This is a genomic window from Ruegeria sp. CE12, from assembly GCF_056537525.1.
This window is the reverse complement of sequence record NZ_JBQFRS010000013.1, coordinates 57,672-106,151: the sequence shown is the minus strand read 5'-3', so window position 1 is coordinate 106,151 and position 48,480 is coordinate 57,672. Positions and strand designations below refer to the sequence as shown.

At 52.5% G+C, this 48,480-nt stretch carries 28 protein-coding genes and 2 pseudogenes (1 of these 30 cut by a window edge); 20 read left to right on the top strand and 10 right to left on the bottom strand.

The annotated features are described in order from the left end of the window. Positions 1–689 precede the first annotated feature (689 nt). From ACR0IO_RS21065 to ACR0IO_RS21030, 8 genes and pseudogenes are all read left to right on the top strand, one after another. Complete coding sequence (locus ACR0IO_RS21065) at positions 690–2,765, top strand: hypothetical protein (RefSeq protein WP_480744456.1); 2,076 nt, start codon at positions 690–692, stop codon at positions 2,763–2,765. A 4-nt stretch (positions 2,766–2,769) separates the two neighbouring features. After that, entirely contained in the window at positions 2,770–3,093 is a 324-nt protein-coding gene (locus tag ACR0IO_RS21060) for a hypothetical protein (protein ID WP_480744454.1), read from the top strand. Between the two features lie 428 nt (positions 3,094–3,521). Beyond that, positions 3,522–3,729 (top strand): annotated as a pseudogene (locus ACR0IO_RS21055) (transposase); the annotation flags it as partial. A 908-nt stretch (positions 3,730–4,637) separates the two neighbouring features. Further along, on the top strand, positions 4,638–5,588 hold the full coding sequence (locus tag ACR0IO_RS21050) for a hypothetical protein (RefSeq protein WP_480744452.1): 951 nt from the start codon (positions 4,638–4,640) through the stop codon (positions 5,586–5,588). 126 nt (positions 5,589–5,714) lie between these two features. After that, on the top strand, positions 5,715–13,067 hold the full coding sequence (locus ACR0IO_RS21045; protein ID WP_480744450.1) for a hypothetical protein: 7,353 nt from the start codon (positions 5,715–5,717) through the stop codon (positions 13,065–13,067). After that, entirely contained in the window at positions 13,064–19,177 is a 6,114-nt protein-coding gene (locus tag ACR0IO_RS21040) for a hypothetical protein (RefSeq protein WP_480744448.1), read from the top strand. Before ACR0IO_RS21045 ends, ACR0IO_RS21040 begins: the two co-directional genes overlap by 4 nt. A gap of 403 nt (positions 19,178–19,580) precedes the next feature. Further along, positions 19,581–20,368, top strand: a protein-coding gene (locus ACR0IO_RS21035; protein ID WP_480744446.1) for an IS5 family transposase whose coding sequence is annotated in 2 segments (ribosomal slippage) — positions 19,581–19,929 and positions 19,929–20,368 — 789 coding nt in all. Because the reading frame shifts where the segments join, the coding sequence is not laid out codon by codon here. A gap of 624 nt (positions 20,369–20,992) precedes the next feature. Next, positions 20,993–21,780, top strand: a protein-coding gene (locus ACR0IO_RS21030; RefSeq protein WP_480744444.1) for an IS5 family transposase whose coding sequence is annotated in 2 segments (ribosomal slippage) — positions 20,993–21,314 and positions 21,314–21,780 — 789 coding nt in all. Because the reading frame shifts where the segments join, the coding sequence is not laid out codon by codon here. A 3-nt stretch (positions 21,781–21,783) separates the two neighbouring features. Here the strand turns inward: ACR0IO_RS21030 and ACR0IO_RS21025 are convergent. From ACR0IO_RS21025 to ACR0IO_RS21005, 5 genes are all read right to left on the bottom strand, one after another. After that, positions 21,784–22,296 carry a hypothetical protein gene (locus ACR0IO_RS21025; protein WP_480744441.1) on the bottom strand — a complete coding sequence of 171 codons (513 nt, stop codon included), beginning with the start codon at positions 22,294–22,296 and terminating at the stop codon, positions 21,784–21,786. 750 nt (positions 22,297–23,046) lie between these two features. Beyond that, positions 23,047–23,583 carry a hypothetical protein gene (locus ACR0IO_RS21020; protein ID WP_480744439.1) on the bottom strand — a complete coding sequence of 179 codons (537 nt, stop codon included), beginning with the start codon at positions 23,581–23,583 and terminating at the stop codon, positions 23,047–23,049. Positions 23,584–24,076: 493 nt separating this feature from the next. After that, positions 24,077–26,053 carry a copper amine oxidase gene (locus ACR0IO_RS21015; RefSeq protein ID WP_480744436.1) on the bottom strand — a complete coding sequence of 659 codons (1,977 nt, stop codon included), beginning with the start codon at positions 26,051–26,053 and terminating at the stop codon, positions 24,077–24,079. A 21-nt stretch (positions 26,054–26,074) separates the two neighbouring features. After that, complete coding sequence (locus ACR0IO_RS21010) at positions 26,075–27,481, bottom strand: aldehyde dehydrogenase family protein (RefSeq protein ID WP_480744434.1); 1,407 nt, start codon at positions 27,479–27,481, stop codon at positions 26,075–26,077. A 108-nt stretch (positions 27,482–27,589) separates the two neighbouring features. Beyond that, the gene (locus tag ACR0IO_RS21005; protein WP_480744431.1) at positions 27,590–28,561 is read right to left on the bottom strand and encodes a helix-turn-helix domain-containing protein; all 972 of its coding nucleotides are present in this window, start codon (positions 28,559–28,561) and stop codon (positions 27,590–27,592) included. A 90-nt stretch (positions 28,562–28,651) separates the two neighbouring features. Between ACR0IO_RS21005 and ACR0IO_RS21000 the strand changes: the two are divergent. Further along, positions 28,652–29,158, top strand: a pseudogene (locus tag ACR0IO_RS21000) (transposase family protein); the annotation flags it as partial. A gap of 18 nt (positions 29,159–29,176) precedes the next feature. Here the strand turns inward: ACR0IO_RS21000 and ACR0IO_RS20995 are convergent. Then, entirely contained in the window at positions 29,177–29,662 is a 486-nt protein-coding gene (locus tag ACR0IO_RS20995; protein ID WP_480744428.1) for a GNAT family N-acetyltransferase, read from the bottom strand. A gap of 431 nt (positions 29,663–30,093) precedes the next feature. On the opposite strand from ACR0IO_RS20995, the gene ACR0IO_RS20990 reads away from it, so the two are divergent. Beyond that, positions 30,094–31,377, top strand: a complete 1,284-nt coding sequence (locus tag ACR0IO_RS20990; protein WP_480744426.1) for a serine hydrolase domain-containing protein — start codon at positions 30,094–30,096, stop codon at positions 31,375–31,377. An 866-nt stretch (positions 31,378–32,243) separates the two neighbouring features. Here ACR0IO_RS20990 and ACR0IO_RS20985 read toward each other — a convergent pair. Next, the gene (locus tag ACR0IO_RS20985) at positions 32,244–33,878 is read right to left on the bottom strand and encodes a putative ABC exporter domain-containing protein (RefSeq protein ID WP_480744424.1); all 1,635 of its coding nucleotides are present in this window, start codon (positions 33,876–33,878) and stop codon (positions 32,244–32,246) included. A gap of 3 nt (positions 33,879–33,881) precedes the next feature. Beyond that, complete coding sequence (locus ACR0IO_RS20980) at positions 33,882–34,622, bottom strand: ABC transporter ATP-binding protein (protein WP_480744421.1); 741 nt, start codon at positions 34,620–34,622, stop codon at positions 33,882–33,884. Between the two features lie 627 nt (positions 34,623–35,249). On the opposite strand from ACR0IO_RS20980, the gene ACR0IO_RS20975 reads away from it, so the two are divergent. Then, the gene (locus ACR0IO_RS20975) at positions 35,250–35,474 is read left to right on the top strand and encodes a hypothetical protein (RefSeq protein WP_480744419.1); all 225 of its coding nucleotides are present in this window, start codon (positions 35,250–35,252) and stop codon (positions 35,472–35,474) included. 19 nt (positions 35,475–35,493) lie between these two features. On the opposite strand, the gene ACR0IO_RS20970 is transcribed toward ACR0IO_RS20975, so the two are convergent. Further along, positions 35,494–36,828, bottom strand: coding sequence for a tetratricopeptide repeat protein (locus ACR0IO_RS20970; RefSeq protein WP_480744417.1), 1,335 nt, complete (start codon positions 36,826–36,828; stop codon positions 35,494–35,496). Between the two features lie 165 nt (positions 36,829–36,993). On the opposite strand from ACR0IO_RS20970, the gene gntH reads away from it, so the two are divergent. The 9 genes from gntH to ACR0IO_RS20925 all read left to right on the top strand — a co-directional run bounded on the left by gntH (position 36,994) and on the right by ACR0IO_RS20925 (position 47,978). After that, positions 36,994–38,325, top strand: a complete 1,332-nt coding sequence (gene gntH, locus ACR0IO_RS20965) for a guanitoxin biosynthesis MBL fold metallo-hydrolase GntH (RefSeq protein WP_480744415.1) — start codon at positions 36,994–36,996, stop codon at positions 38,323–38,325. Between the two features lie 64 nt (positions 38,326–38,389). Continuing rightward, positions 38,390–39,199, top strand: coding sequence for a hypothetical protein (locus ACR0IO_RS20960; RefSeq protein WP_480744413.1), 810 nt, complete (start codon positions 38,390–38,392; stop codon positions 39,197–39,199). A 40-nt stretch (positions 39,200–39,239) separates the two neighbouring features. Continuing rightward, on the top strand, positions 39,240–40,919 hold the full coding sequence (locus tag ACR0IO_RS20955) for a hypothetical protein (RefSeq protein ID WP_480744410.1): 1,680 nt from the start codon (positions 39,240–39,242) through the stop codon (positions 40,917–40,919). Between the two features lie 4 nt (positions 40,920–40,923). Then, the gene (locus ACR0IO_RS20950; RefSeq protein ID WP_480744408.1) at positions 40,924–42,183 is read left to right on the top strand and encodes a HupE/UreJ family protein; all 1,260 of its coding nucleotides are present in this window, start codon (positions 40,924–40,926) and stop codon (positions 42,181–42,183) included. 571 nt (positions 42,184–42,754) lie between these two features. Then, on the top strand, positions 42,755–44,101 hold the full coding sequence (locus ACR0IO_RS20945; RefSeq protein WP_155147997.1) for a substrate-binding protein: 1,347 nt from the start codon (positions 42,755–42,757) through the stop codon (positions 44,099–44,101). A gap of 105 nt (positions 44,102–44,206) precedes the next feature. Beyond that, positions 44,207–45,238 carry a branched-chain amino acid ABC transporter permease gene (locus tag ACR0IO_RS20940; RefSeq protein WP_480744404.1) on the top strand — a complete coding sequence of 344 codons (1,032 nt, stop codon included), beginning with the start codon at positions 44,207–44,209 and terminating at the stop codon, positions 45,236–45,238. Positions 45,239–45,241: 3 nt separating this feature from the next. Then, positions 45,242–46,447, top strand: coding sequence for a branched-chain amino acid ABC transporter permease (locus ACR0IO_RS20935; RefSeq protein WP_155147994.1), 1,206 nt, complete (start codon positions 45,242–45,244; stop codon positions 46,445–46,447). Positions 46,448–46,457: 10 nt separating this feature from the next. Then, complete coding sequence (locus ACR0IO_RS20930) at positions 46,458–47,213, top strand: ABC transporter ATP-binding protein (RefSeq protein WP_155147991.1); 756 nt, start codon at positions 46,458–46,460, stop codon at positions 47,211–47,213. Positions 47,214–47,222: 9 nt separating this feature from the next. Then, positions 47,223–47,978 carry an ABC transporter ATP-binding protein gene (locus tag ACR0IO_RS20925; RefSeq protein ID WP_155147989.1) on the top strand — a complete coding sequence of 252 codons (756 nt, stop codon included), beginning with the start codon at positions 47,223–47,225 and terminating at the stop codon, positions 47,976–47,978. Positions 47,979–48,057: 79 nt separating this feature from the next. On the opposite strand, the gene ACR0IO_RS20920 is transcribed toward ACR0IO_RS20925, so the two are convergent. Then, on the bottom strand, positions 48,058–48,480 hold the 3' end of the coding sequence (locus ACR0IO_RS20920; RefSeq protein WP_480744399.1) for an AraC family transcriptional regulator. It continues 456 nt past the right edge of the window; 423 of the gene's 879 nt are visible here — the last part of the coding sequence; its start codon lies beyond the right edge, outside the window; the stop codon is at positions 48,058–48,060.

The following is a 48,480-nucleotide window of genomic DNA, read 5'->3' as shown; positions in this document are numbered from 1 at the left end:
CCCGCGACTCACCCGGCGGACCTCCCATGGTGAACTCACCCAGCGGGAGAACAATCATTTCAGGACAAACATCGCACTCCTGAAACATCTCAAGATCCGAAACTTCGGAGCCATCTTCCAGAAGGTATTGCGCCTGCGCAGTCGCAGCTAAGGTACAGAGTATCCCAGCCAAGATTAGAGACTTTGATTGCATCAATTATTAGCCTGCTGCATGAATGTGAGATTTTAAAATCAAGTTTGGGTTGAAACTTGCCCAAACGGCCAAGGCTTGCAACAGAAATTTGAGGCTTGATTGTGTTTTTCGCCAGCATCAGCACATGGACAAGTTTTACGCTGATTGATCTGTTTGAAGTCATCGATACCTGTCCACACGAAACTCATGTATCACCATCACCCAACGGACGCCCGAAAAGCGGCATGAATATATGAGCCATCCCTTGTTGGTAGATGCCTTTTAGCATCGCATTCGCAGCAGAACGCATTTTCTAAGACTGGGTAGGGATCACGCGGTGAGCCTGTGCGCTCTATCCCGATAGGACTCGGCACTCAATCAAATGGGATTCACGCACACAGTAGTCTGGAAACTAGTGTTTACCTCAAAGCTTTGAAAAAAATGTGGATTTAGTTCTCACTAGCGAGTTTAAATCGTCAGTGTTTTGCAACAGAACAATTTTTAGGTGACCATAACAATGAAGACCAGATATCTGCTTTCCACTATCTTATCCGTTGGTTTTATTGCATGCTCAGTTCATGCCGAGGAGACCATCGCTGAAGAGACCATACCCCCTATCAAACTAAAGAGTTTTGATAATATTCCGGTCAACGCGCAGTCGACTCAAAACCCAGATACGACGCTTGCAATCTCACTCTTAGCACAGGTTTATCCTGACAGCCTTGGCGGCGAAAGTATTGCTGTGTTTAGGGATGTGCAGAACAGTTCCAACCCTCGCAAGCGCTACTACGTGCTGCCTTACTTCAAGATTAACAACCTTGAAGAGTTTGCGGCGCAGGTGACAACAGAGTGTAACGACCGATCAGAAAACGAGAATGTCATAGTGCCCTTGCAGTTTGAGATCGCGTCTCGAGATGTAAACAATGAAATCGTCAACCTGCTAAACAACGAACTTGGCCTCGCTGAGTCTGGTTCACCAGTAAAGCTTGGGCAACTGCAACCTTACCCATTCGGATCATTTATGATCGTTGCAGGCGCTGAAACTGACAGTGCAGAAACACCTGCTGAGATCCTCTTCTCCTACCCAGTAGTGCCAAGAACTATCCTAGGTGGTGTCATTAGCTCCCGTGCCGTGTCGTTTCCAACGCAGCTAAGTGAACGGAAAGTCCAAATAAAAGAGAGCTGTGACTTACTCACGAGAGCAATAGAAACAAATGACATTGCGGCTTATGTACTGACACCCTTTGATCGTACGTCTGTCTCAAGCTTCAGTGTCAACTATAGAGCGTTTTGGAATTCGGGCAGTTTCCAGGACATACTCATAAACAGCAAACAGACCGGCTCTGTCAGCACTACTTCTAAGACCTATGGCGCATCGCTAAATCTGAATCTTGTGGATCTAGGTGCAACTGGAGATTCCAGCCAAACCGAAGTTGTAAACACTGATACCCGTCATCGTGTTGTCTCAGGTGATGTAATTGAACGCGCAGCTTCCCAGTTCCTTGAGGTAGCCTATTTTGATAGTTATACACGATCAGCAGACGAAGGAACGATTGGCGCTCACCCGTCAAAGGTGGCTTGGACGACTGACCACCTCGACCAAATGGTCAAGATGATCAAAGATCAAACCGAGACCGTCACTGCTGAAGTTCGGAATTGGGGCACTGAGAACGCCAGCCTATTCGCAGACGTGATTGGGGAATATGCACTGGATCAACAGACAGTTAATCGAGTTCTCAACGCGGCAAACAACATAAAAATCGAACGTCAAGACAACACTACTACAAGCGGTAGCTATGCTGGTGCCGAAGGTGAGACGAACCGTAACGCGAACAACAAGTACCACACCGATCGCGGTATTACTTGGACCGACAAAGGCGAAGGCTGGGTGCCGGTGTCAGTGGACCTGCAGCGATTGTCTGAGCAGACAGCAAAAGGCCTTGCACGCCTCGGCGCCAGTAATGTCGAGGCGATCACCTCAACCGACCTACAGTTGCTCATGCTGCCTAAAATCTACCGGGAAGGAGTGGCCCCCTTGACCAAGCCCAACTTGCCGGAAGTTCAACCAGCCAAATATGTCAAACTCGTACCGGAAAGAACTGTTTCCAGTGCTAGGTACGACGTACGGATCGAAAGGTACTATGATACTCCTTTGGCGATCTTGGAAGGGCCTCAATTCAATATTCAGTGCACTACACCTCCCGCCCTTCCCAGCGATTTCATTCTAATCGGCGGGACTGATCTGAAGTACCGCGTTCGAGGTGAATTAGGGGGAAGGCAATACAACGGCCTTAAGGTGAAATCCAACAAAACTATCCTTAAAGATTATGTCTCGCGCCAAGTATCAGCGGCATTTGAAGGTATGGACATCCAAATGGACGGGCACTGTTTGCAAGAACCCGTTTGCATTTCCAGCAAACCGAGCGCCTCTGGTGGGGAGGGAATTTGCATTTCACAGTACGTCGAAGAAACATGTATGGTGAATGAGGCTTGGTTGAATTGGTACGAACACGTCTTCAAGCCCTCTGGTCGCTCTGCGCCTGAAGGTTATGCAGAGTGTACGCCTGGTAAAATTCCACTGGATCGAGGGTGAAAACATGCCAACATTCCATCTGACGCCAAGAACTCAGGCTAAGCTCGATGAGCTACGACAGATTCAGGCCGATATGGCCGAAATGCAGGTGATCGCAAATGTACTTCTGACGGTCGCACCATTCCGCAGTATCATCGACGGGTTCGGTTGGACTGACCCTATTGAAATAACAACGTCCGAATTTGCATTGGTCAAATCTGCATCTGAAGGATTATCAAGTCACTTTAAATCCCAGCTACGATTTTTCTGTGAGTCGGAGGCTATCTCCATGCAAAATACGGAAGGCGAGAAACGCTTTTGGCGTCAAATGTCGAAACAGTTTCGGTGAATTGCAAAAAAGGCGCCGAACCCCGGCGTACGGGTTACACAGGGTCGCCGATCGATTTCTCGACCGGCGACACCTCAAAAAGTGTTTTTACCTGCGGCCAAGTTGCAAATGTTGTCTTGCCTCAGATTGCTATAGCGGCAAGGTAGGTTGAATAATTTTCCGCACTGCGTGGAACTCAGAGATATTGGTGTGATCTGTCACTAAATTGATCAAACAGAGGCACCAGGCAGAAAACAGACCTTCGGCCCTTATTGGCTTGAGACTTCTAGATGACGTCAATCTTCGTCATCTGACCGCAGTTTCTTAGACGGAATCGAACATCCTGGTTCGGTCGATCCAGCATAGAAGTGCCGTATTTTGCTGAGATACTTGTCCTTGATCACTTGGGAAGTCGCTGAATCAATTCACCCTATAGGGAAGGACTAACGATGTTGGCATCAAGACGAGAAGCACAGGCCGCATTGTTTTGCGAGTTTTCACTGGAAGATCATGTTCCAGACAATGATCTCCTTAGGCCGATTGATTGCTTTGTTGATCTGAGCAGCATTCGAGCGAACTTCTCAGATTTTTTACAGCCGCACCGGTCGTCCATCGGTCGATTCTGAACCTTGTCTAGTGCTGGTTCTGTTGTCTTGGTCCGAGCGATTAAGTGAGGGATCATTCGAAGTTTTCCAAGACAGGGTTTTGCTAATATAGTCCAACAGGGTCCCACAGTCGGTTCAATTTGGTTCACTTGCAGGATTGCGTATTATTACGGAAATAGACGACGCTGCATAATGATACTTTTCTATTCGCGGCATTTCTGGACGAATATTGCTGATGCCCGTGACAAATGAACCTTCCTGGCCAGACGCATATCGTGAGTTTCTGCCACTCATAAAAGATTGTTGGAAGATCGAGGGAGACATTTTCTTCCACCAACAGCAAAGTGCGGGCAAGTCCGGGACTCTTGTTTATATCGTAGACGTAACATGTGATGCGTTCAGTGGTCAGGCTATTTTCACACGGACTCCCGCTATTTCAGCCCAAGCTGCCGCTGGGGATCTTTTTTTTCAGCTTTGGGTTTAAAGACAAAACTGCAACTAATATTTCGAACAGCGCGAATCAACACAAGGAAATTGGAGTGTTTTCGAGCAAATTAGTCTCCATTAAGCTTTTTGTGGGGTAACGAGATTCAATTCCCTCAAGCATTAGGTGGTATGCTCGCTGGCGAAACACCCAATTTTCTGCATATTTTTCAGACACTAATTTACCATTCCAATGATCTGCATCCATGCATGGAAAAGCCAAATAACATCCTTTGATCCATAGCTCCCTGGGCCGATCCGCCGCGACGGAATCGAAAATGATTGACAAAACTTTGATTTTTTACTCAATCTTTGGGGGGAAGGTTGACGTGTTTTATGGTCATCCCAACAAGAACTTTGAAGATAAACGTCTATACTGTTTGGCTAGTTTTCGTGAGCGCTTTCAGATTGCATCAATTGCACTTATCGCCTGCTTTCTAGGTGCTCCACCGCTAAAAAATTCTGGGGACACTACTTTTGAACCGACAATTTAAGTGGCTTTTCATCGGCGCAATCGCGATCATCCTTCTGCTCGGGTATTGCTGGGTGGTGTGGGATATTATCAGTGACGTTAAATCTGCATGCTCGGCCGAGGATACAGGAACCGGGCTCACGAAGTGCCCGGATGGCGGTGTTACGATCTCCGATGGCAAACGACTGTTGCTAACCACTGTCGGCGGTTTGGTTTCCGGGATCGTCATTGCCGTGCTGGGCCTGGCCCGGCCGGGCAACCTTACAAAGATGATTGCGCCGACCCAGATGTCAGACGCCCGGGCCCAATTGTTCAACATCATTATGGCCGCCTACATGATTGCATGGCTTCTTATAGGAGTCGCTACTTTCTATTTCGGCGTTTTGGAGTATCCCGAAGGAAACTCAACCCTCACCGATATGGGCCGTAGCTGGCTGGGTCTGGCGGCGGCTGCCGTAGCAGCCTTCTTTGGCGTCGATCCGAACGCTGAGCTGCGGTTCTCACCGAAATCGGACGATCTGTCCGTCGGGGACAAGGTGCCAAATGCAAGTGAGGTTGCAACCTGTGGCGCGATCACTGCAAAGATCAAAAAAGGCTCGGCCGAATACAAAGCGCTGAAGGTCAACAACAACCCCAAGATCGAGTTCAAGGACGAAGAGGGCGATGGGTCGGACCGGCGCATGTCGGAACGCCTTGAAGAAAAGCTGAACGCGCTCGCCATTTTGGTCCACGACGAATGGCCCAGCGTCAAACTGCGCGTCACAGAGGCTTGGGACGGCGGCGAGGAGCACTCCGCTGAGTCTCTGCATTACGAAGGACGCGCTGCCGATATCACCACATCCGACAAGGATCAGGACAAGTACGGTCGTCTCGCGCGGCTTGCTGTCAATGCTGGATTTGACTGGGTTTGGTACGAGGCCCGAGATCATGTCCACGTTTCCGTAAAGAAGACGTGACCGCACCGCCGTTGGGCGCATTTCGCCCGGCGGGAAATTACCGAAACTGGCGGTTCCCTGCCTTTTCGACCAAACCACCCCGCCCTTTTGGGAAAAGGGAGCCAGACCGAACAGGGAGACGCCGCCATGACCATCATTAGAAGCTATCGTCTGTTCGGTAATTTTACTTTCGAAGCAGAGGACGGCGGACCGTCGCTTGCTCTAGGTGCCGGTATTATCGACGTTTTCCATGCGCAGCGGGATGGTAATAAAAGGTTCTTAGCCTTTTTGCGCTGGACGAAGATTGCCGACTCAATTCACGACGCGGCCAAAGATCCGGAACGCGTGCCGGACACAAATCACAACCCCTATATCCCAGGATACGATCTGAGAAAGAACCTGGTCAATACAAAGGCGGGAAAATCCGTCGCATTCTGGGTCGACAAGCCTAGTGGCAAAAAATGTCACGACCTAAGTTTCACTGGGGCCGTTGGAATCGAAACAATCCCGAAAGACCACTCCGCTCCGCGCCGTTATCTCTGCAATGATTTTGCCAATGACCCTTCGGGCCTCGCCGTTGTTTCGGAGCTAACAAACAACAAAATTGCGATCATTGTCAGGTTGCCCACTCCGCTTCCTTTGAAACAAAGAGGCGAGGACCTACACACGGTTGCGCTGAAGCTCAAACACATTACCGATTATGGTTCCTCAATCAGTAATGACCGCGTGTTCAAACCAGATTCATTCGTCACCGGGTTAAAAGGCGACTATTCACCGCAAACTCACTCAAGTAATTTTCGACTAGACGACTTCGGAGTTCGCTCTTCAGGTGCAAAACCCTACGGTTATGCGCTCAAATATAAAGACTCCGACGGCAATCTGATTCCTGTCGCAACGGATTCGCTTTTCAAAGCACTCGGATTCAGCATCAGACCGGCACCTACGACCGACGCAAATAACCACAATGTTGAATTCCGCTCAACTGTTACGGATGAAGGGTTCCGTTTCTCAGCCATTTGTCGTCGAGTTGTCGAGACCAAGGGAAAGGGGCTTGATCTGTCCCGTCAATTGGGCGCCGAGGTTGCACGTGACGAAAAAATCCTGACCGAAACCGAGATGAAAATCGATGTCTCAGATATCGATCTGCTTAAGCTCATGATCGACCCTGAGAATAAATCAAACTCAGAAGAGGACAGATTAAAACCAGAATTCGAGGTCCGCTTGAAATGGGATGAGTGGTTTAGGACACCAGACGATTTTGATCTCGAAAGCCTAAAGGGCGGCGGCCTGATTGACGCGCTTCGCATAATGGAGAAAACCCGCGAGGGTCTGATCCAAACTCGCAGCCAACCGCATAGCCTAATTCCAGATATAGATCTGCCTGAAAAAGGCAGCGAAAAAAAACGTCTTGCACTAGCCGCCTATTTCAAACCGGAGGGCAGCTTCAGCCCCAAAGGCGGCATCAACCTGACACAGAAAAACCACGCATTACCAACCGGGATCACCATCCCGCCACACGAAAAAGGGGGTAGAATCAACTGGGCATGGGAAGAGCTGGCCCCGAAACTGTCCGTGAAAGCCAGTTTCAATAGCTTCCAGACCGCCCCCCCCACCGATGCCAAATTTGATCTCCAATTGGTTCACGACCCCAGCATTCCAAAGGGACTCGAGGACGTGGCAGTTTCGTTCCGGATTGAAGACTCGTACAAAGATTCCAACCCAGCCCCCCCCCGGTTGAAAGGGCAGCTTGGGTCGCTGGAACTGACCGGAACCGGCAGGCGGTTGTTGGCGGAAAACAGTGAGCCCGATGTCTCATTCCTCCGCATGCGACGACGGGCGCGGACAACCCAGCCGACAAAAGGCGAGCCCCATCTGGATGTAGAATTAAACCTGCTGATTACACTCAACCGGGTTCTGCCGGTCACTGTGGACGTTCCACACGGCGATCGGATTACCCGACAAACTGCTCTTCTGGTGGATGAACGGCGTCAAAATGCCGGGAGTGACGAGCAAATCCGGTTCATCATGCAAGTCACAGAACGGGTGCGAGATGATCAAGACCACCTTTTGTCCGTCCGCCTGACCGAAAACGCCATCGGTAGTGCCGACCGGGCTGTATATACAGTACTGGAACAAGAACCCTTTTCAGTGTTCCGCTTCTCGCGCTTGCCATTGTCGCAATCAGGCGACGCTAGAAATGCCGACGTGGCAGAGTGGGACAGCGACCAGCGTACGTGGCTTTTCAAGAAAACCTCGGAGCTCTACCGTTTTACCTACCCGCCGGCAGTCACCACTGACGCCGCCGACAAGCCAGGGCAGATGGAAATCCACGACGCCCCTGCCTCAAAAAAGGGCGAAACAACGCCGCCGGTCCCGCCAAACCCTTCTCCCCCTGCTAACCCGGCAGACCCGTCCTGGCGCTACGCCGTCGACATGCGCTACTCGCCCGCAACCGATCTTTGGATCAAACCGACGGACCTGTCGCGAAACTACGTCCAGCCCGAGTTTAATGCTCGCGCGCTGTTCCGTGGAAAGGGCGATTTCGGCCCAGGTGTCTCACTGGCCGCCCTGCGCGGAGAGTTGGCCTATCCGATGACGTTTGGCCTGCAGGTCCCCCCTCCCAATACAGCCGTACCGGGCCCTCGCATCGCCGAAATTTCAGCGCTTACCGGAAACATGGTCTCGGTGGAAACCACCATTGCCACTGACGAAACCAAAGATGTCCTCAACCGATGGGCGCGTGTCCGAAAGGCAGCGCGGCGTCGGACCGAACGCCTTGAGGCCTTCGAGATCGACGCCCGACGGGCCAATCCCTTTGTTCCGGCTCGGTTTGACAAGGGATTAAACTTCGCGCTGCGCAACACCGGATTGATCAGCCCGCCAGTTCCATTAACAGCAGTTGAGTTGGCCGATCACAAAAAAGACAAGCCATCCGGACCCCGACTGTCCGACCATGGCTTGGCTGGAGGTGTCGTCTGGCCGCTTGAATCCAAAGCATGGCTCTTGAAGCTCTTGGAAAATCCTGTAGCCCTCGGCGGCACAATTGAAGGGTTCGCTATTTCTCCGCATGGCGGCAGTGGCGATCAAGTGGTCGAATTCCTTTCCGGCGCGGTCAAGATCATCACCGAGACTCGCAATGGCATGCTGCAAAAATTGCGTGTCGAAATAACGGGCCGTGTGTCGGTGTTTTGGCACCGGGCTAAACATGTGGTGATCTACAACCGCACCACGGCCCCTTCGGCCCAATTCACCCCCTCCGACCCCGACAATGCTAAAAGCCGTTCGGAACGGCCTGTTTTGCGAAAAGTCGAAGAGTTTGTCGATATACTGGAACCCATCCGCCGATATCCCGATTTCCCGAGGGACAGCGCAACGGGGCCAGGTATGCTGCGCGAGGTCAGGTTCAATTCTCGCATCATCCACGTCAACAGCGACTGGGGCAAAGACATCGTTGTCGATGAGAGAAATGTTGGCTGGGAAATTCCGCTTTGGAACATAGGCGAATCCAAAGCGCGCCCCCAAGTCTATCCATTTCCTGACGTCGCATTTGTCACTTCGGGGGAAGGTGCCGAAGAGATGCCCCTCTGCGTTCAGGAGTGTCTAGATGTAGACAACCTCTACTTCTGGACAGACGCCCAGACCGAACCGCCCGCAGACGGACGCGTTGATACCGATCGCTGGCCTGCCCGTGCGGGACAGGACTTCAGCGCGGTATTCCCCGCCGGGGTGGTCGCAAAAGTGGTCGACGAGGTGCACCGGGAAAGAACGGTCGATGCAGGAAAGAAAGAAAAAGACCTGCCTCGCCGCCCCCCTGCCCCGCGCATGCTGCCCGGCCTGCGCCGGTTTACGTGGCGGCTGGCGCCCGGTGCCCGCAAATCCGTTCTGAACGAAGGCTACGGTGACAAACCCATCTTTGGCGGCGTCGAATCCATCACCTTCATGCGCAATCAGTCCGGTGCTTCGTCAATGCAGATGGGTTACATTGGCTCCGAAGCTCTGAGCAGTGACAATCTGAAATCCCTTTTGCAAACCCGCGAGAATCCGGTCAATATCGTTCTTCCTGGATCAGCCTATCTGAACCGGCCTAGCGCGACACCGCCCGGGTGGGAGGATCTAAAAAAGGCTATTTCAGATCTACCCAAAGGTCCTGCTCAGGGCCAAACTCTCCTGAACGAGCTGAAAAAAAAGAACCCGGAAGCACTGGCCAAGGACGCGTTTAAACACTTTGGCGGTCACAACTTGGTCGGCAAAGTCGCCAACGCCAAAATAGAAATCGAAAATCTCATAACTCTAGTCGAAGGTGTCGACTGTGCAGCAATGGCAGCGGATTACCAGGCGCGGCTTTCGTCGAAACGCCTGTTAATTTCGCAGCAGATTGAATCGGCGATGGCGCTATTCCGCGCGGAAATCAATGCTATTAGAGTCGCCCAAAACACCGACGTCCCAGCCTACATCGACGTTATTAAAATGGCCGAGGCGGCTCTGGCCAAAAGAACTGGCAGTATCATCGACAAGGGACGTGCCGAGGTCGGCGACCTTGTCCGCTCGATCGAGAAAACCCGTGAAGTTGTGCGCGACTGGCACGAGGACGCCGAAGCGGCGTTTGATGGCGCGCGCAAACGGCTGGACGAATGGTCAGCGCAGTATGACCGGGATAAGCCGTGGTCGGCGACCCGCCTAAGAAATGCCCGACAGGCGATGAACGACCAGATCAACGGTGCTCACCGCGAGGCTCAGGCTGCCGTCGAAGAGGTTCGCCAGCGGCTTGCCGGGGAAACAGACCAGATGGCACGGAATTTAACCTTTCAGGTAAACCGCGCTCTCAAGGGTGGGTTGGATGCAACTGCAGCGGGCCGGCAAGACAATAATCAGTTAGAAGTGGCCTATAAACAGGTTCGAACCCGCGTCAACGGTGCGGAACGACAATTGATTGACGCCCGAAAAAAATTCAATGACGATAAACTGGCCGCCAAGCTTACCGGCTTTGAAGACAGGCTGCGCAACAAGGGCAAAACCAAAAAAGCCGACCTTGTCAAAGACATCCGGGACCGCCTTTTAAATGTGATCGACAGTGTTGACGGGCGAATAGAACAGATCAGAATCCTGAAAGGAAGGTTCGTCGAATACTCAGATAAAAAATTCGACGAAACAGTCAACAAGATTGGCCGTACTCTGGACAACGTCGACCGTAAATCAATTGAGGTTGGCCGCTCCCTGACCAGACAAGTAGCACTTATCCACCGCGAAATTGACCTGATCGCGCAAGGTTTGGACAGCGACCTTCAAAAAGAACTCGACAAGTTCAGAACCTCGCTAATTGACAGCGCTTATGGCTATTTTACAGGTTTTCAAGTCACGGCTGTCTCACCAGTTGGTCAGTTGTTCGACGATATGGTTGCCGAAAGTCGCACTGAACTCACCTTGGTTCTTCACAACGTCGAGCGTATTGCCGATGACGGTCTGGCCCGTTGCGATGGTTTCCTCGAGTCTGTACAGGAACAGATCATAACTCAAGCTAACAATCTTGCTGACAGCCTAAATAAAGCGCTGGTAGACGATATCCTCAAACCTTCAATACGCGCTGTTCTCAACCCACTAAAGTCGCTTTTCGACAATCCCACGCCAAAAAAATGGATCGAAAAGATCATTCCTGAACTCGAAGCGGCGTCCCTAAACGTGTCCGTCACGGCAATCGAGCTCCTAGATCGGACAGAAGGCGAATTGGCCTCCGTTGTTATGGCCGCCAAAACAGCTTGCTTAGAATTAAATGACGCTGGAAACTCTATCTGGAAGCATACAGGCCAAGGCGTTCTGGACGAACTGGAAAACCAGGTCAATACGGAAGAGATCCAAGATCTTTGGGAAGATGCAAAGGAGTGGGCAGAGAAATACCGCGACGGCACTGCGACACTGAATGAGCTGAAGGACAAGATCAACGCATTCGACCGTTCAATCTCGAACCTCGTAAATCAAGTCGGCGACGGCGAGGAACTCGCTCGTGCCTATGCCGATCGGGCTCTTGCGAACCTCAACAATCTTGGCAAAGGCGGCATTTCCTCGGCACCCAACAACGCACTCAAACTTTACGCTGCCGTCACGCAGGCCCCGGAAATCGCTGAACTCAAGGCGAATATGGATCGCATCCAAACCACGTTTGATGAGGTCGAGAAGGTTGTTAAAAGTTCCGCAGCCAAGGCGATGTTTGACCAGTTGGGCGATGCCTTACGCGCGCTTGGGATCGACCTCCCGTTTAACGAGTTGGGCGACGAGTTCAAGCTCGACACCGACGCTCTGAGGGGGTTTGACGGTGGCGATATCATGAAGTGGTTTGGTGGCATTAACCTTGATGCGATCAAGCCTGACCTGGGCTCGGCAGAAGATCTAGGCAAATACGTCAAGCTGACTCACGATTTCGACAAGAAAGCCGTGCGCGCTTGGGTTCAGATGGACGTAACTGCCCCGGTGCCTGGTCGACGAGCGCTGTTTTCCCTCGGGCCATTCACCCTCTATTTCCGCGACACGATCTTTGACGGATTCGTCCGAATGGAGGCCAGCAAGGATACCAATGCGGTAGAAGCCACCGACAAGGCCACGATCGCCACCAATATCGAAGCTGTGGTAGGGGGTCAGGTTATGGTCACTTTGCAGGATGTGGCGCTGACCTATACAGGCGAAACCGGACTGAATATTGAGTTTGACGCTAAAAAGATCAAGCTGAACCCGACCTTCAAATTTATTCAAGACACGTTGGGAAGCATCTTCGGGGACGAGTTTGGTGGCATGCAGTTCATCAAGCAGAATGGCATCCCCATCGGGCTTGAGCACGAATTCTCGATGCCTCCGATGTCGTTGATGTACGGTACGTCCGGAGTGCAAAACCTCGCAATTTCCAACAGGTTCTCGTTGATTGCCTATCCCGATTTTGTGCTTTCGAACCGGTTTAACCTGTCGAGACAGGATCTACCGTTCCTGTTCTCGATCTTCATTATTGGCGGAACTGGCTATATTCAGGTCGATACCGAGTATGAGCCACTCAAAAACCGCCTGATGGTCGCAGTAGAAGCCGGAGCTGGCGGATCGGCGTCGTTGGCCTTTGCTTTTGGCCCAGTGGCCGGCGGTGTCTTCATCTCGATCAGCGTTACTCTGCGCTACCAGAAGCGTATCGGCTATGACGATGGCAACGGAGGCACCGGCCTGACCGTATCGCTTGTGGTTGTCGTCGCTGGCAATGTCTCGCTGTGGGGTATGGTTAGTATCTATCTCGGTTTAACCCTCGCGATCAGCTATCACGACAGCGGTCAGATGGACGGGCGCGGCGGCCTGTCAGTCGAGGTGAAGATCTCGCGTTGGTTCAAACTCAAATACAGCACCCAAGTCACCTACAAGCTGCGCGACGGACAAAGCACTACCACGCGCACTTCGAACACCGAACTTGGAGGTAAGTACCGGGATATCCTAAAAAAGGCAGAAGCGCTTGATAAGGCGAGGAAATCACTATGAAAGATTTCACGGACAATCCCGAATTGACAGAGTCTCAGATGAAAGCTCTCGAGGCTTTCAGGAACGCTGCCAAAAGTGCGATCCATGTATCAGCGGTAGCGGAACCTACCGAGTATCACGGTATCGCGGACAACACCGGAATCTTTGGAGTCGGCCTCTCGCTCAAGGTGCACAATTCCGTCGAAACAGGCCTCGCAAAACAAATGCACGAGGATTTCCTGGCTACACTACCAGACAAGAATTTCGTTCTTGTCAAATTCGTTCGCATGGACGGCGACGAGGTCATACTGGAACCTGTGGACAACAAACCGGTTGTACCCGACCGGCCCAACGGCATGCTGAAAAACCTTTTCGACTGGTTCGAGGCGCGGCGAAAGGCGTTAAAGAAATTCCATCCGGATGCTTTCACCAACGACATGTTCTGGAAGGCACAGATGGACGCGGGTGCGCCAGGGCAGGTGGCTACCATCGAGGCAAGCCAGACCGGAGCCTTCGACCTCCAGCGAGCCGCGATGAACTGGCTGGCTCCTGTGCCACAGGCACATGGGCTTGTGTCGCTAGTCAAAATAAATCAGGAGGTTGGCAGCTCAGATCAGCTTTTCTTGGTCCCGTTTGAAGCAGTTGACGCCTCGACCTACGTGTTCAGCGGCACTCCCCTTGGCAATGACGAACTCATGATTCATCATTGGCCCGTCGACACCCCAGGTGCCAAAAAAACATGCGTCACCCCGATGCTCAAGCCCTATTCCGCTCCAGATGGAAAAAATGCCGGCAGAACGATCTTTTCTCCGGAGGGTTGGATAGAATCAGACACTAGTGCCACGATTTTCAGCCGGTTGCGAAACCAGATCACCAGCGAGGGCTCCAGTCAGCTTTGGGTTCTACCGTCTCTGCTGGACCTCGATTTAGACATGGTCGAAACATGGAAAGATTCCTTCGGCAAACCATGGGGTGAAGAGGAAACGAAGCACTACCTGACAACCTGTCTGGACGCTCAGATCGATCCCTTCATGATAGCGCTCGCGTGGAATCCGCCGGAGCGCCCTTCTGTATTGCGCGATCAATTAGTTCAGTGGGTTGTCTCCGCTCTTCCCTCTGATGTGAAGGAAGAGGCCCGACAGAATGTTTATGAGAAACTGCACCAGAGACTAGAGAGCATTGCCCTGAAAAACCTCTCCGATGGAGGCGATGTCTTGTCCCAGTTCTACATAAAAGACGAAAACGGCCAGGAATTGGAGATAACCGCAACTACCCAACGGGTTTGGGATTTTCTCACTCGTTCACTAGACACGCTGAATGCAAACGATCAATCAAGCTTGGCCGAAAGAACGCCACTGTGTCAGTCGCTGTTTGTGGATCACCAACCGCCGATATCAGATGAGGTAGTTCAATTCCAACTTGCAGCCGGTCTTCGCGAAATGGCCGATATTGCCACCTGGATTGAGGACGAAGGCGTACTCGAAGCCATGACCATCACGCTTCTAAAAGATGCCTGTGGACCAATGGGTGAAGAACTGGCCGGAGTTGTCCCCAACGTCGACGCCGGGCAGATACTAATCGCGCTCCAGAGCGTGCAAAGTTTCCTCGAAAACGACTTTAACTTTGCCATGGCCATCCGGCAACAGAACGGGCGGGTGTACACGCGGCTTCTTATGGACAGAGCCTTCCCCTACTCGGACAACACACCCTTCGCCGACTCCGCTGAGAAGTTTACCGACGCGCTGACCGATTCTTCTCATGGCTGGTTCTATGAACGCGTCGTCGCGCCTGAAACTCACGCTTTCGTGACGCTGCGGGAAAAACTGCGCAAACCCGCTGTAATGAAGGAATTACACGGTTTGTTGGAAGCCAAACTTTCGACCAGCTTCGATACAGCGGCGCATGCCCTAGTTCAGACTCGCACCTGCGGCGACACATTTCGCCCAGACCCGTCGCCTCAACCCCTGCCCATCCGCATCGGGGCTGGGCTTGATCCAAAGCTCGTAGATCAAATCAGCGAAAAAATCGTGGGCTATGGCGTTGTGATCGACGCCCGCAAAAACAAGAATGAAACCGTAGCCACATCTATCGTCAGCCTTGCGTCCATCTGGCAACCCAAGGCCTCAAAAATGCTTAGTGCCTTCAGCGTCTTCCCTGCCTTGCCAGCCCTTCAAGGAGGCGAAGCTGAGATGTTTATTAATTACGAAGGTTTGCCGCTGAACGATGTTAGCCCTGCAGATCCGGCGCGGGGCGGGTCAATCGAGACCGAATCCAACAAAAATTTACGGAAGTGGATGACGCCACCGTACGAAACGGATTATGCGTCTTTTCCGGACGAGCCTATTGATCCGAAACCCGCGCCCCAACTTGTCTACGGCTTTGATTATGCGGCTCGCGGATTCTGGCTGCCGAATTCAGCAGCATTGCCCAAGTTCATGCGCGGGTCGCATGCCTGGGATCCAAAGGAAACCGGCATTGAAGCAGTCAAAACAGACACGGACACATTCTGGCACCGATATCACAGACGAACGGCGATCTCGCAAATGGAGTTTGTCAATGCGCCGGGGCAAAATCAGCTTGGTGCAATCCCCGAAAACGTATTTCCCCTCGCCCGCGACTACCCCCGCATAAGCGTCAGCAGTTCAGGCGGGTATTCGACAGCCGCCGACCTATTTCGCAGTGCCGATGACCTCGGGCCAGTTTGGAATAAGGGCGATGGACTTACGTTGGTAGACGTTCACTCTACAGATGACGACATTGAACTTCACGCCGAATTCATCCCCGGCATTCACAATCGTCACGAGGACAGTTTCCAAGCTAAAGCCAACCCCAAGAACGGAAGAGTTGTTTTTGTCGTTCCTGAGGCTTGCAAAACTCCGGGAAGCTATTGGGTTCGTGTCACTATCTCGACCAATACCCCCGGTATGGTTTCGTTCTCAGATCCCGGGCGAGACCGCGAGGCAGCTGGCCGGTCCGACCAGGAGCCTATTGCCCTAGTCGCCAGCGGCAACGGCTGGACCGAAGCGGTCACCAAGGACATGGCATCGCGGATCATACCACCGGGCGTCGGTTTCGCCGACTTCGAATGCTGGATGTCAAATTCTGATCTGGCGGAAGAAGCCATCAAAGTACCTGGAAAGGGTAACGAACTCTTGCAAGCCCTGCGCAAGGCAAAAGGCATACTCGAATTGCGCAAGGAAGCCTTAGCCACCCTGTTCCAGAAAATGCCGGACCCCGCAATCTCGAGTATTCGCGTAACACTCGAACAATCGGACGCGCTTGACGGGGCATCACTGGTTCCAGGGCATGACACTTTTTCAATGACGCCCTACGATTGGTCAAAGATCGAGATCGCGGTTCTTGAAGTAAACAAGCTAGACGCAAAAACCGAGTTTTCGGATGCTGAGAAAGCCTGTGAAGCCCTTATCAACCTAATTCACCGTAGGGCCTTCATCACCGTCGAGCACACAGGCAAGGACAACAACATTGTATTCGACAAACCTAATCGAAAGATAACACTGAACGTTCCAGCGGGTGTCGTAGCGAGACTGCGCGCCATGCCGGTAATTAAGGAGAGTTTGATCGAAGGTGCAGAGGGCTCGATGGACATTATTAAAAAAGAAATCACCAGTTCGAAACTGGCGACCAAAGATGCAGAAATCCTAATGCCCGGCACCAGCCTACTGATCGAAAGCGTCAAACACACAAATCAGAAAGATGACTTTACGTTGCCGTCCGAACCCGTATTCAATGTCCGACCCGAGGGGCAGTCGCGGTCATACGCGCTTGAATTTATCGCTCCGAGCGACAGCCAATGGAGAGTATACGGCCAAATTGATGTTACTACTCAGCAATGCAGGTTCAATGGTCGCCCGACATACCGCAACATCCGTCCGCGCGATCACCTGATCGATCCATTCCACCAAACCGTCAACATGACGGGAAAGGCCGGTGTAACGGAATATGAAGCCGACGTTTATTTGGGACGGTCGAATGAAGATGCCGAGCACAAACGCTATCGTCTGAACCCTCTTTCCACTCCCTCAAACCTCGGCCGGTATCAATGGCAAAGCCCATCTGCGACTTGGTTCCGCCACCGGTTCCGCGCTCATAGCCGCTACCGCGGTGTCGTTTCGAACGCCAGATCATCGGTAAAAACCTGGGGCTTCGAAGACAAGGACAAGTGGCACACCCGGGTAGCGGTTTTGGCAGACTTGTCTCGTGCTAAACTGACCCGTCCTCAGACACGCGCCTGCTTGCCAACGGTCAATATCGTAGAGAACTCCGGCGGGAAACCCGCTACCCCACCACCATTAGTGTGCGTACTGTCCGAAAGGCCGCTCGACCAGTTGGGGCTTGCAGATAGGGTTGTCGCAACCTTCGAGACAGTTCATAAATATGGCTTCAAGAAAGGCGACAATGATGCGCTTGGCTTGCTAGATCTACGCCGCGAAATCGGACCTGACCCCAGGCTAAGTTACTACGGCGTCTCGGACGAAGCCTCTCGCAATTGCCGTTTGCGCGTGGAAGGCCCAATCGGCTTGCATTTTGAACGCGCGACTACCAGATCCCCTGCTTTCTCGAATACGCAGTTCCTGCTCCATTATGACCTGCCCGAAGACCGGGACGATCTGGAAGAGAACTTCGCCGGTGTCATCCTTCAGCGTTTCGCCGATCCGGCTTGGTCATGGTGGCCCGAAACCCACGAAGGGTCCCCCACGGCCCTTCCAGCGACATGGTGGTGTGATCTTGACGGAGTTCAGGCAGGATACACAAACCTTGTGCCAACTTTAAATGACTACGGGGACAAAGTTCCGGTGCTGTCGATCAATCGCAAACAACAAGAGGAAGAAGTCGAGGTTTTGATCAACGGCGCGGCCGCGTATGACGCGAACGGTGAGGACTACGTTCTTCTCGCCAAACTTGACCTCAAAAAAGAAAAACCTTCTCTGCTGCACCAGTTCCTTGGCGAAGGCCGACACGCGGTCAGTGTCCTCGCAACCCCTCTTGATCCCAACCTTTCTAAGTTGGGTGAGATGGACTCGGCTCAACTCGTTGCTCGAACCGTCTACAAGGCAAGCCGCGATCTGACCCTGACCGCTCCAGACCGCACTCCTGAACCAGTCACACCAGCCCGTGCCTCGCAATCGACGTTTGTCGAATGGGTCCGCACAAACCGCAACCTGTCCGAATTCCTCTCAGTCGAATCGGGCGAAAGTGAAAACCCGCGCGTCCTGGTGGACGATCTGACCGCTCGAGTACCCAAAGACCAAGCCGGAAGGGTCATGACACTAAGTGATCGTGAAAAGGTCCGCCGCATCAACAGTACGGTTTGCGCACGCCCATATCCTTTAAACGTGCGGCGCTTGCAGGCTGCGCTCCTTAGGCAACCTAGTAAATCCATCGGGCGTCCCTTTGATCTATTCCAGTCGGCGCATCTTCTCGACCCTGAAGGTAGCATTCGCCTGCCAGACGATTTCGACGTAGAGGGTGCCACCATCAATTTAGCCGAGATAGAAACTCGGGCCGAAATCCTTGTTGCTGGTGGCTCCGATTTGAACGACAACTTCAGACAATTCCTGACAGCACGTTTCGATATTTTCTCCAGCAAGGGCAAAAGCAGAGTAAAGCCGAGCATCCTACGGTTCGACCTACGTGCCTGCAACAGAGCTGTTTCCGCAGGCGAGAAAGTAACTCTTAACGTGACGGTTTCGGAAACAAGCCCACGTGTCACGCAAAGTTATGAACTCACAATCACTGAAGCCGTCCACCACATGACTCTCATACTTGTGACCGACGGATCGGCACTGCCTGCCTATTCGGACGGCCCCATGCGCTATAGCAAGTTAGATATGGCAGAAGAGGATTCAACTAACGAGATCCATGTATCGCTCGAGAGTTCGATGGAACTTAACGACCCGTTGTGGACAGATATATCACTCTTACATTCCGCCAAAACCGGCAACGTTAACAACTCGCAACCCGTCGATTTCGATTGGCTTTTTGGCAATCACAAGCAAGAGCTTGACCTTGGCTCAGCAACCTCACCGGACCGCCTGCTTTCCTTGCCGGAAATCCAAGCCCGCATGATTGGCATATCCAATCCAATTCCAGTGATCATCGACGAGTGATGCCTTAACGCATGATTGAGCACCCCACTTATCATAGGGCGTCAGCCTGTGTTACTAAGTTCTGTTGCAACGAGTTGGGTTGGCCAAACCACGCTGCATTTGTGTTCGGGTCGACTATAGGCACATCTACGGCTCACTCAGGTTAGGAGGGAATTCAGGCACAGTCGATATCTGATATTTGCTGGCAGTTCAGGTTCTCGTCTGAAACTGAACCACACCGATTGAACAGGTCGTTGTAGACTTGGTTTGATCCACGCCAGAACTGTGATCCGGCCTGCGACACTAGTATGCCAAGAAAAATCTGTCACATGTATTGTTCTTCAATCAAATCTGCCTCAACTAGGTCGTGTGGACAACATGGGTTCACACCGTTTGCCGGGCATGATTCAAGCTGAAATCTGCAATGGAGGCCAGCTTGGCACGAGGCCTTATGTCGGACGAGGAGTGGGCGTTCTTTGAGCGTCTCATTCTGGCTGCCCGCGCCCCGAACGGACGTAAACCTACCGACCATCGCCTTGTTCTTCATGGAATATTCTGGATTGCGCGGACGGGCGCGCCATGGCGAAATTTGCCGGAAAAGTTCGGCAAGCGTTCAAGTGTCTACCGCCAGTTCCGGGGTTGGACACTGGCAGGGCTATGGGAGGAGATCATTGAGGCGATAACCGCAATCGGGGCGGTGCCGCATGCGGTCCAAATGATCGACAGCACCGTGGTTCGTGCCCACCATCAGGCAGCGGGCGCTAAAGGAGGACTCCGCGACAGGGTTTCGGCCGTTCTCGCGGTGGTTTCACAACCAAGATCCACCTCCTCGTCAACGCGCACGGGTTGCCCGTAAGGATGGAGATCACTCCGGGGCAGACATCAGATTATGTTGGATTCGATCTGGTCATGGCGAACAACCTTCCCCAGCCGCGCATGTTGCTAGCCGACCGGGGCTACGACGCCGACGGTATCGGGAAATCAATGGAGCCGCGGGACGTGCTGCCGATAATCCCAATGCGCAAAACCCGCAAAAAGCGGATCGGTGTGGGCCGCTCGCTCTATCGCCTGCGCAACCTGGTCGAGCGTTGCTTCAACAAGGTCAAGTATGCCCTCCGTGTGGCGACCCGCTACGACAAAACCGCAGAGAGTTTTCTGGGCTTCATCGATTTAACGTCGATCCGCCTGTGGCTCCGCCATTTGTCAACATGACCTAGGCCATAGTAAACTGAATGCAAAAAAACTGACACAAGTTGCACAAAATTGGACAATTGTTTATCATGTAACTTGCTAACCTTTCAAAAAGGCTATTTCGACCGCACGGCTAGCAGCTTCCTTAAAAGCACAATCGGCAATAATAAATTACCAATCTCAGTGCTCGGCCGTACGAATTTCAAAACTCGGGAGACTTTATCAGATGACAATACTGACTGATTTTGTGAATATTTACGAATCCTCTGACGCGGGATCTGGGGATCCCGAAAAAACATTTTGGCAAATTCGAGTTGGGAGCAAATTCTTTTTAACAAACAACCATCATATGGCTGCAACCGCTCGACTCGCAATACAAACTAGTCGAGCAGTTCAGGTCACATATGATGACGATACCATTTCTCAACTTAGAATTGATTACGAATACGTTTGTGTTGAAAAGAAATTAGTTCGCTGTAGATCCGAAAGCCCTACTGGCGGTGACGAATTACAGAAAGTCTGCGACACGATGAGGCTGGCGCCTTGCGAACCAAACACGAATAGAGATCTAACCAAAGACTAGGCTCAGGACCCATTGATTTCCGCTTGGCCGCGTGCTTCACGGTTCGGAAACGAGTGGTGAACATGTCTGATCTTTTCTGGCTAACGCACGCGCAAATGGCACGTCTTGAGCCCTTTTTCCCAAAGTCGCACGGCAAACCTCGCGTTGATGATCGGCGCGTGTTGAGCGGTATTATCTTCATCAATCGCAATGGCCTAAGGTGGCGCGACGCCCCAGCGGCATACGGGCCGCACAAGACGCTCTACAATCGTTGGAAGCGGTGGAGCGATAAGGGCATCTTCGCCGAGATGATGAGGGGATTGGCGGCTGATCACGGCGAGATGAAAACTGTGATGATCGACGCCACCTACCTGAAGGCTCATCGCACGGCGTCCAGTCTGGGCGTGAAAAAGGGGGTCGTGGTCGTCTGATCGGGCGCACCAAAGGCGGCATGAACACAAAGCTGCACGCCATCTGCGACAGCCAAGGGCGCCCACTGAACCTCTTTGTGACAGCCGGTCAGGTCAGCGATTACATCGGCGCACGGGCTCTCGTTGGCGGCCTGCCAAAAGTAGATTGGCTGCTCGGAGATCGTGGTTACGACGCCGATTGGTTCGGAGAAGCGTTGAAAACCAAAGGGATACGCGCCTGCATCCCCGGTCGAAAACAGCGGAAGAAACCGGTGAAGTACGACAAACGTCGCTACAAACGGCGCAACCGGATCGAAATCATGTTCGGCAGGTTGAGGGATTGGCGGCGGGTCGCGACCCGTTACGACAGATGCCCAAAGGTCTTCCTGTCAGCCATCGCGCTGGCGGCAATCGTCATTTACTGGCTATTAGTCCTGACCCTAAGGCAGGCAAGTTTTTGAGGCTCAAAAATACTCGACAAGAATCACAATCGAACCTGCTATTTGCATCCCAAAAAACACAAGCGGTGTCGGGTCGATCAAATTTCGCAGTAGAGAGAAACGCCATTTTGATTCTTGACCATCTCGATACGCACACTCTTTAGTATCCATAATAAAGTAACCAGGATCATAGAGAGGGAATCTCATCTCCAAATTCTCTGTAGATTGGTCGTTTATGAAGCTAGAAATGGCATGGTCCCTAGAAGCGAGCCTTCTATACCAACGATTGTAGCGAGCATCGATAAAAAAGAAGAACACTGGGATTGCGCACGATGCCATTATTAACGCAAGCGATCGAGTTTCAACTTTGTCGCCGAGTGCTACGGCCACGCAGGCCAACCAAAAAGTCAAACAGATATTTCTTAACCGCCAAAGTCTATCAACCGTCGCCTCAATCTTGTTAGAAATTAGCTGAGCTTCGATCAATAGAAAATCTACTGTGGGTTGCTGAAATTTAGTCCCATTGCTTTCTGGCATATCTTACCCAATTCGTTGAAATAGATCCAATCCGATTAATTAGTATTAACATATCAGCTTTCTTCAAAGAACTACTCATCTCATTGCCTTGCACAAAATCCAGTTAAGGTGTCAAAACTTAACATAATGGCGCTTATCAATATGTATCGCCCACGCTGCATGAGTTCGCCAAAACTCGGCATCTTGGTTCTGCAGAAATCATAGAACTTTAGCGTTACGAGACGAAATACTCGCAGCTACCGCGAGGAATATCGCGCATGCCGCACGCGTTCCTTGAATTTTGTCCGTCTCTGTTTACCGCCGAAGTTTCCCTGCAAAGACGCTAGTAATTCCCTGCTTCTGAATGTAGGGAATTCTAGGCTAAGTAGCTGAATTTCTGGGCCATTGACGCGGGCAGATCAGTACGAAGACATGTAATCGACAGAATTTCCCTGCAAACTCCCTGTAATCAGGGAAATGTCAGCTCGAGAGCGGATAGCACCAGACTGCGTGCACAGCCATTTCCCATGAAACTTGCCGGTTTTGTGAATAAGAAATGTTGCGAGATTCCGCAACGTTATGCGGGCACTTTTAATATGCTGCGGTTCGCGGTTTCCAACTTGTCAACCTTACAGTGACTCGCACAACATGACGCGCGAAGAGAACAGCTATAGCATTGTTCACCCCGCACGTTTAAACACAAACAACGAATTTGTGTCAGATTCTCAGCCCAACGATCTGCCTCATGCATCAATCGGTTGCGCCCCCACATCAGCCTTCAGTTTCCTTTGCGCGAGTTCTGGTCAACCACCATCTCCAAGCGAAGTAACAAATGCCTAGAATAAATGAGAAAACACCTAAATTGAGGAGGCTTTCGCTCAAGTTTTTGGAACTCTGGATCATTCGCTCACTCATTATTTTTCCAGAGCTGCGTTGAAACTTTGCCCGAACAATGTCACCTGTGTTGTGAGGCTTCGGCGACGTCCACAAGTTACCCGTATACTCAACTTTCTGACCCTCGTCCGTAACCTCAAAGGTGGGCCTGTAAACACGACCTTTCTCACCGACCTGCTCGTCGATCCGAAGAACGATCGCTTGCACGTCTTTAGATTCACTTAAGAACTGCTTGGTCGACTGACTTTCCCATAAACCGATCAGTGCAAACACTGGTCCGAACACCACCGCTAGGTAGGGTACTGCCTTCAGACTGCGTATAAAAAACTCGAGAAAGCTCTTTGGAAATCTAAGCATGTTAAGCTCTTCAGTGGGTTTTGCAGATATGTAGGTACCTGTCGTATCTTCGATCACCAAGTGACTTACCAGAAGTTGCGAAGCAACCAATCCCGCAACACATCTCGAGCTTACCCCTATTATACATTTGTTTTAAAACAATTTTTATAGAACTTTAAATCCTGGCACCCCAGCCACTTTCCACGTATTTATGCCGTCCGGTTTGAATCGGAACTTGTCCGACTTGAAGCACAACTTTTGTCGGCCGATAACGAAAGTTTTGCCAAAATTGGGGAATTCGGCGGGCGGTTGTCATCTCAATTGGCTTGTTATCAAGCTACCAGGTACCGCCTTGGCACATGAGGTCTGATCGCACTGGATCCGGCATTCGGGGCTGGACGCTTCAGCTTCGCTGCGATCAATTTCAATGACGACAATGCGCAGAAAGCTGACTTTGCAAAGTCGAGCGGACGGACCTACCAAACTTTAAAAAATCGATATCGATAAGATCACACACAAACGAAGGGTGGCCTGCAATAGGCCGCCCTTCCCTTGTTTCATTTGCCCATAATCATTCGCGGATCGTCAGCGCTGGGTTGTGAGCGAAGAAGTTGAACGGCATGATGTGAACCGTCTTCCACTCGGTCGACATGACCGGCCAGTCTTCCATTCGCGGGATGTGGTGGAACCCTGCAGTAAACCACGAGACGATGTCCTGGTGCATGAGGGGTTTGTCCTCTTTTACCCATTCCGCCAGCGTGTCCGAACCGTCACTTTGCATCGCGTATTTACCACCCGCATAGCGCTGATCGCGATCGTACACTGTCGTCCACGAGGAATACTCGATATAGGCATTTCGCTTGAAAGGCGGGTCGTTCTCAAAGTCAAACGGGCCATAGGCAATCGAGCCATGGTGGATCATCCAGCCAGGGGTATGGCCCAGATACCCTTCCGCTTGCGGGTTTGAGATATGGACGTGACGGGGTTTGGATGCACTAAAGCGATAGCGTGCATCCAGTTCGCTGTCCGGCATTACGTGCTGCCATGTCCACATCGACTTACGCGGGCTGTCCGCGGGCACTTCGGCCGGAACAATTTCCATCAGACCCATGTGGTTGACGGGCTGGTCGATGTCAAAGTCGATCCGGAAGTTGAAATAGTGGTCGTGGTTGGCCGCAACCAGATGTGGTGCAATCAACGTGCCGTATTTCGTGTCTTCCGCAGCTGTCGCGTCGTTCATCGAGGTCGAAACCACACCTTTGACTGCGTCCAGACCGGTTGCGCCGATCTTGATGAACATCTGACCGTCCTGCTTGAAACGGTAGTCGATCAAGTAGTCGTAGTTCCCGACTTCCGATGCCGTCCGTACAACCAGTTCGGTTTCCGAACGACCTTCGGTCGGGACAAAGTTTTCGGGCGTCTGAGCGAAGATCTCGAAGTGACGCCATGCAGGATCGCCAATGTTACGCTCAAAAATGCAGATCGCATCCGGAATTTCCAGCGGCATACCGGCGTCATCCGCGATCACAGCGGGCAGGAAGGTCGCATATGCCGGGCAGTCAACGCCTGCGCGAAGCGGTGTCAGGAACAGGCCGAACCCGTATTCGCCACTGTCCATATAGGTCCGCCAGTACCAGCCGTCAGTCGGGTCCATATAGGGGACGAACACTTCGGACAAATGCGTCTGATAAATGACCGAACGCCACTTGCCCTGATCGTTCACATCGATGTTTGAGACAACCAGACCAGCACGCTTTTCCGCGCGCAGGTTCATGCGCCAAATATCCCATTCCAGATGATTACCGTCCAGCGTGTAGTTGGGTCCACTTTCCTGAGTCAGCAGCACCTTGTTGGTTTCAGGGCGCAGCTCGGCCCGTTCGGCAACCTCTTCCAGCGTGTAACCCCAGGGATCTTGCGGCAAAGGGATCGCACCAGTGTCGATGACCTCAACAACTTCCTGCTTGCCGATGTCGTAGATTGCAAACAGACCCTCGATTGGCTTTGCGTAGAAGTTTGAACCCGTCGGGTTTTGATAGCAAGGCACCTTCATCAGACGTGTACCGTCGAATTCGGGGGTAAAGAAATTGCCCGCTGTGAGAGGCAGACAGAACGCGTCTTCATTTGTTAAACCACGTGCTTCCAAACCCGCGATCATGTCCGGGTGGCCCAGAGCACCTTCCAGCGCACCGATAAACTCGGCGAACAGAACCATCGGCTGGCCCGAGCCCTCGATGGCAAAGTTCTCTTCGACCGTGCCTTGCGTAATGTTTACGATCGCCTCGCTAAAGCCTTCGTCGGTTGTGTATTGCACCATCGCTTTACGATCCAGCGCATCCCCTTCTTTCCACGCCAGAACGTCGACCTTCGACGGCTCATGCAGGTCGATCAACGGATACAGCGTCTCATCCGTGACGGTGCCGCTGTCTTTCAGGATCGTGTTGATCTGCTGAAGCTCGTCGGGCGTTAGCCCGTCCAATGGATGCGCAAGAGCCCCACCGGCGAAGACGGCTCCCAGCGCAGTTGTGGCAAGGATATTCCTGATTTTCATCTTTTCCTCTCCTGTCTTTCTTTAGCTGAATACGACTTGGATATCGGTGTATTCAGCCAAACCTTCATCGGCGAATTCGACGCCGATCCCAGATGATTTGACCCCGCCGAACGGGGCGTTGGGTTGAATGGCGCCATGCTTGTTGATCCAGACTGATCCGCATTCCATACGTCTGGCAACTGCCTTGGCGGCCTCAGTGTCAGACGACCAGACCGAGCCACCCAGCCCATTCGGGCTGTCATTCGCAGCGGCAATCGCATCTTCCACGTCCGAGTACTTGATGATCGGCAGCGCCGGGCCGAACTGTTCTTCATCAACCAATGGGTCGCCGTTCTTCAGCCCCGCAATGATCGTAGGAGGGAAGAACAACCCATCGCCCGGTGCGCCACCCAGTAGCACCCGGCCACGCTGTTTCGCGTCGGCGACCAGGCGGCTGACCTTGTCAAACTGCATTTTGTTCTGGATCGGGCCGAGTATCGCATGGTCGTCCATGCCATCACCCACCGGGATATTGCGGGCAAATTCGACAAGCGCGTCGCAGACCTCGTCATGGATACTTTCATGAACATAGAGGCGCTTCATCGCGGCACAGGTCTGGCCGTTGTTAATGAAGCCACCCCAGAACAGACCTTCGGCAATAGCATGTGGGTCGGCGTCGGGCAGAACGATGCCCGCATCATTGCCGCCCAGCTCGAGCGTCAGGCGTTTCATGGTTTCGGCGGCCGACGCCATGACCTTTTGCCCGGTGGTGCAAGACCCGGTAAAAACGATCTTACGGATATCGGGATGGGCTGACATCGCGCCACCGATATTATCACCCATGTCATCGCTGGTGATAACATTCACAACGCCCGCAGGCAGAACTTCGTTCATAATCTGAACAAGACGCAATGTTGACAATGGCGTCTGGGGTGATGGTTTAATGACGACAGTATTGCCGGTACGCAATGCCGGCATGATGTGCCAGATCGCAATCATCACCGGGAAATTCCAAGGTGTGATCGATCCCACAACACCAAGTGGCTTGCGATGTAACTCGACCCGTCCTTCATTGCTGTCCTGCAAAACCTTCATCGGCAAAGACAGGCCAGCAGTATATCCGGCCCAGGCCCCTGCCCCACCCATTTCCCAGCGCGATCCAAGACCGTTCAGCGGCTTTCCCTGTTCGGCGGTAATGATTTTGGCAAGCTCATCGGAATGCTCTCCGATCTTCTGTGCCACAGCCTCGCAGGCGGATTGTAATTCTTCGTCCGATCTGGCCGACCAGCTTTCAAATGCTGTTTTTGCAGCTGCAACTGCCGTCTCCAATTCGGCTGTCGTCGCATTGGGCGCCCGCCCTGCAACTTCACCCGTCGATGGGTTCAGCACATCAAACATGGTTGCCGTGGATATTGGCTGACCATCGATGGTCAGATCGTATTCGATCATGTCTCGTCCTCCCTGAATCTCGATGCTCGTACACGACCATCAATCATAGAGAGAAAGTTTAGCCGACCGGTCGGTCGAGTCTTGGGGTTTTGCGCCACAAGATTTGGGTCAAGGCGACATATTCTTTCGCGCAGCCCCCGGGGAGACACCAAATCGTTCCCGAAAGACCTTGTAAAAATGCGACAGGTCGTTGAACCCGGAATCATACGCCACGACGGCGATCGTGTCGCGTCCGGCGTCAGAGTTCACTTCCTTCAGTCGGGCTTTTGCGGTCTCAAGCCGCACAGACAAGATACGCTTACTCGCCGTTTCACCAATCGTTCCAAAATGGCGCTGAAGGGTCCGGGAGGATACTTGCAGAGCTTCTGCCAACGCTTGCGGCCCGAATGCAGGGTCGGTCGCTTTGCGCTCTATCAGTTGCAAGGCACGTGACAGAACTGCGTTAGCCTCTCGTCCGTTTTGATCTTCCTGATGGCTGACACACCGGAAATAAGCCCCCAGCAAACTCAAGAACGCCTCACCCAGCTGCAGTGTGACTGCGTTATCTTCCGCAAATATCTTGGCCAGAACGGCGCGCATTGCCACAAACAAGGGATCATTGTGGTCCACCCCAATCCCGCCGGTGCAAATTGCCCCGAATCTGTGCAGCATCTCATCACGCGGCAGGTGGATCGATATTTGGCGAGAGTTCATCCCGTCATAGACAAACTCGGAGCGTTTTGCGCTATCAACAAGATACATGTCGCCGGGGGTCAACAAAACCGACGTATCGTTCTGGTGAATGCGACAGTTTCCCTTGTCCTGTATGAGTAGGAACAAGTGCTCTCCGGGGTCCTTCCGTATCATGCGCTCGTCCCGAAAAACTCTTTGAGCGTCTAGAGATACAATTGCCGTTTCAAATCGTGACACTGGTAATGTGGAAACGTCTCCATCAATGCGCCCGCGTGAGGCAGACCCAGACTCGACGGCAAACTGCCCGCAGACCTTTTCAAGATCTTGAGAAAACCCTTCCACGGATCGCGAACGCAAATTCGCCCGCACAAGCGGTGCAAATGATGCGTTGTTTGGTTGTGGATGCATGAGCGCTGGGTTTGCTGTGATTGGATTGGCGTATACAGTATCGGTGTTGTGGGTTTTCAGCAAAACGTTTCTTGTTGTAAGATGCCTGGCTTTGGCGAGATGATGGCTGGTCTGGCCGCCGATCACGGCGAGGAAATAACTCTGATGATTGATTCGACTTACCTGAAGGCTCATCGAACAGCGTCCAGTTTTGACGTCAAACAGGAGGGCGCAGGCGGCTGATCGGCTGAACCAAGGGCGGCATGAACACAAAGTTGTATGCGATCTGCGACAGCCGAGGTCGTCCACCGAACCTCTTTGTGAGCGCCGGATAGGTCAACGACTACATCGGTGCATGCGTCTTGCTCAGCGGCTTGCCAGATGACGATTGGTTCAGGAAAGCTTTGAACGACAAAGACACGCCCCTGCATTCCAGGTCGAAAGCACCGCAAGAAACCCGCGAGGTATGACATGCGGCGTTACAAACGCCGCTACCGCAAAGAGATCATGTTCGGTCGATTGAAGGATTGGCGGTGCGGCGCAACACGGTACGACAGGTGCGCGACAGTCTTCCTCTCAACAATCGCCATCGCAGCTCTCGTCATGTTCTGGCTATGAGTCCTGAGCCCAAGTGACCTATTCAAAGGTGTGGCGATAAACTAGATCCGTCGGATCTTGACGAGGTGCTGCTGCGTCCAACTTAGCGCCGAGCCTTTCTGCAAGCGAACGGGATCGAATATTAAGTGGATCGACATAACTGACCAGCGTCTCAAGTTTCCTTTCATGATACGCCCAGCGTTTCAACTCCAGCGCAGCTTCGTAGGCAAATCCTTTACCCTCTGCGTGTGAATAGATAAGCCAGCCCAATTCATACTCTGGAAACAGAGGACCGGAATTAACTCCTACTTGCCCTAAACACTGCCCCGACCGACGTTCTTCGATCGTCAGCGCGCCAAATCCCATCAGTGCCCATTGCGCAACGTCGTGACAAAACAATCCCCAGGAAGCAGCAATTGAAAAAGGACCACCCATGAAAATCGAGCGTTCTGACACCATCAACTCAGAGTATTCTGGCCAGTCCTCTATCGTGGGCGCACGCAATATGACGCGCTCAGTTTCCAAAGTAGGTATCGAATACATAGACTATTGGCTTTCAGTTGAATTCTGATGGTCGTTGCCAATACCTTCACAAATAACGAAAATCAGCAACGACAACTTTCCCACTCCCCTGCCTTTCACCAAATTACGCTCAATGTCCGATTTACGCGTTCATGACGCGCCGCACTTGCATAAGCCCGAAGCGTGACCAACGGCAACTCTGGGCTCAGAATGGACGATTTTCAGCAGTGCACTTGGACTGGCGGCAAGAGCCCTTACCAGACATCCACCGCACTTTGAGGCTTCGCTCGTGCAGAATGTTCTGAACCGTGCAAACCGGACATTCCCTATCGCTTTGCCGATGAGAGGACTGCGGACAAAGCAGACCGCCACATTCGTACAATTTGGTGGTTTTGGGTTCTCGTTATAAATTTGAAGAACTGGGGGAGGGAACGATGAAAACACTATGCCATTTCTGCGCCTTAGCATTTGCCAGTGCGGCGTTTGCGCAAGACAACATTGTCGAAGGACGGCCGATGACCGCGGCCGAGATGGGGATCATGCAAGGGAATCCTCCAACAAGTACCATCGATATTTCTGCTTGGGACAAGGGCCCGGACAATCGTTGGGCGTTTCAGCATATCAGTGAGTTCCTGCACGTTGCAAATATCAGCCGTGGTTCAGGACCGGCCGCGCCTCTCAATCTCGCGCCTCAAGACCTCTCAGGGCTTCAGTTTGACGGCTTGGACGGTCAATCGATGACAGTCGCGGACATGCTGGTCCGGACGTATACTGATGGTTTCATCGTTCTGCACAACGGCGATATCGTCTTTGAAAAGTACTTCAATGGAATGACTCCGGACACGAGGCACCTTCTGATGTCCGTGTCGAAGTCCGTTACAGGCACTCTGGCCGGGATACTCGTGAATGACGGACGACTGAACCCGACAGCGATGGTCACGGACTATATCCCGGAGATGGATGGCGCGCCAGGTTTTGGTGATGCGACGGTTCGGCAAGTTCTTGATATGACAACCTCTATAGTCTTCAGCGAGGACTACGCCGACCCTGAGGCAGAGGTTGTCGCACACGAGGCCTCAACAGCTTGGCGCGGTGAAAATGCTCCCATGGCCGAGGAAGGGGTCTATGCCTTTGCGACGACCATTGAAAAAGACGCGTCGCGACCGCACGGTCAGCAGTTCCAATATGCATCGATCAACACTGACGTTCTTGGTTGGTTAATCGAAAGAGCTTCGGGACAGCGGTTTGCGGACTACATGAGCACCGCGATCTGGTCGCAACTCGGAGCCGACCACGATGGCCAAATCACGGTCGACTACAAGGGCGCCGCCGCCGCAAACGGTGGATTCGTTCTGACTTTGCGCGACCTTGCCAGGTTCTCGCAAATGGTCCTGAACGATGGTTTCTTCAATGATCGACAGATCATACCGTCTGGGTGGATCGATGATATCCGCTTTAACGGGGACAACGCGGCTTGGCAGCCGACAATCTACTCTAAGACTTGGCCCGACGGCTTCTACCGAAATCAGTGGTATGTGACCAAGGACGACCACGGTTCGTTCTTCGCCGTCGGGGTCAACGGTCAGCACATTTGGATTAACCCCACAACCCGGACAGTAATCGTTAAATTCTCATCGCTTCCAGTGAGTGCAGACAAGGAGAATATCGCGTTGGGGTGGGCTGCAATGGACGCGATCTCACGCTCATTCGAGGAGTAGTCGGGAAACCTAGCCATTCCCCTTTTGAAGGCACAGAAAAAGGCACTTCGAACGTCTGCTCCGAGCTCAGCGCAGACATAAGTCGACTTTTTTTGTTGACTTAGAATGTCTGCAACGAGCCCAAAGCCGCCTTTGATCACGCTTCGGTCTTTCGCGAGTGCGACAAGTGGCGAACCGCTCATTCCGGACGTTCAGAACCAGGGAACAAATAGCAGGCAAACGGACAAAACGAACTTCGCTCACAAGAGGGGGCATTTCAACCTAGCTAACTTCATTAGGCGCTTCTGTGGAAGATTGTCTCAGCAAAAAAGTAACCTCCTGGCGACGCCACTCACGTCATCTCCAGGAGGTTAACCAGACAGGTCTGGCAAATGCGCGAGCAACAGAGGTAATACAGACTTGCCACGCATTCGAATACTTGAACTTAAAATGTAACAATTCAAGTATTTTTACGCGCGGAAATAATTTTGTTCTCGCGTGCTTGATATTTGCGTGGGCATTCAAACCTGAAATCCTGCGCCAAAAGATAAGGCGACTTGGGGTTTCCGAATAGTGAATGTGCCAACTCCTTTTCAGGGGCGCTTAACCTATATTGGTCCGCTTACGCTGCTGGCAGGTATTTCCGGTACTACCATTCACGGTGGCCTGCGTTGTCGGCCCATACCTTTAATCATCAGCAGTGCGGTTTTAGATACGCCTATTCGATGGTGCGCCAGGAACGGAACTTAGGTGAACTGCAATTCTTGACAGAGCTAGTTTCAACGAGTCCGCATCATGTTTACAGATAATAGGCCCAAACCCGCCATTCCGACGGCTGGGGCCTCAAGTAGGTTGAAGGCCTCGGCCGGCGGTCACCAATCTTCGCTTTAGTCGACGTTTTCTGCCACTGCGAACCGACGGAACGCAATTTGCATCGCGACCAACGCTAAAAGTCCGAACAAGGTCAATGTGATCCAGCTGACCAACCCCATTAGAACCCAAGAGGGTCTTATCGTTGTGAATGTGAATAGCCCCACGGCAGCCGAAGCCGCCGCAGCGGCAAAAATGGCAATCGACTTCGCAATGAACTCGACAAGTGAACGACCAAGAAATTCGAAGTCTGCTCGTCCCATCGGGAGGAGTTTTGTCGGAAACAAAAGATGTATCGTGTTCTCAACGGTATAGAGAAGCACGGTCAACGGGATTGCGAAAGCCGCAAGGACCAGTGCATCGGGTATGCCGAGTCCATCTTGAAAGACGACGATGCTGACGATCATGGTCAAAGCAACGACACAGGCCAGAACCACCTGAGTCACGAGCTGACCTGCGCAGATCCGCCATGGTGGGATGGGCAAGGTCTTGTAGACTTCCATCCGGCTCAGGTCGCCGCGAAAGTCGCAAACCAGTGTTCGAGGCAGGATGAACACAAAAAAGATGTAGAAAAACAACACGGCCCGCGAGTCCGTGACCGATATACCAGCCGCAGAAAGGACTGGCCCGACGCAGGCAGCCATGCCAACAAACACGGCGACAACCCTGAATGAACTGCGAGCAACGTTGAGGGCCTGACGCCAGATAATCGGCCCTAAACCACTTACAATCGGCGCACGACGGATCGATGGTATTTCGGTCCGTTCAGTGGCCCAGAACGAACCTCCTTGCTTTATGCGCTCCCATCGGTCGCTCTGTCGGGCGTTTTCCTTTAAAGCACGATCGGTCGTGCGCGCGTCGAGCTTGATTGCAAGATGCAATAGTGCAGCGTTGATGAGGACCGCGATTGAGGCCCAAAAGAACAGATGCGGAAATGGCGATGGCGCTACGAAGAGTTTGGCAAACACGATGTAGGGTGACAGGACAATGGTGCCGATCCACGAGTGGCGAAACTCGAACAGCAAGTCGAATAGGCTGCGCTCGGGCGTTGTCCAAGCGTAGACTGCGGTGGCGGTCGCAGCGGCGGAAAGCAGCGCAATTGCGGGCCATCGAAGCCGCGCAAACCTGCTGTCTTCCAGTGCTTGCCCAGCCATGCCGATGACGGCGCTGTTCAACTGAACGAAGACGAGCGTCAGGAGCGAGGCGATAAACGCAGTCAGTGCGGACCCCGTTTGCGCCTGCGCAAAGATGGTGATGAGCGCACAGCTTAATGTGGCACCGGCAACGTAGGCGCCGAATTTGTAGATGATCAGGTCGCGCCGACGGAATGGCCCGGTGAAAAGAAAATTGATCTCTGCCGGCGAAAAATGAAACGTAGGACCGACAGACAGCGCGACCGTCAGCAGGGACATCGCAAGCATTCCGATCGGCATGTAAGTGCTGATCTGCGTGTTTAAAGCTTGCCGATCCAAGGCGGCGTCTGCCAAGAACCCTGTTTCCATAGATGAGCCGTTTGCAATCACCAGCAGCCAAACGATCCCGCAAAAAGCAACAGAAAAGAGCAGGCCGCGCAAAGTTGTCAATTGGATCAGACGCAGGCGAATGCCGCCACGCAGGCGCATCAAAAGAAGACGAAAAAGCGCGGAATCCATATTTTAAACTTCAGCCATTTCTTTGTCTTGGGTGATGCTGAAATACGCCTCTTCTAGGGCCGAGTTACTGTCGGTCTCGCCGACTTCGCTCAGTACGTCGCTCATCGTGCCAAACCTGCGGCACTCACCAAGGTTCAGCACCATAATATGCGTGCACAAGTTCTCGAACAGACTTAAAAGATGCGAGCTGATGATGATGGCGGCACCAGAACGCGCACGTTCTCGGATCGCCTGCTGGATGCCCCGGATCCCCTGCGGATCAAGCCCCGTCAGAGGCTCATCGAACAGGATCACCTTGGGATCGTGCAAAAAGGCACAGGCGATCGCCACCTTTTGGCGCATACCGCGAGACAAGTTATGGACGAGCGTATCGCGCTTATGGGTAAGCTCGAAGGACACAAGAAGCGCTTCGGCGGTTTCCTCAAAATCAGCGAGTTGGTAAGCCGCCGCAGTAAATGCCAGATGTTCCCAGACCGTCATGGTGTCAAAAAGCCGCGGATCATCAGGAATATAGCCGATGTTCCGTTTGGCTTTGATTGGCTCGCGTACAATGTCATGGCCCGCAACCAAGAGGCGCCCCGAGGTCGGAGGGACAATCCCGCACAAGGCACGTAGGGTCGTCGTCTTGCCTGCACCATTCGAACCGACCAGCCCTAGGATTTGGCCGGGTTCAACCGAAAAGCTAAGGTCTTTCACGGCCGTGAAGCCTTTGTATTGTTTGCTGAAGTTCGTGACTTTGATCATGTGCTCGTTGCTCGAGGTTCTCTGGTTTGCAGCCAGCTTGGTGGGCTGACATGGGCTTCAACACCACTCAAGTCATCGAAATTTTGGACTAATTCATGTCAATTCTAAGTCCAAAACTGTTTTTCAAGTCATTTACTATGCCCATAGCTGAATGAAACAGTGGAAATACGTAGTTGGCGCACTGAGATGCGCTAAAGGTTGCATCGATTTTCTACCAAAAGAAGTGGTGAATTCTGACTACTGACCTTCCAAAGTTGACAGTCGGTTGTCACACTTGAATACCTGCTAAGTCCTGCGTTTTGTGAGTTCGCAAGTACCCCGATGTTACTGATGCAGCGAAGGTCCGGTTTAGCGGGCCACGCCGCAACATAGATATTATGCGGTGAAGGTCCTCATTGGGCCGTACTTGCATCGCAAAGCGAACGTGCTGCACCGCATCCGAGGTCAGCCTCAAGCCCTCTCTACCAATTGATTGACCAGTAATTTCACAGACGATAGTCAGTATTCCATGGAAAATACTACGATCATCGCAATGACTTGGTGGCTGGCCTCCTGACAGGGTGGCCGGATGACCAAACGTATTCCGAGGCCGCCGCATGGGCGGCCTTTTGTTTTCCGAGCTTCCCGATGCGCCACCTTCCCTTTCATGAGAAGACGCAAATGAACAAACCAACCATTCTAACAGGTGATCGCACTACGGGGCCTCTTCACAACGGACACTATACAGGCTCGCTTGCAAACCGGCTGCGCTATCAGGACAGTCATGAACAATTTCTGCTGCTGGCGGATAGGCGGAGTGAGTTTCGACTTCAGTACTTCCACAAGCGAAAAACTATGACCTTGGCACTGTAACTCACTGTCGTGAATCACCCTATCGGACAGAGCTTACCCATCCTTGTTTTCGTAATTCGCGTAATACGGCTTCTGCGTTCTCGACGTCTTTGTGGATACTTTTGAGTATCGCGTCTATTGGCGCGTTCGGCCATGCACGCTCAAGTTCAGCCAGCTTGGCTTTGGCCGCTTGGTTTTGCCCCATGGCTGACAGCGCTGCCGTCACATAAGCCAGAGAAGGAGCGCTAAGCGGATCGCCAAGTTGCTTAGCCTCTTCAAAGCGCTCTACCGTTGTTTGATATTCACCCAGATGAAAGTGCGTCGCGCCCGAAATGTTTCGATTGGCAAACCTCTGGTTGCTGGGATCCAGCAACGTGAGCCTGTCTGCGGTCTCGATAGCCTCCTCGAATGCGCCGGAAAACAAAGCCACAGCGCCAAGAAAGTCGAGAACCGCTCCATCATTCGGATCAAGTTTTGAGGCCCGTCTACCGAGTTGCAAAGCTGCATCGTAGTTGCGATTGGCGAAAAAGGCCCAGCTTTTAGCGGACTGAGTCCAGGCTTGGTCCGGAGCAAGGCTAACCGCTTGGTTTGCCATCTTCATGGCGGCATCAGCGTATTCGGTCTTGGCATCGGACGGTGGAGTTATCACCGCAAGGGACGCGAGTGCTTGCGCTGCACCGGCATATCCACCGAAATACTCTGGGTCGATTTCGATCACGCCTTCGAACACGGTGAGAACCAATAACTGGCGTTGTTGGTCGAAGATCGGAAAGATCATTGTTCGCGCTTGTTGCGCCAAATTGAACGCTTGTAGCGCGGCCGGGGATTTTTCGTAAATTGCAGCGCGCTGCAAGTACGCGTTGGAATCAGTTGCAGGCAAGCCGCTCACTTCAGCAGAAGCAGTTTCTTGTCCATCTTGGGCAAGACCGACTGCGACCAATGCGCCAACGAAAGCCCCTATTGCGAACGCGCCTATGGGTAGTCCAAAACGTTTGACTTCAGTCGAGATTGATACTGTACCGGTGCCTGAAACGGCTTCGAACCGCGGCCTATATCCACCGCTATCGATACACAGTCGTACCGGATCATCTTTTCCAATACCTTCGTAATGCAGTTCCAAGAACTGGCGAAGCCGCCGAGCATCGACGCGAACGATGTTCTCCGGATCAGTTCCCTCCGAGGTATCGCGGTCGTAAACATCTTGGGCGATAGTCTTGCTGCGGATTTCCTCGCCGCGCCCAGCGAGTTCTTCCTCGACGATGTACGTCAGGAACGCCTGAAGTCTATCGGATCCATCTAGATGAGCGTCAGCAAGCAACCTGCCTAAGGCAGCGCGTTTCTCACCGTCCGAGACGATTTCAGGATGTCGTACCATATTCGTATTTTTGCAATTATCAGTGCGTGAGTCACCCCGTTATTCACCGTGAGTCACTTACGTGTATGTTCCCTAAGCCTCAGGCTTGTAACCAAAACAGCGGGCCGGAGCGCAAAAATCCGCAGTTCCAGCTTGCCAAACCACCAAGCGACTGGAGGATGACACATGGCTCAACATTTGAATTACAGGAGTCTTAGCAGGAACTTCGCAATTGGTGTGATGTTTGGCGCTTGGGCTGTCTCCCCTCAAGCGATTACCGACGCGGTATTTGATGTAGTTGCCCCCTCGGCAGCATACGCGCAGGAAACAGAAGAAGTTTCTCCGACGATGGTGCGTGATCGCCCGCGCGATGTGTACTACCCCAATACCGAAGATCTCGCCGAAGACGAGATGCGAGTTATTGCCTGCGGAACTGGAATGCCTACAACGCGGGCTGCTCAGGCTGCTGCGTGTTTCCTTGTGGAACTGGGCAACGGAGACAAGTTCTTGTTCGACATTGGTTCGGGATCGGCCGAGCGAATTTCTTCCCTGCAAATCCCGTACAATTATTTGGACAAGGTTTTCATCGGCCATCTGCATACTGACCATTTCGGCGCGTTGCATGACCTGTTCATCGGCGGAGCGTTGATGGGTCGAAATGTTCCGTTGCGGGTTTGGGGGCCAAGCGGTCCTGTGGAAGAGTTAGGGACAGCTTATGCGCTTGAAAATATGCGCCGGATGTTGACCTGGGATCTGGCCGCGCGTGCAGGTAATACAGATTTTCGCGGATACAGCTTGGAAATCAACGAATTCGACTACAAAGGTGAAAACCAAGTGGTCTACGAGAACAATGGTGTAACGATCCGGTCCTTTCCAGCAATCCACGCAATTGATGGCTCGGTTAGTTATGCTTTGGAGTGGAATGGGCTGAAATTTGTGTTCAGCTCGGACACCTATCCGAACAAATGGTTCAAAGAATACGCAAAGAATGCAGATCTCGCGATCCACGAGTGTTTCATCGCCGTACCTGAACTGGTCACCAAGATGAAGTTTACACCTGAATCGGCACTATTGGTCGGAACCCAAGTCCACACAGCACCTGAAGCCTTTGGAAAGGTGATGAGTGACATCCAACCAAGAATGGCCGTCGCGTATCATTTCTTTAACGATTTCGACACGGTCAACTCGGTCTACCAGCGTATTCGATCAACCTATGACGGCCCGCTCAGTCTGGCAGACGACTTTATGGTATGGAACGTCACCAAGGACGACATAACCATCCGTATGGCCGCAACCGAGGAAAGAACTTGGGCACCGCCATTGGCAGCTCCGGCGCAAGCACCCGACATGCAGGATCGGATCAATTTCTCAGAAAAAGCTGGTGTGCCGCAAGAGGTTCTCACATTTTCAGAGTTCACTCTCGGGGGTGTTGACGACGTAGATGACGTCTTGCGTCCGATCTACGAAGAAGCGTCAGAAGTGTTGGGCCAAGAGTTCCCGTACCCGGGTGACAACTAAAACAGACTTGACCGGCGCGACTTCAACACGCGCCGGTTTTACCTAAATCTGATCGGGTTTCCTTATGCGACACACATCTTTGATTTATCGCCATCTGGTCTGTGTTGGTTGGTTGATTATTGCGGCATCCCATGCGGCGAACGCTCAGTCTCTTGCGCGTTCAGAAGATGATGAAGGCGGGTGGCGACACTCCATTACGCCCTATCTGTTCCTGCCGCTCAGCACGACGGGTACATCGACAATTGATGGTACAAGCGTCGATCTGGACCTGAGCCTGAGCGAGGTTCTCGATGTTCTCCAAGGTGCCGCCTCCGTACGCTACGAGGGTTGGAACGGAGACTTTGGGATCATTTCCGAGCTCTACTATGTAAGGCTTGGTGAAGACGGAACTCTACCGGGCGGGCGAGCAGGCGTTGATGTTGATGTCCGGCAGACCTTTGTAAACGTTCAGGGGGCTTACCGGTTCGCAAACGGGGTCCTTGCTTCGGGTCGACGCTATGCGGCAGACGCTGCAATTGGCGTTCAGTGGAACCGACTTAAACAAGAGATCAACATTGCAGGCCCCGGACCCGGCGTAACGCTGGGCGGAACGGAAGACTGGTTCGAGCCAATGATCGCACTCCGCTATGCGATGGAAATCAACGAGAAATGGAGTTTCGCTAGTCGCGCTGAACTGAGTGGTTTCGGCGTGAACGGCGATGACCTGCAATACCTGCTTCTGGCTGGTTTTGACTGGAAAGGCTGGGAGAACACGTCCCTGCGGTTTGGCTATCAGTTCTATGGAATTGACTATTCCACTGACCGCACGGGCGGGGAGTTTGCCTATGATGTGGATCAGAATGGCATCTATGCTGCTGTCGCGTTTCATTTCTAAAGTTGGAGAATGCGGCACGATATGCGTTTGGTTGGGCTCAATGCTCGCCAGTCTTACGTTTAGCGCGAACCAATCGATTGCTGACCTCGTGTCCCCCTACGGCGGAGAAACCGCGCCGAACTTTGTTGAGCTTTCGGTGCAGCCTGATCATGTGCGGGTAATCCTTGAGGTCGATTTGAGCGACTATCCCATATTCGTTATTCCAGATGATGGTTCAGGTACGTCGCTGGCAGAGCGAACGGGTCAAAACCTTCAAATCTGGGCAGACGAAGAGGAACTGACCAGCACAACGAATACGATTGATGTACGCCCCAGAATTTCCCGGCAAACAGCCGCGAGCGCTCTGTATCGACCGCGGCCACGCAGCGAAAATGTCGTCTTCGTGGATATGGAGTTTCCGTTCAATGGCAAGCCTGAACGGATCACATTCATTCCCCCGCTAAGTCCAGACGGGATTCCCTTGGCTTCACTCGGCGTTGTGGTCGAGCACATGGGCGTTCCGGTGACAGACTATCGTTACCTTTCTCAGGCTGAGACAATGCTGCCAGATTGGGATGATCCTTGGTTTAGCAAATTTGAGAACCCAAACCTCACCCGCCACCACAAGTCTCCGATGATGTCGTTCTTGGCCATGGAACCGCGTGTCGTCCGGCACGAGATCATATTGCGTTTGAAAGACTTCGAAACTTGGGCGGATTTGGACCTTGAAGGCGCAGAGCGATTAACTCCAGATGATGTCGCCAGGATCAAGTCTGGCGTATCGGACTTTCTTGCGACTAGAAACCCGCTCGCCGTAGACGGCAAGCCGATGAAACCGGAAACGGTGCAGGTTTCACGTATCAAAGTTGGTGCCGAAGGTTTGCGTGTTCTTCCGGATGAATCAGAGGCTAACCGAAAGACGATGCTATTGGGTGTTGTCCTTTCCTATCCGGTTGAGACCTTGCCGAGCCGAGTTGACCTGGCTTGGGAGCTTTTCCCAGATGGTCTGGAAGTTATTCCGATCACCCTCTCCGATCCGGCAGGGGCGGTTCCCTCGCAGATTTATGCATCCGATCCTGTTGTAAGTTGGAACAATCATCTGACAACTTGGGTTAATCCGAAAACGAGCCCGGTCGTCGTCAAAGTCGCAGGTGTAGCTCAGGTGCCTTCGCTTGCGTTCGGCTTTGGTTTTCTGTGTTTGGTATGCGCCTATTATTCGTCGCAACGTGCAAACGGTCAGCGTCTGATCTTGCTTGGCCTGACCGGGGCATTCGGTGCCGCTGCGATTGTCCCTTACTCACTGAACAACTTGTCGACAGCGCCCGAGCCGGATGAGATCGCGACGCATCAAATCGTAGAAGGCCTGTTGACCAACATCGGAACCACGATGCTTGAGACGCGAGATGACAATACCGTGGCGGCGATGGAGCCATATGTCGAAGCCATCAATCGCGAAAAGGTTCAAGCAGAGATGCGTCGTGGCTTGTCGGTTACCCTGCCCTCTGGCGCCTTGGCACGAGTGGAAGCGATTTCAGACCTGAACGTCGAGAGCTTCTCGCCCGGCGAAGACAGACATCAGCATCAGGCCCTCGCCAATTGGACCGCCCGTGTAAGCGGAGGTCATTGGGGGCACCTACACAGGCAAACGGTTTCTTATCGCGGCTTGCTAGACGTTTCGCGGAATGGCGACCATTGGATGCTTGATGACCTGACGATTATCAGCGCCAAAACAGGAGGGTAATTCTGTGGTAGTGGTTAGGTTGTTTTTTGCCACGTTCCTGTTTGCCATGATCTTTTTGTGCGCAGGCAGAGCAGAGGCGCATTTCAATCTAAACCAGAATGTCCGCATTCATCATGTGGCCCATTCGGAAGATGGCTTAGATGTCTATTTGCGCCTTCCCATGCCGTATCTGGTTGCGGAACTCGTCGGTCCCGAAGGCCCGGACGGTTTGCCCGAACCAGCTCCTTACACATACAATCTGATCGAAGATGGGGTGCTGATGCACTACTTGGATCAGGTCGCATTGCAAAAAGATCCAACCGGCTTGGCTCGTATTGCTGAAAACGGCTTTGTGCTATCTATCGACGGTCACCAACAAACACCAGAAATCGTCTCGATAAGACTGCACCCGTCGGGGCAAGAACCTGGGTTTGCCACGCTTGATGAGGCGCGTTCAGCACTTGCGCCAAGAGATGTGCTTCCAAAAACCGAGGAGATTTATGTTGGCGAGGTGATGGTTGACGTACATCTGCGCTTTGTGACGGGAGAGGTTGGAGCATACAGTTTATCCTACACTTCTGATCCGGGACTTCCTGAACAAGAAGAAACGGCGAACCTGATCCTCGACTATAACGGGCAGGATGTTCGGACATTTCGTGCGCGGGGCCTGATGCATACCCCGGTCGAAGTTTCCAGATCAGCAACCGCAGCCGCTTCGACCTTCTTTGTCGAAGGTATTCGGCATATTTTGGAAGGTCCCGATCACGTTCTGTTTGTGCTTTGTATGATCATCGGTGCATTGAACTTACACAGCCTGTTAGCCCGCGTCACAGGGTTTACATTGGGCCACACGGCAACACTGATTTTAGGTTTTTTTGGCTTCGCGCCGAGCGGAGCGTGGTTCATCCCAACTGTCGAACTGGCAATAGCACTTTCAATTATCTACGCTGCTGCGATGGCGGTTTGGCCACCAGAGAATGGACATGGCGACCTGAAGGCTTTTGCCATCACGTCCGGGATTGGGTTGCTGCACGGGTTTGGTTTCTCCTTCATGTTGCATCAAATTCTACGTGTTGATGCACCGAACGTTTGGCACAGCTTGCTGGCCTTCAATGTTGGGGTAGAGGCCGGACAAGTCATGATCGTTCTATTGGTCTGGCCCCTGGTGTTGTTGTTGCGCAAACAACCAGGCCGTATCTGGGTCAGCTCTCGCGCTGTCGTTGCCGCGTGCGCAAGTCTGGTCGCAATGGTTTGGGTAGTGGAAAGGGCAGAGTTCTTTCTCTGATCCTTGCGTTTGTTGACATGAATCACGTTAGCCGCTGGTCGTCCCATACGTGGTTTTTGCCGCTGTATGGCAAGTTTCTTTACGCATCGCTTAATCTGCTAAGTTTACTTGCGAATTTCCGCTTTGGGCTGTGACAGGTCGCCGAATAACAATGCAGCGAAATGCGGCATGGAGCCCAAAACAGGCAAATGTTAAATCAGGCTCCTTTGACGGCAGGCACCTAGTCTCTGTGAACATCTAGTATCAAACTGAAACAGAAAATACTGCTTCGCACTTACGAATTAGCCTCAGCTTCTGCCCACTAAAGCGTGCGAAGCCATTCAGGACAGAACATTAGGAATAGTTTTTTTGCATCTAACTGTCAGGAATCATATTAGTTAGCACTACCAGCCTGAAAAAAATTTACAAATATAGCTGCAATTGGTGAATAAATTTACAAAATTTTATTTCAAATCCAGCAATTTGTTGTGAAATTTTCCTTCGGCTTTCCATTATTGATTTGCACATAAGTGCGCTTTCGTCTGCTGGAAGAGGAGCCAAATGACGAAAGAAAGGGAAATGGGAGGAATTAATGACCAATAAATCTGTCACACGCCGCGGCGTGTTGAAGTCTGGTGCCGTCGCAGGTACCGGTCTGGCCCTGCCTACGATCTTTACGGCTTCGTCGGCTGCTGCTTACACCAACGAACCAACCGGAGGGTCCGTAACCCTGGGCTTCAATGTTCCCCAGACTGGGCCGTATGCTGAAGAGGGTAACGACGAGTTGCTGGCGCAACAGCTGGCCGTCGAACATCTCAATGGTGAAGGAGATGGCGGTTGCTTGAACACCTTCACTTCGAAGGCACTGAAGGGCAACGGTATTCTTGGAAAGAAGGTCGAGTTCGTCACAGGCGACACGCAGACCAAGTCAGACGCTGCGCGTGCATCGGCAAAATCGATGATCGAAAAAGACGGCGCCATCATGATCAATGGCGGTTCGTCATCGGGTGTGGCCGTTGCTGTGCAAGGCCTCTGTCAAGAAGCAGGCGTGATCTTCATGGCGGGCCTAACCCACGCCAACGACACGACTGGCAAAGACAAGAAGGCAAATGGTTTCCGCCATTTCTTCAACGCCTACATGTCGGGTGCTGCCCTTGCACCGGTGCTGGCCGCCGAGATGGGCAATGAGCGTCGCGCCTATCACCTGACGGCTGACTACAACTGGGGTTGGACTCAGGAAGAGTCCATTGTTGCCTCGACAGAAGCTTTGGGATGGGAAACGGTCAACACTGTCAAAACACCGCTCGCGTCCACGGACTTCTCGTCCTACATCACTCCGGTTTTGAATTCGGGTGCTGATGTTCTGGTTCTGAACCACTACGGCGGCAACATGGTGAACTCGCTCACCAACGCTATTCAGTTCGGCCTGCTTGACAAGGTGGCCAACGGCAAGGACTTCAAGATCGTCGTTCCGCTGTATTCGGAACTGATGGCCGCTGGTGCAGGCGAGAACATCAAAGGCGTGCTGGGTTCGATGAACTGGAACTGGCAGCTGCAAGATGAGGGCACCAAGGCCTTTGTGAAGTCGTTTGGTGAGAAGTACGGCAAACCGCCGTCCAACTCTGCACAGACCTGCTATGCACAAGTTCTACTTTATGCGGATGCCTGTGAACGTGCTGGTACATTCAACCCGTGCGGCGTTGTCGAAGCTCTGGAAGACTTCGAGTTTGACGGTTTGGGCAACGGTCCGACCTGGTACCGCGGTGCGGACCACCAGTGCTTCAAAGACGTGTTGGTCGTTCGTGGCAACGAGAACCCGACCAACGCCTATGACACTCTGGAAATCGTCGAGATCACGCCGCGCGCGCAGGTCGAATACGACCCCGAGCATCCGATGTTCGCCGGTGGCTCACTGGGTGAGTGTAACCCGGGCGCGTAAGTCCTCGTGTCTAAGTCTGGCTGCCAGGAAGGTGGCCAGACACCTTCAACAGGGCTGATCCTGTTAACCACTTAATTCACACTGACCAACCCTGAGGTGGGGCCAATGGACGCCATCCTATTGCAAATTTTGAACGGTCTGGACAAAGGGTCGGCCTATGCGTTGATTGCGCTGGGGCTGACGCTTATTTTTGGAACGCTGGGTGTTGTGAACTTTGCCCACGGGGCACTGTTCATGATCGGTGCGTTCTGTGCCGTTACTCTGCAAAAGCTCATGAACCTGAGCTTTGTGACCATCGACGAGAGCCAAACCGACTTCCTGGGTAACCCGCTGAAGGTTGAAACACCCTACGTCGAGGCCTGGTTCGGCCCAGAGACCGGTGCGGCGATCATCGATTGGTCTGTTCCACTGGCTGTCCTGTTTGCAATCCCGATCATGTTGGCAGTGGGCTACGTGATGGAACGCGGGTTGATTAAGCACTTCTACAAGCGCCCTCACGCTGACCAGATCCTTGTGACGTTTGGCCTGGCGATTGTGTTGCAGGAAATCGTAAAGTACTTCTTCGGTGCCAATCCAATCCAAACTCCACCGCCTGACGCGCTGAGCGGTTCTATCGACCTTGGCACAATGGTTGGATTTGACCCTAACGCCATAATCTATCCAATTTGGCGTCTGGTTTACTTCGGATTTGCCGTCGCGATCATCGGTGCTGTTTTCTCATTCCTGCAATTCACCACGTTCGGCATGGTCGTGCGCGCCGGAATGGCGGATCGCGAGACCGTAGGATTACTGGGAATAAACATCGACCGGCGCTTTACGATCATGTTCGGTATCGCTGCCGCAGTGGCCGGTTTGGCCGGTGTAATGTACGGGCCGCTGAACCCGCCAAATTATCACATGGGGATGGACTTTCTGGTCCTTAGCTTTGTTGTGGTTGTTGTCGGCGGCATGGGCTCGCTGCCCGGAGCCGTGCTGGCTGGCTTTCTACTGGGCATCCTGGAGAGTTTTGCCTCAACAACCTGGGCCACCACGACAATCCCTGGGATCAACCAAATCATCATCTACCTTGTTGCCATCATTGTGCTTCTGACACGCCCGCGTGGGTTGATGGGACGCAAAGGCGTGATGGAGGAATAATCGATGTTTGGACTGAACAAAAAAGACACCAGCCTTCTGATCATCGTCGGCCTTCTCACTCTGCTGGCCCCATTCATCCTGAACCCGTTCCCAGAAGGCAGCGCCATGGCGCAATTTAACGCGGGTTATCCGGACTTGATGCAGCGTTTCGTGATCTTTGGCATCTTTGCCATCGGGTTCAACATCCTATTCGGCCTTACAGGATACCTGTCATTCGGTCATGCAGCCTTTTTGGGTGTCGGATCGTATTCAGCCGTATGGATGTTCAAGTTGCTGAGCTACAATATCATTCCAGCGATCGCACTCAGCGTTGTGGTTGCCGGGGTGTTCTCACTGCTGATTGGTTATGTCAGTCTGCGTCGGTCGGGCATCTACTTTTCGATCCTGACTCTGGCCTTTGCGCAGATGAGTTTTGCATTGGCCTACTCTGTTTTGTCGAACCCCAAGTTCAACCTAACCAACGGGGAAACCGGCCTGCAGGTTTACGCAGACGATCCGCAAATCTTGCAAGGCGCCAACTCACCAGACCTGCCGCATCTATTCGGGCTGCCGATGCGCGCAACCTATACAATGGACGTGGGAGCGTGGAGCTTTGATTTTAACGCGGGATACTATCTATGTGCGATAATCATGATGATGGTATTCTATCTGTCCATCCGTATCTTCCGCTCACCTTTTGGCATGATGCTACGGGCGGTCAAATCAAACCAGCAACGGATGAGCTATACCGGCCTAAACTCAAAGCCGTACACATTGGCGGCGTTTGTAATCTCTGGCATGTATGCCGGTCTAGCTGGTGGTCTGATGGCGGCAATGGATCCGCTTGCAGGCGCAGAGCGTATGCAGTGGACCGCTTCGGGTGAAGTCGTTCTGATGACGATCCTGGGTGGTACAGGCACTTTGATCGGTCCAGTACTGGGTGCAGGTTTCATCAAATATTTCGAGAATATTTTCTCGAAGATAAATGACAACGTGTTGCACAGTTGGTTTGCTTTCCTGCCTGACGGTTTGGAGGACGCGGTAGTGTTCGTGATCCATCCGTTCATTGGAAAAGGTTGGCATCTGACGCTCGGCATCCTTTTCATGCTGGTCGTTATCTACTTGCCAGGTGGTCTTGTCGAAGGTGGCCAGCGTTTGCTTAACCGGATCAAGCGCAAGAAATCAAAAGCCGACGATGCAACGTCAGGCAAAACGGAACCGGCGGAATAAGGGGCGCGCCATGGCAATTCTAAGAGTCAAAGACGTCAGCAAGCGTTTCGGCGGTCTCAAGGCACTAACGGACGTAAATCTCAGTGTTGAGGAAAACTCGGTTCACGCGATCATTGGCCCCAATGGTGCCGGCAAGTCGACTTTGCTAAATTGTCTGGTGGGCAAGCTTATGCCCGACACCGGTTCCGTATTGTTCGACAACGCCTCTGTGTTGGGGCGTGAACCCTATCAGATCAACCAGATGGGTATTAGCCGCGTGTTCCAGACGCCGGAGATTTTTGGTGAGCTGACAGTGATGGAGAACATGTTGATCCCGATTTTTGCAATGCGGGACGGTGCATTCCGAATGCATGCATATGAGACCATCGCAAACGAGCGCGACATCGTCGATCAAGCTGAAGCCATGCTGGAAGAGATGAATATGGCAGACAAACGCGAAATGCATGCTGCCTCGCTGTCGCGCGGTGACAAGCGGCGGCTTGAGATTGGCATGTGCCTCAGCCAAAATCCGCGGCTACTTCTACTGGATGAACCCACGGCTGGGATGGCGAGGGCGGATACCAACAACACGATCGATCTGCTAAAACAAATTAAGGATGAGCGCGACATCACCATCGCAATCATCGAGCATGACATGCATGTGGTCTTCAGCCTTGCCGAACGCATCACTGTTCTGGCTCAGGGTACACCCCTGGTTGAAGATACTCCTGAAAACATCCGCGGTAACCCCAAGGTTCGCGAGGCCTATCTAGGCGAGGCTGCGTAAGGAAAAGCTATGAACGAGAAACCTGACTTTTCGAAAAACGCCAATTTGGCCAGCACGGCACCTGCGTTTCTCTCCGTTTGGGATATGCACTCCTACTATGGAGAAAGCTACATCGTGCAAGGCGTCAGCTTCAATGTGCACGAAGGTGAAATTCTTGCTCTTCTCGGGCGCAACGGCGCGGGTAAAACCTCAACACTTCGTTCGATCGCGAGAGTTGGAGAGCCTGAAGTAAGACATGGTGAAATCTGGCTTGACCATAAGCCGTTACACAACATGACTAGCTACGAAGCCGCCGCGGCAGGCCTTGGTCTGGTACCGGAAGACAGGCGAATTATTCCCGGACTGACTGTTGAAGAAAACCTGCAGCTTGCTCAGATTGCACCGCCAATCGGATGGTCGCTGGAACGGCTTTACGAACTGTTCCCACGTTTGGGTGAGCGTAGAAAACAAGAGGGAATTACACTGTCAGGAGGCGAACAGCAGATGCTGTCAATCGCCAGAGCCTTGGCGAGGGACATCAAGGTCTTACTCTTGGATGAACCTTATGAGGGACTGGCTCCTGTCATTGTCGATGAAATCGAAAAGACCCTTATTCACGTCAAGCAACAGGGTATGACCACGATCATTGTTGAGCAAAACGCCGTACGCGCTTTGGAGTTGGCGGACCGTGCGATCATACTAGATACCGGAACCATTGTATTTGATGGTACGGCGAAAGAGGTGCTTGAGGACACCAATCTTCGTGAAGAATATCTAGCAATCTAGTTCGCATATTTCGCGCTAATTAGGCCAAAAGGGCAGACTTAAAACGCGTCCAAAGCACTTGTTTGCTTCGGAGGTAAGTTTACTGACTTGCGCGAACCTTCGCCAATTCTCGTTCCGCAGCAGCATCTTGAAGCGGCGGCAATCCAAATAGTCGTCGATATTCGCGGCTGAATTGGGACGTGCTTTCATAGCCTACACGGTAAGCCACCGACGCAGCGTTGCCTTCACGGGCAACCAGATAACGCTTGGCTTCATGCAGCCGGAACTGCTTTTGATATTGGAGTGGGCTGATACCTGCGACTTTCTTAAAGCGACGGTGGAAGGTCGTAAGGCTCATGCCCGCCAATTCAGCCAATTCACGGACCTCTAATCGTTCAGCATGATGTTGACGTATGAATTCCATCGTCTGACGAATGCGGGATAGATCGGAATCTGCTGTGCCAATCTGACGTAAGAATGGACCCATTGGTCCAACGAGAAACCTATACAGAAGTTCCTGCTC

Coding starts and splice junctions, on each gene's coding strand:
- ACR0IO_RS21065 (WP_480744456.1), top strand. CDS start 690: ATGAAGACCAGATATCTGCTTTCCACTATCTTATCCGTTGGTTTTATT.
- ACR0IO_RS21060 (WP_480744454.1), top strand. CDS start 2,770: ATGCCAACATTCCATCTGACGCCAAGAACTCAGGCTAAGCTCGATGAG.
- ACR0IO_RS21045 (WP_480744450.1), top strand. CDS start 5,715: ATGACCATCATTAGAAGCTATCGTCTGTTCGGTAATTTTACTTTCGAA.
- ACR0IO_RS21040 (WP_480744448.1), top strand. CDS start 13,064: ATGAAAGATTTCACGGACAATCCCGAATTGACAGAGTCTCAGATGAAA.
- ACR0IO_RS21025 (WP_480744441.1), bottom strand. CDS start 22,296: ATGCCAGAAAGCAATGGGACTAAATTTCAGCAACCCACAGTAGATTTT.
- ACR0IO_RS21015 (WP_480744436.1), bottom strand. CDS start 26,053: ATGAAAATCAGGAATATCCTTGCCACAACTGCGCTGGGAGCCGTCTTC.
- ACR0IO_RS21010 (WP_480744434.1), bottom strand. CDS start 27,481: ATGATCGAATACGATCTGACCATCGATGGTCAGCCAATATCCACGGCA.
- ACR0IO_RS21005 (WP_480744431.1), bottom strand. CDS start 28,561: ATGCATCCACAACCAAACAACGCATCATTTGCACCGCTTGTGCGGGCG.
- ACR0IO_RS20990 (WP_480744426.1), top strand. CDS start 30,094: ATGAAAACACTATGCCATTTCTGCGCCTTAGCATTTGCCAGTGCGGCG.
- ACR0IO_RS20985 (WP_480744424.1), bottom strand. CDS start 33,878: ATGGATTCCGCGCTTTTTCGTCTTCTTTTGATGCGCCTGCGTGGCGGC.
- ACR0IO_RS20980 (WP_480744421.1), bottom strand. CDS start 34,622: ATGATCAAAGTCACGAACTTCAGCAAACAATACAAAGGCTTCACGGCC.
- ACR0IO_RS20975 (WP_480744419.1), top strand. CDS start 35,250: ATGCGCCACCTTCCCTTTCATGAGAAGACGCAAATGAACAAACCAACC.
- ACR0IO_RS20970 (WP_480744417.1), bottom strand. CDS start 36,828: ATGGTACGACATCCTGAAATCGTCTCGGACGGTGAGAAACGCGCTGCC.
- gntH (WP_480744415.1), top strand. CDS start 36,994: ATGGCTCAACATTTGAATTACAGGAGTCTTAGCAGGAACTTCGCAATT.
- ACR0IO_RS20960 (WP_480744413.1), top strand. CDS start 38,390: ATGCGACACACATCTTTGATTTATCGCCATCTGGTCTGTGTTGGTTGG.
- ACR0IO_RS20955 (WP_480744410.1), top strand. CDS start 39,240: ATGCTCGCCAGTCTTACGTTTAGCGCGAACCAATCGATTGCTGACCTC.
- ACR0IO_RS20945 (WP_155147997.1), top strand. CDS start 42,755: ATGACCAATAAATCTGTCACACGCCGCGGCGTGTTGAAGTCTGGTGCC.
- ACR0IO_RS20940 (WP_480744404.1), top strand. CDS start 44,207: ATGGACGCCATCCTATTGCAAATTTTGAACGGTCTGGACAAAGGGTCG.
- ACR0IO_RS20935 (WP_155147994.1), top strand. CDS start 45,242: ATGTTTGGACTGAACAAAAAAGACACCAGCCTTCTGATCATCGTCGGC.
- ACR0IO_RS20930 (WP_155147991.1), top strand. CDS start 46,458: ATGGCAATTCTAAGAGTCAAAGACGTCAGCAAGCGTTTCGGCGGTCTC.
- ACR0IO_RS20925 (WP_155147989.1), top strand. CDS start 47,223: ATGAACGAGAAACCTGACTTTTCGAAAAACGCCAATTTGGCCAGCACG.